Origin of the sequence: Micromonospora parva (assembly GCF_000718515.1) — a bacterium.
GTDB lineage: Bacteria > Actinomycetota > Actinomycetes > Mycobacteriales > Micromonosporaceae > Micromonospora > Micromonospora parva.
This window is the reverse complement of sequence record NZ_JNZS01000001.1, coordinates 284,874-340,218: the sequence shown is the minus strand read 5'-3', so window position 1 is coordinate 340,218 and position 55,345 is coordinate 284,874. Positions and strand designations below refer to the sequence as shown.

Here is a 55,345-nt window from a genome sequence, read left to right as displayed (position 1 = left end):
CAACTGGCCACACTCGGGGTGCCGGTGGTCGCCGACATCGGCTCCGGGCTGCTCGGCGCGGACCCGCTGCTGCCCGACGAACCGGACGCGGCCAGCACCCTGCGCGCGGGTGCCGCACTGGTCACCGCCAGCGGCGACAAGCTGCTCGGTGGGCCGCAGGCGGGGCTGCTGCTGGGTGACGCCGAGCTGATCGACCGGCTGCGTCGCCACCCGCTGGCCCGGGCGCTGCGGGTGGACAAGCTCACCCTGGCCGCGCTGGCCGCCACCCTGCACCAACCGGGCACCCCGACCCGGGCGGCGCTGCACGCCGACCCGGGTGTGCTGCGCGAACGGGTGGAGCGGCTGCGCGACCGCCTCGGCGCGGACGGCCGCAAGGCGGAGGTGGTGCCGGCCGTCGCGGTGGTCGGCGGGGGCGGCGCCCCCGGGGTGGAGCTGGACTCGTGGGCGTTGAGCCTGCCCGAGCGGTACGCGGCGCCGCTGCGCACCGGAGAGCCGCCGGTCCTCGGCCGGGTGGTACGCGGCCGGCTCCTGCTCGACCTGCGCTGTGTGCCCGCCGACGCCGACGAGGCCGTCCGCCAGGCGGTGCTGCGCGTACCCGGGGACGACTGACAGTGTTCGTCGTCGCGACCGCCGGGCACGTCGACCACGGCAAATCGACGCTCGTGCGGGCGTTGACCGGGATGGAACCCGACCGGTGGGCGGAGGAACGCCGCCGGGGGATGACCATCGACCTGGGTTTCGCCTGGACGACACTGCCGTCCGGCGGCACCGTCGCGTTCGTCGACGTACCCGGGCACGAACGGTTCGTGCCGAACATGCTCGCCGGGGTCGGCCCGGTCCCGGCGGCGCTGATCGTGGTGGCCGCCGACGAGGGGTGGATGCCGCAGTCCGCCGAGCACCTGGCCGCCCTCGACGCGCTCGGTGTCGCGTACGGCCTGCTGGCGGTGACCCGCGCGGACCTGGCCGACCCGGGGCCGGCGATGGCCCGCGCGCGTGCCGAGATCGCCGCGACCAGCCTCGGCGCGGTGCCGGCGGTGGCGGTCAGTGGCTTGACCGGCGCGGGCCTGCCGGAGTTGCGGGCCGCCCTGGACCGGCTCGCCGCCGACCTGCCCGCGCCGGTGCTGGACGATCCGGTCCGGCTCTGGGTGGACCGCAGCTTCACCGTGCGGGGCAGCGGCACCGTCGTCACCGGCACCCTCGGCGCCGGTCGACTGCGGGTGGGCGACGAACTGGAGCTGGCCGGCGCCGACGAACCGGTCCGGGTCCGTGGCCTGCACTCGCTGGGCGAGCCCCGACCGGAGGCGGCGGCGGTCGCCCGGGTCGCGGTCAACCTGCGCGGTACGCCCCGCGACCGGCTCGGTCGGGGCGACGCGCTGCTCACCCCGGGCCGGTTTCACCACACCGACCTGGTCGACGTCCGGCTCGCCGGCGACCCGGCCGCCGACCTGCCGGCCACCCTCACCCTGCATGTCGGGTCGGCGGCGGTGCCGGTACGGGTGCGCCCGCTCGGCCCGGACACCGTCCGGCTGCGGCTGGCCCGACCGTTGCCGTTGCTGGTGGGCGACCGGGCGCTGCTGCGGGACCCGGGTCGCCACCACGTCAGCGGCGGGGTGTGGGTGTTGGACGTGGCACCCCCACCGTTGGCTCGACGCGGCGCGGCGGCCGCCCGTGCCCAGGTCCTCGCCGAGATGGACGGTCGACCCGACCTGGCGGGGGAACTGCGCCGCCGCCGGCTGGTCCGGGCCGGCGCGTTGGTCCGGATGGGCGTGCCGGTGCCCACCGTGTCGGGTCGGGACCGGCCGGAGTTCGCCCAGCCGGTGGCCGGTGACTGGTTGGCCGACCCCGCGTACTGGCGGGTGCTCGCCGAGCGGCTGACCGAGGAGGTCGCCCGCCACGCGCGCGAGCACCCGTTGGAGCCCGGGATGCCGGTGGACGCGTTGCGGCAGCGTCTCGCCCTGCCCGACCGGGCGCTGGTCGAGGCGCTGGTCCGGCCGCCGCTGCGGATCCACTCCGGCCGGGTCGGGGCGTCGAGCACCGACGCGCTGCCCGAACCGGTGGCCCGGGCCGTGCAGCGGGTCCGCGCCGAGTACGGCGACCGGCCGTTCCGCGCCCCCGAAGCCGATCGCCTCGTCGACCTCGGTCTGGGTCCCCGGGAGATCGGTGCCGCGGTGCGCGCCGGCGCCCTGCTGCGGTTGGCCGACAACGTGGTGTTGCTGCCCGACGTGCTCGACGACGCGGTGCGGGTGCTGGCCGGGCTGCCGCAGCCGTTCACCCTCTCCGCGGCGCGGCAGGCGTTGGACACCACCCGCCGGGTGGCGGTGCCCCTGCTGGAGTTGCTGGACCGGCGGGGCGCGACCCGCCGGCTGCCCGACGACGCCCGGATCGTCGTCACCTGAGCGGCGCGCCGACCACCGTCAGTCGAGGTCGGACATGTCCAGCACGAAGCGGTAGCGGACGGCGTTTCGCCGCAGGCGGTCGAGTGCCGTGCCCACCTGCGCCGACGGGAGGATCTCGATGTCGGCGGTGACGCCGTTGTCGGCGCAGAACTGGAGCATCTCAGCCGTCGAGCCGCGGCCTCCGCTCCCGGCGGAGCTGAGCCTCTTGCGGCCGATGAGCAGGTCGGTGGTCTCGACGGTCACCGGTCCCAGGTATCCGAGCAGGCTGAGGGTGCCGTCCATCGCCACCAGCCGCAGGTACGGCGCGAGGTCGTGCGGTGCGGAGATGGTGTCGATGACGAGGTCGAAGGTGTCGCGGGCGGCAGCCATCTGCTGGGGATCGGTGGAGTCGACGAGGTCGTGTGCGCCGAGCCGACGGGCGTCGTCCCGCTTGTCCAGGGTGCGGCTGATCACGGTCGTGGTGGCGCCGAGTGCCACGGCCATCTTGACCGCGAGGTGGCCCAGGCCGCCGAGCCCGGCCACGGCGACGCGGGTGCCTGGGCCGACGTTGTGGGAGCGCAGGGGTTCCCACACGGTGACGCCGGCGCACAGCAGCGGGGCGGCTGCGGCCGGGTCGAGGCCGGCGGGGAGCGGGTAGGCGAAGGTGTCCCGCACGACGTATTCGCGGGAGAAGCCACCCAGCGTCGTCGACCCGTCCTGCCGGTCCGTGCCGCCGTAGGTCAGGGTCGGGAAGGGGTGGCAGAAGTTCTCCTGTCCGGCCGCGCACATGGCGCAGGCGCCGCAGGAGTCGACGATGTTGCCCACCGCGACGCTGTCGCCGATCGAGAAGCGGGTCACCTCGGGGCCGGTGTCAATCACCACGCCGGTGAATTCGTGCCCCGGCACCAGTGCGGCGTCGGCGTGCTGGTCGTGGTCGCGCAGGGCGTGCAGGTCGCTGTGGCAGACCCCGCAGTAGTCGACGCGCACCGCGATGTCGTCGGGGCGTAGGTCACGGCGCTCGATCGGGGTACGCCGCAGTTCCGTCGGGCCGGTTGCTCGCCATCCGGTGGTCCTTCGCATGATCGACTCCTATAAACAGACTGTTCGGTCTGCCGAAGCTTAGGTCGGGCGCCGAGCCGAAGCAAACCAACTGTTCTGTTTTGCTAGTGTGGGGCCATGCCGGAGCAGCCGCTGACCTCGCGAGGTGCCGCGACCTACCAGCGCATCCTGGACGCCGCCACCGAGGAGTTCGCCCAACACGGCATCGCCGGGGCCCGCGTCGACCGCATCGTGACGGCGGCCCGCACCAACAAGGCGCAGCTCTACGCCTACTTCGGGGACAAGGAACGACTCTTCGACGCGATCTTCCTCAGCTCGCTGGAACGCATCACCAACGTCGTGCCCATCGACGCCGACGATCTCGCGGACTGGGCCGTCCGCCTCTACGACGAATACCTGCGCCGCCCCGACCTCATCCGGCTCGCGACCTGGACGCGGCTGGAACGCCGGCCCGCAGGACACCTCGTCGAGACCCACCAGCACTACGACGATCGCAAGCTCACGGCGATCGCCGAGGCCCAGGCCGCCGGCCGGATCCGCGGTGGTGACCCGTTCGACATCATGGCCCTGGTCATCGCGATGTCGATGGCCTGGTCGCCGGTGAGCAACGTCTACGCCGCCAGCGGCCAGGAACCCGACGACGTGCACTCCCGACGTCGTGCTCTGCTTCGCGACTGCGTCCGGCGAGCCATCGTGCCGACGGACCAGGATCACCCCGACCGCTGAGCGCCGCGACCGATCCGGTGCTGACCCGGTTGCGCCGAGATGCGACGGTGGGCTGATGGTCGAGGTGTCCCCGTCCCGGTCGTGCGGTGGTCGGTGGCGCGTCGTCTCGGTGGCGCTGCGTTGGGCGCTGCCGGTGCTGTGGGTGCTGTGGGCCGCTCTGGCGTGGTGGGTCGAGCCCCGCGAGTCGACCGAAGCCCAGCTCGACCGGGATCTCGCGGCTGGCCGGGTGGTGACCTATCAGCGGGCGAACGGCTGGGACGACGACGACCCCTACTGGGGCAGCCGACCTGATCTGCGGCCCGCCGAGCAGGGTTGGATGATCACGTGGACGGTGCCCAGCGGTCAGACCCGGTACGCCTCGGTCCAACCGCCCGACCCGCAGCCGTACTCGGCGGGGTCGGACCGGCCGACGCGGACCGGGCTGGATGCGCGGCTCGCCGCCGTCGCCGATCCGTGGCACGCCGGCGGCGACGTGGCGTCCCGGATTGCGACCACGGCGGGTCTGCTCGCCGGTGTGCTGACTCTGCTGTGGCTGGGCCGGCTGATCGTCGGCGCGCCGCCGCTGGCCGGCACGAGGTGGTTCTGGTTCTGGGTGGGGCTCCTGCCGTTCGGGGTGGGTGTGCTGGCGTGGACCTACCGGGAGGTGTGGAGACCACCGCCGGCGCCGGTGCCCGGCCGGGGCTCGGGGTGGCGTGGCTTCGGCTGGTTGATCCTCGCCGGAGTCGGGATCAGCCTGCTGGTGTCCGTCACCCGGATCGTGTTCGGAACGACGGTGGTGCCGGGCTGAGCCGGCGGTGCCGGCCAACCGACCCCGAGGTCGGCGGTGGTCACCTACGGTGACGCCATGGACCCTTCGGCGGTCTGGCGGGACCGGCAGCACCGGTGGCGGATCGAGGCGTACCGCGCTCCGGACCTGCGCTTCGCCATCTACGCCACCAACGGCCCCACCGAGTCGGTGCCGCTGTGGCTGTTCGGGATGTCGGCGCTGGCCCGGTGGCTGATGACCCACGCCATCTCGCTGGACGACCTGGAGGTCGACTGAGCCGGGCGCCGGTGGCGAACCGGGCCCGCGCCGCGGCCCGCTGCGGTTGAGTGACCTCAGGCGGCGGACGGGGGTACGCGATGGGCGGTCAGCTCGGGCAGTTGGCGTTGGTGGCCGTGCTGGTGCTCGTCAACGCCGCGCTCTCCGGCAGTGAGATGGCGTTGGTGACCCTGCGCGAGGGGCAGTTGCGGCGGCTGGGTCGGCGCAGCCGGGCCGGGGACCGGTTGGTGCGGTTGTCCCACGACCCCAACCGCTACCTGGCCACGATTCAGCTCGGGATCACCCTGGCCGGGTTCCTCGCGTCGGCGGCGGCCGCGGTGTCGTTGGCCGGTCCGCTGGTCGGCCCGTTGGGTTTCCTCGGAGGGGCGGCCCGTCCCGCCGCGGTGCTGCTGGTGACCGTGGCGTTGACGTTCGTCACGCTGGTGCTGGGCGAGTTGGCGCCGAAGCGGCTGGCCATGCAGCGGGCCGAGCGGTGGGCGTTGCTGAGTGCCGGTCCGCTGGACCTGCTCGCCCGGGTGTCCCGGCCGGCGGTGTGGTTGCTCAGCCGGGCCACCGACGCGGTCGTGCGACTCGCCGGTGGCGATCCGAGGGCCAATCGGGAGGAGATGACCGAGGAGGAGCTGCGGGAGATGCTGGCCAGCCAGCGCGGCCTGTCGGCCCAGCAGCGGGAGATCCTGACCGGCGCGTTCGACATCGCCGGCCGGACGCTGCGCGAGATCCTGGTGGCACGGCGGGAGGTCACCACGCTGCCGGCGAGCCTGGCCGCCGACGAGGGGGTCCGACGGCTGGCCGCCGCCGGGCGGTCCCGCGCACCCGTCACCGGTCCCGGCGGCCTCGACGAGGTGCTCGGGGTGGTGCACATCCGTGACCTGGTGCGGGCCGGCACCGCGCCGGTGGGCGAGCGGGTCCGCGCGCCACTGCTGCTGCCGGTGACCCTGCCGGTCGCCGACGCGATGCGTCAGCTGCGGCAGGAACATCAGCAACTGGCCCTGGTCGTCGACGAGCACGGGGGCATCGACGGCATGGTCACCATGGAGGACCTGCTGGCCGAGGTGGTCGGCGAGTTGTACGACGAGACCGACCGTGACGTGCGGGGGGTGGTCCGGGAACCGGACGGGTCTCTGCTGGTGCCCGGTGACTTTCCGCTGCACGACCTGCCGGATCTGGGGGTGCGGCTGAGCTTCCCGTTGTCCCGGGACTACACGACTGTCGCCGGTCTGGTGCTGGCCCGGCTGCGGCACCTGCCGGACTCCCCGGGTGAGACGGTGCGGCTGCCCGGGCTGACCCTGCAGGTGGTGGAGGTCGCCGACCGGGCGGTACGCCGGGTGCGGCTCTGCGGGTTCGTCACCGAGCGCTGAGCATCACTCAGAAGAATGACATAACGTCTAAAAAGGTACGCCGGTAAGGGTGGTCCCCATACGGTGCCAGACGTGAAGGACCGAGGTTTGCGGACGTTCGTCACGGTGCTGGCCGGTCTCGCGGTGATCTACTTCGGCAGCGCCGGGCGCAGTCCGGAGGAGGGCCGGGGCATCTCCGGCGGGGTGGTGGTCCTGGCGTTGCTCGCCGCGTTGCTGGTGTGGCACCTGACCCGCCCGGGGGACAAGACGGTCAAGTGAGCGCCTCACCGGGCGGCGACGCGGGTGACCTCACCGGCGGACTCCTCACCCAGCGCCACCCGCACCAACGCTGAGGCGAGCCGCCCGAAGTCCGGTTCGGCGACGAGACCGGCGAGCCGGTCCGGGGACCCCGGCAGACCCAGCCGCTTCGCCCCGGCCAGGGCCCGACGGTCGGCGTACGGGCGCACGTCCGACCAGACCGACTGTGCCTCGCGCAGGTAGATGTCCGCCCCGGTGGGGCCGATGCCGGGGAACTCGGTGAGTCGCCGACGCAGCCCGGCGGGATCACCCTGGGCTTCCCGGTGCAGCCGTCGCAGGTCACCGTGCCAGCGGTCCAGACACAGCCGGGCGCCGGTGCCGAGCATGGTGGCGGTACGCTCGTCGTAGCGGCGGTAGTGGCCCCGCCCCAGCGCGTCGACGCGCTCCTGCCAACTGGCCGCCTCCATCGCCTGTGGGGTGCGGTAACCGGCGGCGAACAGCTCCCGGGCGGCGTCCACCGCCACACACGCCCGGATCCGGGTGCTCAGCAGCGTGGTCAGCACCAACAGCTGGTAGAGCGGGCCGGGCCGGTCGGCGAGCCGGATGCCGGCCTCCTCGGCGTACGTGCGGCCACGCCGGTCGAGCAGGACCCGCACCACCGTTCGATCATTGCCCACACCCGTCGGGTACCCACTTGGGGGCGCGCTAGCCGTCGTACCGGTGACCGCGCTCGGAATGCCACAGCGGCGGGCGGGTATGCCGGCGGTGGAGGCGGTCGATGCCGCCTGCCGTACCGGAGGGAGACACCCCGTGACGAACCCGCAGCAGCAGGAGTTGCGCCGCAACGCACTGGGCGCGACCAGCCAGGACAACAAGGGCCCGGCCCCGGGCGGGCATCCGGCCAACCGTGGTACGTCGCGTGGCGACCACGGTCGACCGGTGCCCAAGGGGCAGGTGTCGCCGTACGGCCCGGCCGGTGAGCCGGTGGCCGAGGACGACAGCGACACCCGCTGACCCGGTCAGCGACCGCGACCTGGCGGCCGCCGCAACCTGTTCCAGGTGGCGGCGGCCGCCAGCCCGTACGCGAGGTGCGGAATGATGTCGGAGATCCAGTCGGAGCGCCGCCAGGTGCGCGGGTCGCTGATCCCGAGCACCGTGATCGACCCGTCGGTCATGGTCATGACGCCGGCGCCGAGCAGCCCGGTGGCCACCGGCAACGGCTGACGCCGACCACCGGCGTAGAACGCGAACCCGACGCCCGCGGCGACCCCCAGGGCGTAACCGATGAGCGGCCCGAGGCCCGAGCGGCGGTTGGCCGCCCGGGCCCCGTTGCCCAGGTCCACGTGCGCGATCCCGGCCAGCCGGTCGACGGTCTCCTGCGGGACGTCGCTCTCGGGCCGTCCCCGCAGTGCCATGTCGAGATAGCTGACCACGTTCAGCGCGGTGCTGCCGACGGCGCCCGCGATGGCGCCGTCGGCCACGTCGACCCTGCTCACTTCGGGTCGCCCGGTTCGCGCTCGCTCTTCGGGCCGTACGCGCGGTCACCGCGTACCACGCCGCGTTGGCCGCGATCCTCCTGCAGGATCCGGTTGGCGACCTGGTTGGCCTTGCCGTCGGGCACTCGGCGTCCGGAGTCGTCGATCGCGTTGCGCAACCGTGCCCGCTGCTTGTCGTACGCGTTACTACCCGGCCGTGGTCCTGGCATCTGTGCCTCCTTCGTCGGTCTGGGCACCTGGTGCTGCCCACCGTCCGCTGGGCGTACCGCGGCCGTCTACCCGCCTGGCGGCGGACGAACCCCGGCGGGCTAGTGGGGGGCGCGGACCACCATGACCGGGCACTGCGCGTGGTGCAGCATCGACTGGCTCACCGACCCCAGCAGCAACCCGGTCACCTCGCCGCGCCCGCGCCCGCCGACCACCGCCAGTTGGGCGGAGCGGGACGCCTCGGCGAGCACGGTGCCGGGTCGACCACGTGTCGCCTGGCACGTCAACCGCAGACCCCGATGGTCCTCGGTGAGGCCGGTCAGCCACCCGGCGAGCATCCGCTCCTGCTCGCGGTGCAGCTTCGCCTCGTCGTACACCAGGGGTTGCATGTCGCCCGGTCCGCTGCTGCCGGGGTGCCGGTAGGCGTGCACCGCCACCAGCGGCACGCCGAGCGACACGGCCGTCTCGGCGGCGACGTCCGCCGCCCGCCGGGAGGCGTCCGAACCGTCGACAGCTACCAGCACCGGCTGGTCGGGTCGTTGCGTGCCGCGGGCGACCAGCACCGGGCAGTCGGCGTACGCGGCGACCTGCACCGCGACCGAACCGACCACCAGCGCGGAGAACCCACCGAGCCCGCGGTCGCCGAGCACGATGAGCGCGGCGGTGGGGGACTCGCCCACCAGCACCGCGGCGGCCTCCCCATCGATGATCTCGCCGGAGATCGACAGGCCGGGCACGGTGGCCTCGGCCTCGTTCACCGCGGCCTCGACGAGTTCCTCGGCCCGGTGGCGCAGTCCACCGCCGGGTGGCGCGTCCGGGGCGGGGGAGACCGGCACGTGCAGCAGCGGCCAGATGAAGCCGTGCACGACCCGCAGTGGTCGGTGCTGCCGTGCCGCCTCGGTGGCGGCGAGGCGGACGGCACGCAGCGCCGACTCCGAGCCGTCGACGCCGACCACCACCGCCGCGTTGTTCGCCGAGTTCACCGCCCACCTCCGCCCGCGGCCAGTATCGCGGGCCCGGACGCCTTCGCGCCGCGATACCGCTGAGCGCTCCCCGGTCGGTACGCTGACGAGGACCGGCCGGGGAGGGAGCGTCGCCGATGGGTGAACCAGACCAGCCGAGCACCGCTCGCATGATCGACTACTGGCTCGGCGGGCAGCATCACTTCCCGGTGGACGTGGTCGCCGCTCACGCGTTCGAGCGGGCGTACGGGCCGTGCGCGCCGGTGTTCCGGGAGCTGCGGGCGTTCCTGGGCCGGGCGGTGCGGGCGATGGCCGGCCAGGGCGTGGACGGTTTCCTGGTGTTCGGCGCCGGGGTGCCGACGATGGGTAACGTGCACGAGGTCGCCACCGACGCGACGGTGCTCTACACCGACGTCGATCCGGTCACCATCCGGTTGGGACAGATCATCCTCGCCGGCAGCGACCGGGCCGGCTACGGCTTCGGCGACGCGACGGACATCGGCACCATCGATCCGGCGCAGCTGCACCGCTTCGTGCCGGGGTGGGGTCGGCGGCCGGTCGGGGTGGTCTTCCTCGGCCTGGCGGCGTTCCTCGACGACGCCACGCTGACCCGCACCCTCGACGAGTTGTACGCTGCCGCGGCGCCGGGCAGCCTGCTGGCGGTGGACTTCGACACCGAGGAGCTGGCGGGCCACCCGGAGGCGCTGGCCATGATGGGCCCGCAGTTTCGGATGCGCCCGCCGGCGGCGTTCGCGCCCCTGCTCGGTCGGTGGGCGCCGACGGCGGACGGGATCGTCCCGGTCGCCCAGTGGCGGGCGGAGGGCCCGCCGGCCCGGGTGCCCGACGCGTTCCACGGTGTGCTCGCGACCCGCGCGGCTGACTGACCGCGCCGATCCGCCGTCCGAGGGCGTCCGTATGATGCTTGCCCTATAGCAAGCTTCTGGGGAGGACGACGATGGTAGACGCGCCGGACGTGGTGTCGCGCGCGTTGCGCGAGGCCCCGCCCGACCAGTTGGCCGAGGCGGCGGACCGGGCGATCCGGTCGGCGATGGGCGCGCTGCGCACCGACGTCTTCGTCGCCGACTACCGGATCAGCGGCCTCTGGCCGGTGCTGGACCCGGACCTGCCGGCGGCTGGGTTCCTGGAATGCCACACCGTCGCGCAGCGCTGTTTCAGCAGCCAGCAGCCGGTCCGCGACGGCGAGGGCCCGTGCCGGCTCTACCTGCCGTTGACGGTGTGGGGGGAGCGGCTGGGCGTGCTGCTGATCGAGCTGCCGGCCGTGCCGAATCCGGCGGTGACCGGTCAGGCCACGGACATCGCCGACGCCCTGGCGGTGGCGATGCGCGCGGCGGACCGGGAGACCGACCGTTACCGGCGGGCCCGTCGGCGGGAGCGACTGACGATGGCCGCCGAGATGCAGTGGGATCTGCTGCCCGGTCGCGGTGTCGCGCACCACGCGTTCGATCTGGCCGGTCAGCTCGAACCGGCGTACACGGTGGGCGGTGACCACTTCGACTGGTCGCTGGACGGCGACCGTCTCACCGTGACGGTGCTCAACGGTGAGGGCACCGGGCTGGCCGCGTCCCTGTTGACCGCCGTCACGGTCAACGCGATGCGCAACGCGCGGCGCTCCGGTGGCGGCCTGGTGGAACAGGCCGAGCTGGCCTCGGACACGGTCTTCTACCAGCACCGGGGTGCGCGGTACGTGGCCACCCTGCTGCTCGAGGTGGACACTCGCTGCGGCCGGGTGCGGGCGGTCGACGCGGGTTCGCCCCATCTGCTGCGGATGCGCGGGTCCACGGTCGAGCCGATGAAGCTGGATCAGCAGCTGCCGCTGGGCATGTTCGCCGAGACGCGCTACGAGCTTCAGGAGGTGCAACTCGCGCCGGGCGACCGTCTCTTCGTGGTCAGCGACGGGGTGTGGGCCGCCGAACCGCCGGGGCAGGAGCCGTACGGGCAGCGGATGATGGCGCGTTCGTTGCGCGCCACTCGGCTGCAGCCGCCGGCCGAGGCGGTTGGTACGGTGATGCGCGAACTGCACGCCTATCACGCGGATTCCGACCTGCGCGACGACGCCGTCGTGGTCTGTCTGGACTGGCATGGTCCACGCGAACAGGGCACGGGGTGAGAGTCGCGGCCGCGTTGTCGGGCGGGCACCAGCGCGACGACGGCAGGGGACATCAGGTGGAGCGACCTGCGGATCTCGCCGCGGCGATCGACGCGGCTGCCGGAACGCTGATCGCTGTGCTGGACTCGGCTGCGGCGCGGCATCAGGTGCCGCCCACCCAGCTGCGGGTGCTCACGCTGATCTGCGGTCGACCGGAGACCAACGTCAACGGGTTGGCGGAGTTGCTGGACGTGGTGCCGTCATCGGCGAGCCGCCTGTGCGACCGGCTGGAAGCGACCGGCCTGTTGCGCCGGGTGGCCGATCCGCGCGACCGGCGGGAGGTGCGGTTGGTGCCGACCGCCGCCGCGCTGACCCTGCTGCGGGAGTTGGCCGAGCGGCGCCAGCGCGCGGTGCAGGCGGTGTTGGACCGGATGCCGACGCGGATGCAGCACGAGCTGTTGTTGGCGCTGGTCGGGTTCGCGCGGGCGGCGAACTCGGTGCCCGAGCAGCAGAGCGACTCCGCGGTGCAGACGGCCTGAGCGTCGCCCCGTTCTTCACTAGTATCCTAGGACGCTTTAGGCGTGGTGATCCACGCCATAGTGCGGCACAGCCGCACCGACAGCCCGGCGGCGGCACCCGGCCGGCGAGAGGAGGCCCGATATAGTGGCAGCGCATCTACCCGGCCCGCGATCTCGATGACCGCGGGCCGCAGCAGAGGAACGGGCCCCACGCGGGGCCATCGGGGAGAGCCGGCGGTGGTCGGCCCGACAGCACGGACGACCCTCAGCCGCGCCCGGCGTCGGCGGGGGCCCGCGTGCCGTGGAGGAGGATCGGTGTCGCGTCGGCCGGCTCGGGCAGAGCACCCGCGGGACACCGGTGACGAGGCTCCCGGCAACCAGGTGCTCACAGTGCCCAACCTGATCAGCTTCGGGCGGCTGCTGGGCGTGCCGCTGTTCCTCTACCTCTTCCTGGTGGCGCGGGCCGACGTGGCCGCGGTCGTCGTCCTGGCCATCGGCGGCACCACCGACTGGGTCGACGGCTGGATCGCCCGCCGGCTGCGTCAGGTGAGCCGCCTGGGCGAACTGCTCGACCCGCTCGCCGACCGCCTCTACATCCTCGCCACCCTGGTCGCGTTCACCGCGCGGGAGGTGGTGCCGTGGCAGTTCACCGCGGCGCTGCTGGCCCGTGAGGTGCTCCTGCTCGGTTCGCTGGCGGTGCTGCGTCGCCACGGGTACGGGCCGCCGCCGGTGCACTACGTCGGCAAGACCGCCACGTTCCTGCTGCTCGCGGCGTTCCCGGTGCTGCTGTTGGCCACCGCGGCGACCGACGTGGCGACCGCGGCGAGCGCCATCGGTTGGGCGTTGGCCTGGTGGGGTCTGGTGCTCTACTGGGTGGCCGGCGGGATGTACGTCGTGCAGGCGGCCCGGCTGGTGCGCGCGGTGCGCGGCCCGGGAGCGGCGGCGTGAGCGCGCCGCGGCTGGGCAAACCCGGCCAGGACCGGGTGTACGCGCCGGATTTCCTCACCGAACTGTTTCGCAACCCGTTGGATCCGGGGTACGCGGACGCGGCCGCCGCCCGTCGGAGCTCGGCGCAGTCCGCTGCGGCGCGAGGATGGCGGGCCTGGCCGGCGCGGTCGGTGAGCCTGGTCGTGGTGGTGATGCTCGGTTTCCTGTTCGCGGTGGCGTACCGGCAGACGATGGCGGACGAGCCGGGGCGGAGCCAGGCCCGTTCGGGTCTGGTGACGCAGATCAAGGAACGGGAGAGCCAGACCGACCGGTTGTCCACGCGGGCGGATCAGCTGCGCGAGGAGGTCAGTCGGCAGCGGGACGCGGCGTTGAGCGGGTCGGCCGCCGCCCGGTTGCGCAACCTGGAGGCGAGCACCGGGCTGGGTCGGGTGCGCGGTGATGGTGTGGTGGTGCGGTTGGCGGACGCGCCGGACAAGGCGGACGCGGTGACCGGTGCGGGTGCCGGGCCGCCGCGGGTGCTCTACAGCGACCTGCAGGGGGTGGCGAACGCGTTGTGGAGTGCCGGCGCGGAGGCGATCGCCATCAACGGGCAGCGGTTGACGTCGACGTCGACGATCCGGTCGGCGGGTGAGGCCATGCTGGTGGATTTCCGGCCGGTGACCGGGCCGTACGAGGTGTCGGCGATCGGGCCGGATTCGATGCGGCGCAAGTTCGAGGACAGTCGGAACGCGGCGCTGATGCGGAAGGTGGCGCAGGGGACCGGGTTGTCGTTCGGTGTTCGCGAGTCGGATGACCTCACCCTGCCGGCGGCTCCGGAGCCGCAGCTACGCTACGCCAAGCCGTCGGTCAGTCCGAGCCCTTCCGCGTCGGGTGTCCGGTCCGGCAGTCCCGGGTCGTCCGGTCCGGCGACGACTGTTAGCCCCTCCGGAGGTGGCCGATGATCGCGGTGCTGGCGTTGCTCGCCGGTGTGGTGCTGGGCGTGTGGCTTGATCCCACGGTGCCGGCGGCGTTGCAGCCGTACCTGCCGATCGCGGTGGTGGCCGCGTTGGACGCGGTGTTCGGTGGGGTGCGGGCCCGGTTGGACCGCATCTTCGACGACAAGCAGTTCGTGGTGTCGTTCATTTCGAACGTGCTGGTCGCTGGTCTGATCGTGTATCTGGGTGACCAGCTGGGTGTGGGCGGGCAGTTGTCCACCGGTGTGGTGGTTGTGCTGGGTGTGCGTATCTTCGGCAACGTGGCGGCGATCCGCCGGCACCTGTTCCGGGCGTAGGTTGGGTTGCGATGAGTGACGAGCAGACCGACACGGGGACCGGGTGGCCGCAGCCGGCGGGCCCGGCGCGCCCGGGTGGGCCGGCGGGTGAGCCTGATCCGCGGCCTGACGCGCCGGATCCGGACGAGCTGAGCCCGTTGGCGCCGCAGGGGCCCGCGCGGCCGTCGGACGATGAGCCGGTGGCGGAGCCGGGTGTGGAGCCGGTCGACGACGGTGCGACGGTGGACCTGAACGCGGTGTCGCGGTCGGGGGAGCCGGTCGTGGGTTCCGACGCGTCGGTGGAGCCGGCGGAGCCGGTGGTGGCTGGTCGGTCCCGGTGGAGTACGGCCGGTGTGATGATCGCCGCGTTGCTGGCGTTGTTGGGGTTCACGTTGGTGGTGCAGTTGAAGACGACCTCGACGGACCCGACGTTGGGGGCCACGCGGCAGGAGGACCTGGTTCGGATCCTGTCGGATCTGGATGCGCGGGAGAACCGCCTGCAGCAGGACATCCGTGCCCTGGAGGACAGTCAGCGTCAGTTGCGCTCGGGTGAGCAGGGTCGTCAGGCGGCGTTGGACGAGGCGACCCGGCGGGCGGACGAGTTGGGCATCCTGGCGGGGACGTTGCCGGCGGTGGGCCCGGGGTTGACGGTGCAGTTCGACTCCGGGGTGAAGCCGATCTCGGCGAACCGGGTGTTGGACGCGGTCCAGGAGCTGCGTGGTGCGGGTGCCGAGGCGATGCAGATTTCCGGTGGGGATCGGGCGACGGTTCGGATCATCGCGTCGACGTACTTCCTCGATGGGGACAACGGGTCGTTGATGGTGGAGGGGCGTCGGTTGACGGGGCCGTACACGATCACGGTGATCGGTGATCCGGCGACGATGCGTACGGCGTTGAACATTCCTGGTGGGGTGGTGGCGTCGGTTCGGGGTGACGGCGGTAACGTGACGTTTGGGGAGCGTGAGGTTGCCGAGGTTTCGGCGCTGCACGTGCCGATCAAGTTGGAACACGCCCGTCCGGTCTCCTGACCGGCGCGGCCGCCCCGGACCCGGGTGGTCCGGGGCACCGATGGATGAAGGACGCGTCTGGTGATTCCCGAGGATCTGCGATACACCGCCGAGCATGAGTGGGTGGCGGGTGACGGCACGGCTTCGGTCCGGGTCGGCATCACCCACTTCGCGCAGGACGCGCTCGGTGACATCGTGTACGTGCAGTTGCCCGAGGCGGGTGCGGTGGTCGCGGCCGGTGACTCGTTGGGTGAGATCGAGTCGACCAAGAGTGTGTCGGAGATCTACGCGCCGGTGGCCGGTACGGTGGCGGCGCGCAACGACGCGTTGGCTGACACTCCTGAGCTGATCAACACTGATCCGTACGGTGAGGGTTGGTTGGTGGAGATCACGCCGGATGATCCGACGGCGACGGATGGGTTGCTGACGGCGGCCGCGTATCAGAAGATCACCGAAGGCTGAGTGTGCGTGATCCGGTGCGTGCGATGTCTGCGCGCGTCCGGTTGCCCTGCATTTCGGCGCTGGCTAGGCTCGCCCAGTCGACCGAGAACCCAATAGTTGAGCGTTGTGGAATTGCCTTCCCGGGCACGGGGAGCCAGCCGCCGGGTGTGCATGTGCCCGGCGGCCAGACCCGCCATTACCCGACGCCGACCGAACAGATCCGTGAGGTGGTCCCATGACGCGGCCAGACGACGAGTTCCCCCCACTCGACGTCACTTCGACGCTCAATCTCGGTTCGCTCGACGAAGTGCTGGAGGGGCCGGACACCGATGTGGTGCCGAGCCGGATGTCCGGTTCGTTGCCGCCGGGTATGGCGCTGCTGGTGGTTCGTCGAGGCCCGAATGCGGGTGCCCGGTTCCTGTTGGACCACGATGTGACGACCAGTGGCCGGCACCCGGACAGTGACATCTTCCTGGATGACGTGACGGTGTCGCGTCGGCATGCGGAGTTCCACCGTGACGGTGGGACGTTCACGGTGCGCGACGTGGGCAGCCTGAATGGCACGTACGTCAATCGTGAGCGGGTTGAGGCGGCCACGTTGAGCAACGGTGACGAGGTCCAGATCGGTAAGTTCCGGGTGGTGTTCATCGCCGGTCCGCGCCCGGAGGAGGAGGCCGGCCGGGGGTGAACGAGCCTGCGGCCTCCACGTCACCCGGGGCGGCTCGGTCTCAGCCGCTGATGAGCATCGGTGAGGTGCTTGGGCAGTTGCGGGTGGATTTTCCGGATACCACGATTTCGAAGCTGCGGTTTCTTGAGGCTGAGGGTTTGGTCGAGCCGCAGCGGACGGCGGCGGGTTACCGGAAGTACAGCTGGGACGATGTGGCGCGGTTGCGGTTCGTGTTGACCGCGCAGCGGGACAGGTACCTGCCGTTGCGGGTGATCCGGGAGCAGTTGGCCCAGTGGGATTCGTCCGGTGAGCAGCCGGAGCGGTCGCGGCCGGCGTTGGTGGCGGTTGGTCCCGATGGTGCGGTGCCGGGTCGTGAGGTGTCGGAGCCGGCCGAGTCGTCGCAGGTGCGGCTCGGCCGGTCGGATCTGGTGGCGCGCAGTGGGATCGACGAGTCGACGCTGGCGGAGTTGGAGCGGCTCGGTGTGCTGGTGTCGGATCCACCGGGTTGGTATGACGCGGATGCCCTGATCATCGCTTCGGCGGTGGCGGGGTTGGCGTCGTACGGGTTGGAGCCGCGGCATCTGCGGGGTTATCGGACGGCGGCGGACCGGGAGGTCGGTTTGTTCGCGCAGTTGGTGGCGCCGTTGGCGCGGCAGAGTGATCCGGCGGCGCGGGCGCGGGCGGCGGAGACGGCGCGGGAGTTGGTGGCGTTGTCGGAGCAGTTGCACGCGGCGTTGGTGCGGGTGGGTCTGCGGTCGACGTTGGGTCGGTGAGGGTGCCCGGCGGGTGGCGGCTGAGCGGAAAGATCTCTTCGGGGAAGCGTGCCGTAGGCTTGCCGGGGTAACCCCTTTTCGGCGCGGGCGTGGTGCTGTAGCGCATGGGACGGCCGTGTTGCGGTCCGTGTACCGTGCAGGGAAGGGCGCGGTGCGGCGTAGGTGACAACGACACGGAGGCGGCGGTGCGCGAGCTGAGCGTGGTCGGAGTTCGGGTGGAGCTGCCCAGCAACCAACCGATCGTCCTGCTCAGGGAGGTCGAGGGGGACCGCTATCTGCCGATCTGGATCGGCGCGGTCGAGGCGACGGCTATCGCTTATGAGCAGCAGGGGGTCAAGCCGGCCCGGCCGTTGACCCATGATCTTCTGCGGGATGTGTTGGCGGCGTTGAAGGCGCCCTTGCAGGCGGTGGAGATCACCGAGCTGAAGGAGAACGTCTTCTACGCGGATCTGTTGATCGGCGATGGGGTGCGGGTGTCGGCGCGGCCGAGCGATTCGATCGCGTTGGCGTTGCGTGTCGGTGCGCCGATTCGTTGTGCGGAGCAGGTCCTCAGCGAGGCGGGGATCGTTATCCCTGATGAGCAGGAGGACGAGGTGGAGAAGTTCCGCGAGTTCCTGGAGCAGGTGCGTCCGGAGGATTTCGCGGGCTGAGGTGTGCCCGGGCTCGGTTGGTGATCTTTCTCGGTGGCTGCGCGGCGTGTCGCGTCGGTTCCTCCGTGGTAACCCCTGACGGTGGCGATAGGGTTTCCATGTCGAGGGGTGCGCGTCCCGGAAACGATGCGTCGCCACACTGACGGGGAGGTTGTCCGGATGCACGAGCCGCGGGATTCCGATCCGGGTGCAGAGTTCGACGAGCCGGGTGCCTCGTCGCCAGGTGTGGCGGCTGAGGGTGACGGTTCGGTTGGCTACCGGGGTGTGACGGCGTGTCACGCGGTGGGCATCAGTTACCGGCAGTTGGACTACTGGGCGCGGACGACGCTCGTGGTGCCGAGCGTTCGGGATGCTTCGGGCTCGGGGACGCAGCGGTTGTACTCGTTCCGGGACCTGGTGGTGTTGAAGGTCGTGAAGCGGTTGTTGGATGCGGGGGTGTCCCTGCAGAACATCCGTAAGGCGATCGAGGCGTTGCGGTCGCGTGGTGTGGAGGATCTGGCGGGGATCACGCTGATCTCTGATGGGACGACGGTGTACGAGTGCCGGTCTCCGGAGGAGGTGGTCGACCTGTTGCAGGGTGGCCAGGGGGTCTTCGGCATCGCGATCGGTGGGGCTTTCAAGGAGATCCAGGGGTCGTTGTCGCATCTGCCGGCGGAGCCGGCGACGAGCGGCCCGGTGGAGCCGGCGGCGGTGTCCGGGGCGGATCCGGTGGGTGACGAGCTGGCGGCACGGCGGGCGCGACGGCGGGCCGGCTGACCCGTTCGGCTTCCAATTTTTTCCGGTTGGGTTTTCTCGCGACCGTCGGTGACGGTGGCCGGGGGTGATCGACCACGCCGGTCCCTTGTGGATACGTTCGGTGTGGTGTTGGTGGCCGATTGTGGAGATACCGATCGGTAGTGATGACGCAACGTGTCGGTCGTATTGTCGGGAATCCGATAAGGGGGCGCTGACCGGAGGCGTTTGACACGCTATGGTCCCTCACGGTTCTGCACCCTTCATCCCCGGAAGGAACGACCGTGACGGTTACGGAAGAGACGGCTCCCGCTTCGCACTACGACCGCATTGGCGGTGCCAGTTCGGTCAAGGCGGCGGTTGAGCTGTTCTACGACAAGGTGCTCGCGGACCCGGAGTTGGCGGGTTACTTCACTGATGTGGAGATGGCGGGTCAGCGGCGGCACCTGGCGTTGATGTTGACCGTGGTGCTGGGTGGCCCGAACGAGTACACGGGTCGTGGGTTGGCTGAGGCGCACCAGCCGTTGAACATCACTGTGGAGCACTACGCGAAGGTGGGCGAGCACCTGACGGCGACGCTGACCGAGTTGGGGGTGCCGGCGGACATCCTCGCTGACGTGCAGACAGTGCTGGGGCAGGTGCAGGGCCAGGTGGTGGCTGCCCGAAACAGGTCGGGCGTCTGAGCGTGGACGCGGCTCGCCTCAAGCAGAGCTGGTCGGTGGTCGCCGGTCACGGCGACCAGGTGCCGCTCTATTTCTATTCGACGTTGTTCCTCGCTCATCCTGAGACGCGGCAGATGTTCCCCACGAACATGGCCGGTCAGCGGGATCGCCTGGTGACCGCGTTGGGCCACATCGTGTCCAACGTGGACCAGGTGGATCGGCTGGTGGGTTTCCTGCAGGATCTCGGCGCGGATCACCGCAAGTTCGCGGTGCGCGCGGAGCACTATCCGGCGGTCGGTGAGGCGCTGGTGGCGACGTTGCAGCATTTCCTCGCCGAGCAGTGGACCGAGGAGTTGGCAGCGGACTGGACGGCCGCGTACGGGTTGGTCGCCCAGGTGATGATGGAGGCCGCGCAGGCCGCTGAGGCGGTCAATCCGCCGTGGTGGGTGGCGGAGATCGTGGCGCATGAGCGGCGGGCGTTCGACGTGGCGGTGTTGACGGTGCGCCCGCAGTACCTGTTGCCGTTCACCCCGGGTCAGTCGATCGGGGTGTCGCACCCGTCGGTGCGGTCGTGGCGGTACTACTCGCCGGCGAACGCCCCGCGGGCGGACGGCACCCTGGAGTTGCATGTGCGGGCCGCGCCGGGGGGCGCGGTGTCGTCGCGGCTGGTGTACGGGTCGGCGGTGGGGGATCGGATCCACCTGGCGGCGCCGGTGGGGGACCGGCTGGGGTTGTGGTCGGCGGGCTCCAGTGACCTGTTGCTGCTGGTGGCGGGTACGGGCTGGGCGCCGGTGAAGGCGTTGGTGGAGCAGGTCGCCGCGGAGGGTTCCCGCCGCCGAGTTGATCTGTACGTGGGGGCCCGGTCGCGTAGCGAGTTCTACGACAGCGACGCGATCGACAAGTTGGCGTCGTCGTATCCGTGGTTGACGGTGACGTACGTGGTGGGTACCGACGTGCACCGGCCGGGGGAGTTCGTGCAGGCGGTGGATCGGGCGCTGGCCGACGGTGACTGGCGTTCCCGGCACGTGTTCGTGTGTGGGTCGGACGAGATGGTGTCGCACGCGGTGCAAACGTTGGCGCAGGCGGGTTACCACGCGGGTCAGGTGCACCACGAGGGCCTGGGTGCGCAGTGGTACGGCCCGGCGTGGCGGACGGCTGCGGGTGACACTTCGGAAGGTGGGCACAGGTGAGCGCGAGGAGTGAGCTTGCGAGCCCGGCAGTCGTGAACGGAGGTCTGCACAGGTGAGCGCGACGCCGATCAGCCGGTATGACGGGGTGCAGGTTTCCGGTGGTGTGCAGGTACGGATGACCGCCGATCGGGTTCGGCGGTGGGAGTTCGGTGCCGCGTCGTTCGCTCGGCGGGGTTATGACAATGCTGACGTGGACCGGTTCCGGGTGCAGGTCGCTGACGAGTTGGATCTGTTGGCGACGCAGATCGCGACGTTGCGGGCGGAGAACGAGCGGCTGAACGACCGGGTGGAGTTGCACCGGCACGGGGTGATTCCGAGTACGGGGGCGGCGGCGAAGGTTCCGGCGGCGCGGGAGGTGAATCTGCTGTCGGCGGCGCAGCGGGAGGCGGAGCAGATCATCGCGCAGGCGCATGACTATGCGCGTCGGGTCGCCGAGTACGCCCGGGTGCAGTACGAGAGTTACCTGCAGGCGGCGGAGGCGGAGGCGAAGCAGGAGGCGGAGCGGGCGGTGGCGGAGTACCGCAGCGCGGCCGGGCCGAGCTTCGACGACACGGTGGCGACCCGGGAGGCGTTGCGGATTTTCGGCGAGATGATGGTGTCGCACATGCAGGCGGCGGCGCGGCATCTTGATGACGGCAGTGAGCAGTTGGCGCGCACGATGGATCGGATCGCGGCGGAGACGCCGGGGGCGCCGTTCGTGGGTGGTGTGGTGGGGCAGTCGGCGTTGCCGCGGCACCAGCAGCGCTGATCGTGGAGCGTGCTCGGCGCGTTGGCGGCGGTGGCATAGTCGGAGGGGTCAGGCGGGGCTGATCGGTGGCCGCGCCCGTGAGAGAGGCTCCTTCGTGTCTGTATCACCGTCTCCGGCCGGCGGGTCGGTGGACCCGCTGGCCGCGTTGGAGGCTTCGGCGTGGGCTCTGGCGGCCGCGGTCGGCACCATGAGTGACGCCCTGTCGGCCCCGCTCGCCGAGGTCGTGGCGGCGTCGCCGCACCGCAGCGCGGTGCTGGAGGCCGCTGGTCTGCTGTCCTGGGATGGTGGGGTGCCGGTTGCGCACCCGTCGTTGGTGCCCGCCGATGGGCCGACGGGGAGCAGCGCGGTGCAGGCCCGGTTGAGTTCGCTGCGGCAGGCCGTCGCCGCGGCGGCGCAGGAGCCTTCCGGGCCGCGCGGGGCGGGTTGGGCGGAGTTGGACGACGAGGTGTTGCTGCACCAGGGTCGGGCGTCGGGGGCGACCGGCCGGGCGTTGGCGACCCGGGTGGTGCCCGAGTTGCCGGGGTTGGCGGAGCGCTTGGGCTCGGCGGACGGCCGGGTGCTGGACGTGGGCACCGGGGTGGCGGGGTTGGCGGTTGCGCTGGCTCGCGCGTTGCCTCGGGCGTCGGTGGTGGGTATCGACGTGCTGCAGCGGGCGTTGGACCTGGCCCGGGGTGAGTTGGCCGAGGCAGGCGAGGTCGCGGATCGGATCAGTCTGCGCCGTCAGGACGTGGCGGAGGTGACGGAGCCGGGCGGGTACGACCTGGTGTGGTTGCCGGCGCCGTTCCTGCCCGAGCAGACGTTGACGGTGGCGTTGCCCCGGCTGGTGCAGGCGTTGCGGCCTGGTGGTTGGCTGGTGGCGGGCACCAACCCGCCGGCGGGGGATCCGTTGCGGGCGGCCGTCGACCGGTGGAACGCGGTCCGCAACGGTGGTAACGCGTTCGACGCGGACCGGATGGCGCAGGTGCTGGCGGCGACGGGCTTGGCCGATGTTCGCCGTTTCCCGACCGTCCCCGGCGGGCCGGTGCTGGTCGCCGCGCACCGCCCGGGCGGCTGACCCCGACCGGCTGCGGGGCTGGCGGTCAGCTGAGCGGTTGTTCGGGGTGCGAGGCGGCCGCGCCGGGCACCGGGTCTTCCGCGTGCCCCCGCCGCGAGGGCGAAACCCGCTGTCGGTTGCCGGGGCGGGGTGGTACAAAGCCGCGGTGGAAGAGACTCTGAAGTTCGCCGATCTGTTGCGGTTGATGGACGAACGGTCGGCTGCTTTCCGGGCGGCGGTCGCCGCGGCGCCCAGCCTCGACGTGCGGGTGCCGACGTGTCCTGAGTGGACGGTGTTCGACCTGGTGCGACACCTGGGCGAGGGACGCCGCCGGTGGGCCGCCATCGTGGCCGCGGGGCCCGCCGACGCCCCACCGGACATCGCCGCGCCGGCGCCGCCCCGCGTGCGCGAGGCCCTGCTGGCCTGGTTCGCCGCGTCGACGGCGCAGTTGCTGTCGGCGTTGCGGGAGGCCGGCCCGGATCGTGGTTGCTGGACGTGGTGGGGTGATTCGCAGTCGCCGCAGACCGCGGGCGCTGTTGCCCGCCACCAGCTTCAGCAGGTCGCCGTGCACACCTATGACGCCCAGGTCGCTGTGGGCGCGCCGGAGCCGTTGCCGGACGAGGTGGCCCTCGACGGTGTCGACGAGTTTCTGACCACCTGCGTCGCGACGACGATCGCGTGGCCGCACGAGCCCGCTGTCATCGACTACCACGCCACCGAGGGCCGTTCCTGGCGGCTGTGGTTCTCCGCCGACGGCGCACGGACCGCCCGGCTCTCGGCGCCGCTCGCCGCCGAGGACCCGGGGGTGGCGTATGTTTCCGCCCGGGGTACGGCCAATGAGCTGGTCATGTTCTTCTACGGCCGGATTCAGATGGACCTGCTGCAGCTCGAGGGCGACCGCCGCGTCCTGGACCAGCTGATCGCCTGGGAGCCGCAGGAGTAGGACGCGGCGCGGGCCGGCGTAGTCGGTCAGGTGGCGGCGGCGCGGACGGCGTCGGCGATCGGGGTGGGCCCGTCGACGAGTTCCAGTGTCGCGCCGGCGGTGCGTGGTTCGTCGAGCAGCGCGGCGAGGACGTGGGCGACGTCGGTGCGGCTGATCGCGCCACCCCCGGCGTGTGGGGTGAGGGTGACCCGCCCGGTGGGTGGGTCGTCGGTGAGCCGGCCGGGTCGCAGCACCGTCCAGGCCAGGTCGCGGCCGCGCAGGTCGTCCTCGGCGGCGCGTTTGGCGCGCAGGTACGCCGCCCACACGTCGTCGGTGCCGGGGGCGGGTGGCTTGTCCACGCCCATGGAGGAGACGAGCAGGTAGCGGTGGACGCCGGCGCGGGTGGCGGCGTCGGCGAGCAGCGCGGCGGCGGCCCGGTCGACGGTGTCCTTACGGGCGGCGCCGCTGCCGGGCCCGGCACCGGCGGCGAAGATCACCGCGTCGGCGCCGTCGAGGTGCGCGGCGAGCTGCGTGATGTCGGTGTGTTCCAGGTCGTTGACCACGGGGGTGGCGCCGGCGGCGCGCAGTGTCGCGGCCTGCTCGGGGTTGCGGATGAGGCCGACGGCGGTGTCGCCGCGCCCGACGAGGTGACGTTGCAGCAGCAGGGCGATCTTGCCGTGGCCTCCGGCGATGACGACGCGCATGCGCCCAACCTACCGGCCGTACCGGCTTGACCTTGACCTTCGGGTAACCCTGAGCCTGGTCGTGCCGGTCGCCGTGACCGGCACGAGGAGGATGTTCACGTGGGGCTGATGACCATCGGGGCGTTCGCTCGGGCGGCGAGGCTGACGCCGAAGGCGTTGCGCCTGTACGACCAGGTGGGGTTGCTGGTTCCGGCGGCGGTGGATCCGGAGTCCGGCTACCGGTTCTACGACCCGGCTCAGCTGCCGGTGGCGCGGCTGGTCGCCCAGTTGCGTCGGGTCGGGATGCCGCTGGCGACGATCCGGGTGGTGTGTGCCCTGGAGCCCGCGGCGGCCGCTGAGGCGATCAGCGCGTACTGGCGGCGGGTCAGCGCCGACACCGCGGCTCGCGCCCGGCTCGCCACCCTCCTCGTGGATCACCTTTCTGAAGGGGGTACCACGATGTCCGACCCGAATGGCACGGTTGCCGTACGCTGCGCGGCCGGTTGTGACACCGGCCTGGTGCGCGACAGCAACGAGGACGTCGCGTACGCCGGCGGACGGTTGCTGGCCGTGGCCGACGGTATGCGGGGGCCGGGCGGTGCGGCTGCCAGCGCGGCCGCCGTCGACGCCCTGAAGCCGTTGGAGTTCGCCGACCTGCCGTCCGCCGAGGTGTTGACGGTGCTGGCCGGGGCGGTCGCCGACGCCGACCGCGCTGTGCGCGGGTTGGCGTCCGACGCCGGTCAGCCGGTCACCACGCTGACCGGGCTGCTGCTGCGCGGTTCCCGGCTGGCGTTGGTGCACGTCGGTGACACCCGGGCCTACCTGTTGCGTGACGGTGAGCTGTCGCTGCTCACGCAGGACCACACCTGGGTGCAGGCCCAGGTGGATCAGGGCCGGCTCGACCGGGAGCAGGCCGCGTCGCATCCGCAGCGGGCGGTGCTGGTGCGCGCCCTCGGTGGCGGTCGGCAGGTCGAGGCTGATCTCGCGGTGCGCACCGTGCAGGCCGGTGACCGGTACCTGCTGTGCTCCGACGGGTTGTCGGCGGTCGTCGACCGGGCCGAGCTGCGTTCGGCGTTGACCGGGGCCGGCGATCCGGATGCCACGGTGCGTGCGCTGACGGCGCTGGCGCGGGCCGAGGGGGCACCGGACAACATCGCCTGCGTGGTGGCCGACATCGTGGCGGTGTAGACGTCCCGGTGCCCGCGTCGGGTGGGGTTGCCCACCCGACGTTGGGTTCGCCGGTGGCGCACGGGTTGAGGCAGCATGGAGAGGTGACGGAGAGCCTCGACGTGTTGACCTCGCTGGTGGCCGGCGGTGGGGTGGTGGTCCTCAGCGGCGCCGGCCTGTCCACCGAGTCGGGGATCCCGGACTACCGGGGGCCCAGCGGGGTGGCGCGGCGGCACACCCCGATGACCTTCCAGGCGTTCACCGGGGATCCGCTCGCCCGGCGGCGCTACTGGGCGCGTAGCCACCTGGGGTGGCGGTTGATCGCGGGCGCGGCGCCCAACGCCGGGCATCGGGCGGTGGCGCAGCTGCAACGCGCCGGTCTGGTCGACACCGTGATCACCCAGAACGTCGACGGTCTGCACGGTGCGGCCGGCAGCCCGTCGGTGATCGAGTTGCATGGTCGGCTCGACGAGGTGACCTGCCTGGACTGCGGCAACCTGACCTCGCGGGAGGAGCTGGACCGGCGGCTGCGGGAGGCCAACCCGGATTTCGTGGCCCGCGTCGCCGGGGTCAACCCGGACGGTGATGTTGATCTCCCCGATGAGCAGGTGGCGGCGTTCCGGCCGGTGGACTGCGGGATCTGCGGCACCGGGATGGTGAAGCCGGACGTGGTGTTCTTCGGTGAGACGGTGCCGCCGCAGCGGGTGGCGCGGTGTTTCGCGGCCGTGGAGCAGGCCCGTTCGTTGCTGGTTCTCGGGTCGTCGTTGACGGTGATGTCGGGGCGCCGTTTCGTGATTCGGGCGGCGAAACGGGGCATCCCGGTGGCGATCGTCAACCAGGGGCCCACGCGAGGTGACGACCACGCCACCGTGTGCGTCGACGCGCCGCTGGGTGTGGTGTTGCCGCAGTTGGCCGCGCGGGTCGCCGCTGGAGTGCCGCTCAAGGTGTGATCGTGGGTCACTGGGCGCGGTGCCCGGCCCGGGGGTAGGACATCTGCGGGAAACACCGGCGCTGGTAGCGTTGACCACGCCGGTAACACCCACGTGGGAGAGACCGCCCGACAGCACGCAGGGCGGCGCCGAAGGGGCAAATCCTCCCCGGAACCTCTCAGGCAAAAGGACCTCGTGGGCAGGCACTGTGGAGTGCCCCTGTGGGTGCGACAGAGGGGGAGGCCGACACGTCGACCTCGCCCCGGGAGTGCCCCTATGACCGTAGAGCAGTTCGCCACCCGTCACATCGGTCCCGGCCCCGACGACGAGCGTCGGATGTTGGAGGTCGTCGGGCACGACTCGATCGACGAGCTGATGGACGCCGCGATCCCCGAGGTGATCCGCTGGCACGGCACCCTCGACCTGCCCGACCCGGCCACCGAGGCCGAGACGATCGCCGAGTTGCGGGCCCTCGCGGCGCGCAACACCGTCGCCGTCTCCATGATCGGGTTGGGGTATCACGGCACGCACACCCCGGCGGTGATCCGCCGCAACGTCCTCGAGGACCCGGCCTGGTACACGGCGTACACCCCGTACCAGCCGGAGATCAGTCAGGGCCGCCTGGAGGCGCTGCTGAACTTCCAGACCATGGTCACCGACCTGACCGGGCTGGCCACCGCGAACGCCTCCATGCTCGACGAGGGCACCGCGGCGGCGGAGGCGATGACCCTCGCCCGCCGCGCGTCCAAGAGCAAGAGCCCGGTGTACGTGGTCGACGCCGACGCGTTGCCGCAGACCATCGCGGTGATCACCAGTCGGGCCGAGCCGCTCGGCATCGAGGTGCGGGTCCTCGACGTCGAGCGCGACGAGTTGCCGGCGGAGTTCTTCGGCCTGCACCTGCAGTACCCGGGGGCGTCCGGTGCGGTCCGCGACCACCAGGGTCTGGTCGAGGCGGCGCACGCCGTCGGCGCCCTGGTCACCGTCGCGGCGGACCTGCTGGCGTTGACGCTGCTGCGGGCGCCGGGGCAGATCGGCGCGGACATCGCCGCCGGCACCACCCAGCGCTTCGGCGTACCCATGGGCTTCGGTGGGCCGCACGCCGGTTACCTGGCGGTGCGCTCGGGCCTGGAGCGGATGCTGCCCGGACGTCTGGTCGGGGTGTCGCGCGACGCGGACGGCAACCCGGCGTACCGGTTGGCGTTGCAGACCCGTGAGCAGCACATCCGGCGGGAGAAGGCGACCAGCAACATCTGCACCGCGCAGGTGCTGCTCGCGGTGATGGCCGGCATGTACGCCGTCTACCACGGCCCGGACGGGCTGCGGGACATCGCGACGCGTACCCATCGGATGGCGGCGCGGCTCGCGGCCGGGTTGCGCGCCGGCGGCGTGGAGGTCGCGGACGTCGCGTTCTTCGACACCGTCACCGCCCGGGTGCCGGGCCGGGCCGCCGAGGTCGTCGCGGCGGCCGCCGAGCGGGGGGTGAACCTGCGGCTGGTCGACGCCGACCAGGTGGGGATGTCCTGCGACGAGACGACCACCGACGCGCACCTTCAGGCGGTGTGGGCGGCGTTCGGGGTGGCCGCGTTCGACGGGGCCGTCGACACGGCAGTCCCGGCCGACCTGACGCGCACCACCGACTTCCTCACCCACCCGGTGTTCCGCAGCCACCACTCGGAGACGGCGATGCTGCGCTACCTGCGACGGCTGTCGGACTTCGACTACGCCCTGGACCGGGGCATGATCCCGCTCGGCTCGTGCACGATGAAGCTGAACGCGACCACCGAGATGGAGCCGATCAGCTGGGCGGAGTTCGCGCACATCCACCCGTTCGCGCCGGATGCGCAGACCGCCGGGTACCGGGAGATGATCGGTCAGTTGGAGTCGTGGCTGGCCGAGGTGACCGGCTACGACGCGGTCAGTGTGCAGCCCAACGCCGGTTCGCAGGGTGAGCTGGCCGGGTTGCTGGCGATCCGCTCGTACCACGCGTCGCGGGGGGAGACCCACCGCGACGTGTGCCTGATCCCCTCGTCGGCGCACGGCACGAACGCCGCGTCGGCGGTGATGGCCGGCATGCGGGTCGTCGTGGTGGCCTGCGACGACAACGGCAACGTCGACCTGGTCGACCTGGACGCGAAGATCGACAAGCACCGCGACGCGCTCGCCGCGATCATGGTGACGTACCCGTCGACGCACGGCGTGTACGAGACCGGCATCGCGTCGCTGTGCGCGAAGGTCCACGACGCCGGCGGGCAGGTGTACGTCGACGGGGCGAACCTCAACGCCCTGGTCGGTTTCGCCAAGCCCGGCACGTTCGGGGCGGACGTGTCGCACCTGAACCTGCACAAGACGTTCTGCATCCCGCACGGCGGCGGTGGCCCCGGCGTGGGCCCGGTGGCGGTCCGCGCGCACCTGGCGCCGTTCCTGCCCGGTGACCCGCTCGGCGCGCACGCCGACGCCACCCCGGCGATCTCGGCGGCGAAGTACGGGTCGGCGGGCATCCTGCCGATCCCGTGGGCGTACCTGCGGATGATGGGCGCCGAGGGGCTGACCCGGGCCACCGGTGTGGCGGTCCTCGCGGCGAACTACGTGGCGGCGCGGCTGCGTGGGCACTTCCCGGTGCTGTACGCCGGCAACAAGGGCCTGGTGGCGCACGAGTGCATCCTCGACCTGCGGCCGTTGACGAAGGCGACCGGGGTGAGCGTCGACGACGTGGCGAAGCGGTTGATCGACTACGGTTTCCACGCGCCCACGATGTCGTTCCCGGTGGCGGGGACGCTGATGGTGGAGCCGACCGAGAGCGAGGACCTGGCCGAGCTGGACCGGTTCTGCGACGCGATGATCGCGATCCGCGCGGAGATCGAGCAGGTGGCGTCGGGGCAGTGGCCGGCGGGGGACAACCCCCTGGCGAACGCGCCGCACACCGCGGCGATGGTCAGCGGTGACGAGTGGTCGCACGCGTACCCGCGGTCGGTGGGCGCGTACCCGGCCGGGGTGGACCGGGCCGGGAAGTACTGGCCGCCGGTGCGGCGCATCGACGGCGCGTACGGCGACCGGAACCTGGTCTGCTCGTGCCCGTCGCCGGAGGCGTTCGAAGACTGACAGCGCCCGCGGGCGCTCAAGGTTTGGCAGCGCCGCCGGGCGTCGAAGGGCCGATGACGGCGCGCCGGGGCGGGCGGGTACGGCCTGCCCCGGCAGTCGCTGCGACCTGGGCGGGGACGTCCCTTACCGGGGGACTAGCCTGGGTCGACGGCGGCTATTCGGTGACGCTGAGTGGTCGGTCAGGCCACGAGGGCGTGGCGGGCGGGGCCGCGGTGCGGTGCGATGCTGCTGCCGTCGGGGAGCAGCTCGCCGGTGTCGTCGAAGACGATGACACCGTTGCAGAGCAGGCTCCAGCCCTGCTCACGGAAGCAGGCGAGGACCCGCGCGGCTTCCCGGTCGGTGGCTTCAGCGGAAGGGCAGGTCGGTTGGTGCTGGCACATCGGGTTCTCCGGACTGTGGGGGCACTGTGTCATGGTTCACATGACCAGTGACGCACAGTACCAAGCGAAAGTGTCCAGCATCGACCAGGTGTCCGCCTGGTTCGCGGGAAATCCACTGAACGGATGAGGAAGGTTGGACCGTACGGCGTGGAAACGCTCCCATACGTGTGCGACGCGGACCTCGGTCCGGCGACGTACGTCGATGTGCCGGCCGCGCCGGCCGGATGCCGGGGCGCGCTCACCGAACGCGCCCGCCTGCACTGGTCCCGCGCCGACGGCGGCGACCCGGCGGCCCTGGCCGAGGAGTTCCTCGCCGCGCACGGCCTGCCCCTGCACGACCTGACCCGACCCGTCACCGGCCGCCACGGCGACGGGGTCTGCGGCGCGGCGCTGTACCTGTCCGCCGCCGCCGGGGCGCTGCTGACCGGTGCGCCCACCGGGGCGCCCGAACCCGCGCCGACCCTGCCCGACCTCGTTGTCGTCGTCTACCAGCACGGCCGCGTCCGGATCACGCCGCCCGGCCCGCCGAGGCGGTGGTGGCTCGGCGAGTGGACCGAGAGTTGGACCCCCCGCGAGCACGCCGCCGCCGTCGACGCGGTCCGCGCCGCCATCGGCCGTGGCGACGTCTACCAGAGCAACATCGTCGGCCACGCCGCCGCCCCCTACACCGGCGACCCGCTGCCCGCCCTGCGCCGCCTCGGCGCGCTCCCCGGCGCCCGCTACGGCGGTGTGCTCACCGGCGGCGGCTGGGCCATCGGCTGCGCCTCCCCGGAAACCCTCGTCGAGGTCACCGACGGGCAGGTGATCACCCGACCGATCAAGGGCACCCGCCCGGCCACCGCCGCCGGGCGCGCCGAACTGCTCGCCAGCGCCAAGGAACGCGCCGAACACATCATGATCGTCGACCTGGAACGCAACGACCTGGCGCGCATCGCCCGTACCGGCAGCGTCACCGTCGACGACCTGTTCGCCGTCCGCCGCTGGTGCGACCTGTGGCAGGCCGAATCGACCGTCCGCGCCACCGTCGCCGACGGCCTCGGCCTGGCCGACCTGCTGCGCGCCACCTGCCCCGGCGGCTCGGTCACCGGCGCGCCGAAACTCGCCGCCCTGACCCAGATCAGCGCCCTCGAACCCGTCGGCCGCGGCGCCAGCATGGGCGCGCTCGGCTGGGTCGCGCCCGGTCGTGTCGACCTGGGTCTGACCATCCGCACCGCCGCCGCCGACGGCCAACGGCTGCACACCTGGGCCGGCGGCGGCATCACCTGGGACAGCGACCCGTACGCCGAGGTCGCCGAGGCCGCCGCGAAGACCACCCCGATCCGCGCCACCCTGGCCGGGCGCTGACGGCGCGCCCGGACGGCGATACGCTGACCCGCATGACCATGCGGCCCATCCGGATCATCGGCGACCCTGTCCTGCGCACCGGATGTGAACCGGTCACCACCTTCGACGCGGAGCTGCGTGCCCTCGTCACCGACCTGATGGACACCCTGCTCGGCGCCCCCGGCCGCGCCGGCGTCGCGGCACCACAGATCGGCGTCAGCGCCCAGGTGTTCGTCTACGACGCCGACGGGCACCGTGGCCACCTCATCAACCCGACCCTGGAGCTGTCCGACGAGCTCCAGGACGACGAGGAGGGCTGCCTGTCCATCCCCGGCCTGTACTTCCCGACCGTGCGGGCCATGCACGCCACCGCCCACGGTGTCGACCAGCACGGCGAGCCGTTGACCATCGCCGGCAGCGGGTTCCTGGCCCGCGCCCTGCAACACGAAACCGACCACCTGGGCGGGCGGCTCTACGTCGACACCCTGCGCGGCGACACCCGACGCCGGGCGCTGCGCGAGATCCGCGCCGGGCGGTTCGACTCACCCAGCCGGCGCGGCTAGGCCACCCACTGGTCGTGGCCCGGCCGGCTAGGCCGGTGGCCGTGGCCCAGCCGCTAGGCCACCCACTGGTCGTGGCCCAGCTTCGCGATCAACGCGGCCACCACCACCACCAGCACCACCCGCACGAACCCGGAGCCGCGGCGCAACGCCATGCGCGCCCCGAGCACCGCGCCGGCGATGTTGCACACCGCCATGCCCGCGCCCAGCAGCCACCACACGTGCCCGGTCACCGCGAACACCACGAGCGCGCCCAGGTTCGTGCCCGCGTTGACGACCTTCGCCATCGCCGAGCCGTGCACGAAATCCGAGCCCAGCAGGGCGGTGAAAGCCAACACCAGGAACGTGCCGGTGCCCGGGCCGATCAACCCGTCGTACAGGGCGATGCCCACCCCGGCCACCGCGATCGCCGCCGCCACCCTCGCCGGGGTGCGCCGGTGCGGCGCCGGTAGCACCCCCAGCCGGGGTCGCAGCAGCACGAACGCCGCCACCGCCACCAACACGACCAACACCACCGGCCGGTACGCCGCCGCCGGCACCGCCCCGGCGAGCACGGCGCCCACGCCGGAGCTGAGCACCGCCAACCCCGCCGCCGGTCCCACCACCCGCCAGTCGAGCGTGGTCCGCCGGGCGTACGTCGTCGCTGCCGTGGCCGTACCGAAGATCGCGGCCAACTTGTTCGTGCCCAGCGCGGTGGCCACCGGCAACCCCGGGGCGGCCACCAGCAACGCCGGCAGCAGCAACAACCCGCCGCCGCCGACCACGGCATCGACCCACCCGGCCAGCGCCGCGGCGGCCAGCAGGGTACTCAGCGATACGGCGTCCACGGGCGGCAATTCTTCCCACAGGGGACGGCCAGACCGGGCCTGACGTGGTCAGACTCACGTCAACGACCTCGCGTACGGCGCAGAAACACCCCCAACGCCCCGACCGCCACGAACACCAGCACCGAACACAGCAACACCTTCACCACCCGGCAACCATGCCACGGGCACGTAAGGTGCAGGAGTGCGCCTGGCCACCTTCAACGTGCTGCACGGACGGTCCCTCACCGACGGGCTCGTCGACTCCGACCGACTCGCCGCCGCCATCGGCGCCCTCGACGCCGACGTGCTCGCCCTGCAGGAGGTCGACCGCGACCAGCACCGCAGCGGCAACCTCGACCTCACCGCCATCGCCGCCCGCGCCCTCGACGCACCCCACCACCGCTTCGCCGCCGCCGTCGTCGGCACCCCCGGCGAACAGTTCCGCCCGCTGCGCCACGACGACGACGGGCACGGCGAACCCTGCTACGGCATCGGCCTGATCAGCCGACATCCCGTGCGCAGCTGGCAGGTCACCCGGCTCAAACCGGCGCCGGTGCGCTCACCGGTCTACGTGCCCGGCCCCCGCGGCGGCCTCATCCTCCTGCACGACGAACCGCGCGTGGTCCTCGCCGCCGTCCTGGACACCCCCCACGGCGCCCTCACCGTCGCCGCGACCCACCTGTCGTTCGTGCCTGGCTGGAACGCCCGCCAACTGCGCCAGACCGTGCGCGCCCTGCGCGCGCTACCGGCCCCCCGCGTCCTGCTCGGCGACCTCAACCTGCCCGCCGGGGCGGCCCGGCTCATCTCCGGCTGGCACCCCCTGGGCCGACGTCCCACCTACCCCTCCGGGCAGCCCCGGGTCCAACTCGACCACATCCTCGCCGACCGGCACGCCCTCGACCAGCTGCCGCCGGTACGCGCGGTCACCACCCCGCTGTCCACCATCTCCGACCACCGGCCGCTCCTGGTCGACCTGGGCTGACCCCACGGCTGTCACCTGTCGTCATCCCTGCCGGGTGGTCACACCGCCGCTGACGTAGCCGGCGACGGCGCGTCCGAGGTGGTCGATCGCGTCGCGGGTGCCGACGGCGACCAGGGTGTCGCCGTAGCGCAGGTCCCGCCGGGCGTCGGGCCTGAGGTCGGGGTGGCCGTCGCGCAGGACCGCCACCACGACGGCGTCGGTGCGCAGACTGCTCAGCGGGCGACCGTCGTAGTCGCTGCCGGCGGGAACCGGCACCCGGGCCACCGTGACGGCGTCCACGTCCGCGCCGCCGTCGGGCACCAGGTCGATGACCGCTGTCGCCGCGAGCAGGTTGGCCAGGTGGTGGGCCGCCACCGGCGACAGCGTCGCCGCGGCACGGACGTCGGTCGGGTCGTCGCGGTCGTACAGGGCGATGTCACGGGCGCCGTTGGGGTGGCAGATCACGCCGAGTCGGGTGCCATCGCCGGTGACGAACGAGTACGAGACGCCGACGCCGGGGAGGGCGATTCGTTCGATTTCCATGACGGACTCCTCCTTGATGGTTCCGCACGCCGGTCGGGGTCGCCGTACTCGCCGTGCCAGTGGGCCAGCCGCCCGGCGCGGCTGACCGCCCGCAGTCGGCGTTCGGTGGCCTCACGCACCGTCGGGGTGGTGAGGACGAGCAGATCGTCGCCGGTGCGCAGCCGGGTGTCCGTCGCGGGAACGAACGCGACGCCGTCGCGCACCACCAGCGGGGCCACCGCGGGCGTGGGCAGCCGCAGCTCGTCCAGGTACGTGCCGTGCAGTTTCGAACCCGCGGTGATGGTGACGTTGATGAGGTCGGCGTCGATGTTGTCCAGCGGGGCGATCTCGACCTGCAGGTCCGGGCCGACGCGGTGCGGGGCCAGCCCGAGGCGTTGCGCGAGCCACGGCAGCGACGGCGCCTGGATCGCGGTGAACACCACGACGAGCACGAAGACGATGTTGAACACGACCATGGCACCGGGGGTGCCGGCCACCACCGGCACCGTGGCCAGCACGATCGGCACGGCGCCGCGCAGCCCCGCCCAGGACAGGAACACCTGCTCGCGCAGCGGGATGCGGAACGGCAACAGGGTCAGCAGCACCGAGACGGGCCGGGCGATGAGCAGGAGGGCGGCGCCGACCACCAGCGCCGGCACGATCGCCGCCGGCAGGTCGGCCGGCGACACCAGCAGACCCAGCATGACGAACAGGCCGATCTGCGCGATCCAGCCGAGCCCTTCGGCCAGCGACTCGGTGGCGCGCCGGTGCGGCAGGCCGGCGTTGCCGAGCACCAGACCCGCCAGGTACGCGGCGATGAAGCCGCTGGCCTGCAGCAGGCCGGAGCCGGCGAACGCGAGCACCCCGCACGCGAACGTGGCGATCGGGTACAGCCCCGAGGTGGGCAGGGTGAGCCGGCGCAGCAGCCACACCGCAGCCATCCCCACCCCGACGCCGGCGAGCGCGCCGACCACCAGTTGGTAGCTCATCTGGGCGAGCATCCCGCCCGGGGACAGGGTGCTCAGACTCGTCGCGCTGAACGCCAGCACCAGGATGAACGTGGGCGCGTCGTTGAGCCCCGACTCCGCCTCCAGCAGGTTGCTCAGCCGACGGGGCAGCGGCACGGCGCGCAGCACCGAGAAGACGGCGGCCGCGTCGGTGGACGAGACGATCGCGCCGAGCAGCAGCGACAGCTGCCATCCCAGGCCGAGCAGGTAGTGCGCCGCCGCGGCGGTGACGGCGACGCTGATGAACACCGCAAGGGTGGCGAGCGCGGTCGCCGGGCGCAACACCCGCCGCACGTCGCTGACCCGGGTGGTCAGGCCGCCCTCGACGAGGATCACCGCGAGGGCGGCCAACCCGAGCGCCTGCGCCAACGCGGCGTCGTCGAACGGCAGCCCGAGCCCACCCTCGCCGAGCAGCAGCCCGACACCCAGGTACGCCAGCAGCACCGGCATCCCGGCCTTCGCGGCGATCTTCGCGGCGCCCACGCTGACCAGCGCCACCAGCGTCCCGGCTGCCAGCAGCAGATACAGCGACGGCAGCGTCACGGAGCGCCGCCCAGGACGAAGTAGCGCAGCCACACGTACACGCCGGCGAGCACGACGGTGACGACGGTCAGCAGCAGACCGTCGCGGGTGAACCGCCAGAACGAGATCGGCTCCCCGGCTCGCTGCGCCAGACCGACCATCACCACGTTCGAGGCGGCGGCGACCACTGTGGCATTGCTGCCGAGGCCCGCGCCGAGCGCGAGCGACCACCACAGCATGCCGGCCTGTTCCATGCCGCCGTTCGCCGCGACGAGCTGCTCGATGATCGGGCTGATGGCGGTCACCGACGGGATGTTGTCCACCAACGCCGACATGAGCGCCCCGCCGCCGATCAGGGTCAACGACGCGCCGAGCAGGTTGTCGCCGACCGCGTCGGTGGCGAAGGTGCCGACCACCTGGATCACGCCGGTGTCGACCAGGGCCCCGACCATGATGAACAGGCCGGCGAAGAACGCCAGGGTGGGCCACTCCACGTCCCGGACGACGCTGCCCGGCTCCAGCCGTGACACCCCCAGCAGAACGACACCGCCGGTCAGCGCGATCACCGCCGGTTCCAGATGCAGGACGGTGTGCAGACCGAACCCGGCGAGGACGAAGGCGAGAACGATGCCGCTGTACACCAGCAGGCGCGGTTCGCGGATCGCGTCGCGTTCCCGCATCGCCAGCACCGGCCCGACCCGCTCCGGGTGGTACGTCAACGCCGACCGGAAGATCACCCGGCAGAACAGCAACAGAACACCCAGCAGCACGATGACCAACGGCGTCAGGTGCACCAGGAACGCGTTGAACGACAGCCCGGCCCGCGCCGCGATGATGATGTTCGGCGGATCACCGATCAGCGTCGCCGTGCCGCCGATGTTCGCCGCGAACACCTCCGCCAGCAGGAACGGCACCACCGGCACACCCAGCTGCCGACACACGGAGATGGTCACCGGGGCAACGAGCAGGACCGTGGTGACATTGTCCAGCAGCGCCGACGCGGCAGCCGTGATCAACACCAGGATGACCATGAGCCGGTACGGTCGCCCACGGGCCCGCTTCGCCGCCCAGATCGCCAGATACTCGAACACGCCGGTACGACCGAGCACCGACACGATGATCATCATGCCGATGAGCAGGAAAATAACCCGCCAGTCGATGCCCGTGTCGGTGGAGAAGAACGCCTCCTGCGTACCGGTCAACCCGACCGCGAGCATCAACACCGCACCGCCCACCGACGCGGCCACCCGATCCACCCGGTCCGTCGCGATCAACGCGTACACGACAGTGAACACCGCCACCGCCAACCAGCCCGCCGTGGTCATCCACCGCCCCCCTCCCCACGGACCCCGAAGGCCCGCCTGCCGTCTGTCCCTTTACCGTTGCCAACCGGGGGCACTGCTGACATCGGGGCCAACACTCATTCCAGGGCGGTCAGCAGGGGACAACATGGGAGCCAGCCCCCATGGACACCCACTCGACGCCCACGAGATCCTGAGGTACCGGAGCGTCGACCCACCCGGGGGCGGCCGCGCCCGCGACGATGGAAGGGCGGAGACGACAGGGGGAGGTTCGACACGGTGTCGCTGTTCTGGCGGATCTTCCTGATCAACGCCGCGGTCCTCACCGCGGCGACCGTCCTGGTCCTGCTGGGCCCCGTGACGGTGTCGACCCCGTTCGTCCTCACCGAGGCACTCATCCTCAGCGGCGGCCTGGTCGTCATGCTCGTCGCGAACGCGCTGCTGCTGCGCGTCGGCCTGGCACCCCTGCAACGCCTCACCCGGGCGATGACCACCATCGACCTGCTGCGCCCCGGCCCCCGCCCCGCGGTCACCGGACACGCCGGCATCGCCGCGCTGATCAGCACGTTCAACGCCATGCTCGACCGACTCGAAGCCGACCGCGCCGCCAGCAACGCCCGCGCGCTGTCCGCCCAGGAGAACGAGCGGCGGCGCATCGCCCAGGAACTGCACGACGAGATCGGCCAGACCCTCACCGCCGTCCTGCTGCAGATCAGCCGCGTCGCCGACAACGCCCCACCCGAGCTACGACCCGAACTGCACCAGGTGCAGGAAACCACCCGCGACAGCCTCGACGAGATCCGCCGCATCGCCCGCCGCCTGCGACCCGGCGTCCTGGAAGAACTCGGACTGATCGCCGCCCTGCGCTCCCTGTTCGCGGAGATCTCCCACCACAGCGGCCTGCAGATCCGCCGAGACTTCGCACCCGATCTACCCGTACTCACCGAGGAAGTCGAATTGGTGCTCTACCGCGTGGCCCAGGAAGGCCTCACCAACGTCGCCCGGCACGCCAACGCCAGCCGCGTCGACATCACCCTCATCCCACACGGCGACGGCGTGCGGCTACGCATCCGCGACGACGGACGCGGCATCGCCGGCCAACCGGAAGGCGCCGGCATCCGCGGCATGCGCGAACGGGCGCTGCTCGTCGGCGCCCACCTCAGCATCGGCCCCGGCCCCGCCGGCGGCACCGAGGTCACCCTCGACGTACCCGACCCAGCAGGCCTGGCATGAGCGCGCCCATCCGCATCCTGCTCGCCGACGACCACGCACTGGTACGCCGCGGCGTACGCCTCATCCTCGACGGCGAACCCGACCTGACCGTCGTCGCCGAGGCCAGCGACGGCGCCGAAGCCCTCGAACAAGCCCGACTCCACCAACCGGACCTGGCCATCCTCGACATCGCCATGCCCCGGCTCACCGGCCTGCAAGCCACCCGTGAACTCGTCAGACAGCAACCGGGCCTGCGGGTACTGATCCTGACCATGTACGACAACGAACAGTTCTTCTTCGAAGGCCTCCGAGCCGGCGCCAACGGATACGTCCTCAAATCCGTCGCCGACCGCGACCTCGTCGAGGCGTGCCGGGCCGCCATGCGCGACGAACCGTTCCTCTACCCCGGCGCCGTCACCGCCCTGATCCGCAACTACCTCGACCGCGTCCGCAACGGCGAACCCGTACCCGAACGCGCCATCACCGGCCGCGAGGAGGAGATCCTCAAACTCGTCGCCGAAGGGCACTCCTCGAAGGAGATCGCCGAACTGCTGTTCATCAGCATCAAGACCGTCGAGCGGCACCGCAGCAACCTGCTGCAGAAACTGGGTCTCCGCGACCGGCTCGACCTCACCCGATACGCCATCCGCGCGGGCCTCATCGAACCCTGACCACCACCGACACCCGCCAGCGGCGGCCACCGGGGGAGCGGCAGGCCCAGCCGCAAGATTCCCTCAAGATCATTGCATAGACGATCTCCGACGACCATGCTGATCGAATCGCGCCACGATCAACTAGTCGGAGGCCACATGCGACACCAGCGACCCCTAGCGATCGCCGTAGCCACACTCCTCACCCTCACCCTCACCACCGCACCCACCCCCGCCAACGCCCAGAGCGCGGCAGCACCCAACCAGGTCACCAACCTCACCATCCGCCAAGCCGACGGGTACGCCACCCTCGCCTGGCAACCCGTCGACGGGGCAACCGACTACCAGATCGAACGCACCGCCGTCGACGCCACCGGCACCCCCACCGGCGCACCCACCATCGTGGGCATCTGGCGCCCCAACCGCCAGATCAACCAACAGGCACCCACCTTCGCCGACGCCGGATTCAACCCCGGCGACACCTTCCAGTGGCGGGTACGCGCCCGCGCCGGCACCACCGAACAGCCCTACTCCGACCCGGTCGTCGCCACCACCACCGCACCCTGGGGCAACCCCGACACCCCCGGCGAGCAACTGCGCACCCAGTGGGAAACCGCCCACGCCGCCCAGTACACCAGCGACACCGACGAGTACGCCTACACCGCCGCCATCGACGCCCTCAGCGACCGCGTCCGCGTCGTCGAACTCGGCCGCACCGTCCAGAACCGACCGATCAACATGCTGGTCATCGGTTACCCCACCCCCGCGACCACCCCAGAGGCCGTCGCCGCCACCGCACCCGTGGCCATCAACTGCAACGTGCACGGCAACGAACCGGGCGACCGCGAAGCCTGCCTCATCATGGCCCGGCAACTCGCCTTCAGCACCGACCCCCGCATCACCGACCTGCTCAGCCACACCACCGTCCTGATCGTCCCCACCATCAACGGCGACGGCCGCGCCAACAACACCCGCGGCAACTCCACCGGCCAGGACCTCAACCGCGACTACTCACTGATCCGCCAGCCGGAAACCGCCGCGTACATCAAGATGGTCCGCGACTACCGACCCGTCGCCGGCTACGACGGCCACGAGTTCGGCAACTCCCGCGCCGGCGACCTGCCGATGCTGCCACCCCGACACCAGAACGTCGCCCAACCCATCTTCGACCAGTCCCAGGACATGATCGAAGGCCACATGTACACCAAGGGCGCCGAAGCCGGCTGGTGGGCCTGCCCCTACGGCTGCGAAGGCGGCGGCAACGTCGGCCTCAGCGAGGAAACCATCCTGCGCAACACCCTCGGCCTCAAGAACGTCGCCAACTCCCTGCTGGAACTGCGCAGCTCCGGCGGACAGACCCGACCCGACGAGGGCAACACCGCCAACAACCGACGCCGCAAGACCTACTCGGCCCTGTGGACCTTCCACCAGTTCCTGGACTACCACCGCGCCGACCGCAACGACATCCTCACCTCCCGCGCCGAGTCCATCGAAATCCAGGCCGCCAACACCGGCCGCCTCGTCTTCCGCGGCTCCCGACCCATCCCCGCCCACCCCGCCCCGCACCCCGGCGACAGCCCGCCGCCGCTCGACGCCCCCCGCGCCGACCTCATCCTCGACAACGCCCCCTGCGCCTACAAGCTCACCGACGAGCAGTACAACGGCGCACGCACCGACGGACCAGGCGGCGTCGGCACCACCGTCGCCCAGCGCATCGCCGCACACGGCTGGCAGGTCATCAAGACCAACGACGGCTGGTACGTCCCCCTCAACCAGCCCGAACGCGGCCTCATCCCGCTGCTTCTCGACACCCAGGGCGTCGAGAAGCTGACCGACGGCGAACGCGTCTACCCCACCCTCACCGGCCGACGCAACGGACCACTGACCGTCACCGGCTTCACCTGCGCCGCCGACGCCACCATCAACGGCCCCGTCACCGTCCAGCCCGGCGCGGCACTCGTCGCGACCGCAACGACAATCAGCGGACCCGTCAGCGCCAACCGCGCCGCCGGCGTCGTCCTCGCCGACAGCACCGTCAACGGCCCGCTGCAGATCACCACCACCAACGCGATCTCCATCATCGACGTCACCATCGCCGGCCCGGCCAGCCTCACCGGCAACACCACCGGCACCACCGCGGCACTGCTCGCCGGCAACACCATCCGCGGCCCGCTCAACTGCACCGCGAACAGCACCGCCCCGACCAACCTCGGCGTCGCCAACACCGTGCACGGCCCGCGCACCAACCAGTGCGCGGCACTGTGACCATCAGCTAGCCGAGCCGGCGTGCCGGCGGTGCGAGGCCACCACGCCCCGCACCGCCGGCACACCCCACCCCCCAACCCCGACCCGTGGAGCCCGCCGTGTCGAACCCGTCCCGCGCTCTGCACCTGGTTGCCGTGGCCCTGCTGCTGACCCCGGTCGCCTGCACCACCACAACAGACCCGAAGCCACCGCGCGACACCACCAGCGCCACCCAGGTCACCGGGCCGCTCTGCGCCGCCCTGCCCACCGGCACCGACCCCGGCAACCCGAGCTTCCTCGCCGACCAACCCGTCGACCAGGCACTGCGGTGGATCCCCACCCTCACCACGTTCGAAGCGGCCCTGCGCACCAGCGGCGCCCTCACCGACCTGCCCACCGGCACCGACGTCACCATCCTCGCCCCCTCCGACGACGCCTTCGCCGCCACGTTCTCCGAGGACAACTGGGACGACCTGATGACCCGCCACACCGACCAGCTACGCACCCTGCTCAAGGCACACCTGATCACCGGAACCCACACCATCGACGACCTGGTGACCGCCGGCACCACCGCCACCCTCGACGGCACCACCGTCACCGTCACCCGCACCGGACCCACCGCCCGCCTCGCCGACCGGGCCGACGCCGTGTGCGCCGACTACCGGGCCACCAACGCCCGCATCCACATCATCAACGCGGTCCTCGGCGCACTGCCCAAAACCGCCGGCGACACCGACGAGCGGGCCCACTGACCGCGCTCACCGCTCCTCCCGCACCGGCACCAGCGCGGCCAACGCCCGGTTGGTGCGGTTGGCCCGCACCGCGTCGCGCTGCTGAACGGCCGTCACCTCGATGTACGTCTGCGACGACGCCAACGACGCGTGCCCCAGCAACCGCATGATCTCTGCCGCGCTCGCCCCGTCCTCGGCCAACCGGGTCGCGAAGGTGTGCCGCAACGCGTGCAACCGCGCTCCCCGCGGCACCCGGTCACCGACGCCCGCCCGCCGAAAACACGACTCCACCAGATACTGCAGCCCACCCCGGCGCAGCGGCTCACCACGCCGATCCACCAGCAACGCCGAGTCCGGCCGCACCGACCGCGAACCGAAGCGCCGCACCCGACTGTCCAGGTAGTCCCGCAGCACCCGGTCCAGGTCCGCCTCGATCGGCACCACCCGGGGCCGCCCACCCTTGCCGAGCACCTCGATGCGCCGCTCACCAGGCCGACCCGCCAGCGAGCCGACCCGCAACGCCAGCAGCTCCGACAGGCGCAGCCCCGCGCACAGCGCCACCGCCAGCACCGCCACGTCCCGCTCCGGCCACGGGTCACGCTGCCGGCCGTCGTCGCGGGCGACCGCCGCGAGCAGCACCTCGGGGGTGTCCGCGCCGCGCAGCGGCTTCGGCTGGGGGAGGAGCGCCCGGGGCCGTCCGACCGCCGGCATCGGGTTGCCCGCCACCACCCCGTCGGCGACCAGGAAGGTGAAGAAACTGTTCCAGGTGGACCAGGCCCGGTGCACCGACGCGGGCGCCCGGGGAGCGGCGAAGCGGGCGAAGGCCGCCCGCATGACGCGGGGGGAGAGGTCGGTGATCGACAGGTCGTCGAGGGGGAGGGGAGTGGCGTCACCGTCGGCGACCAGGGCGGCCACCGCGTACAGGTCCCGACGGTAGGCAGCCAGGGTGTGGGGGGAGGGCTTGCCGGTGGCGCGAGCGGTCAGGAACTCCTCGATCAGCACCCCGAGCGATTCGTCCTTTTTGTCATGCATAAGGGATATTATGCAGCATTTTCGCGTTCCCGGGAAGTGGCGGCGGACGACCGCCGGGCGAGGGGGAGCCGACCGACCCAGGGCAGGTGCCGACGCTGTAGAACCCTCGACAGCAGCCGACCGGCGTTACCCACCGCCGGCCGCTGCGGGCGAAACCGAGTGAAGTCGATCGAGGAGCCCGTATCCTGCGCGGCATGACGTCGCCCGTCACCACCTGCCCGCGCTGTGGTCGGCCCGGTACGGCCACCGCCGACCGGGAGCCGGGCGGCCCGACGGATCTGATCTGCCCCGAAGGGCACCAGTGGCGGGCCGCCGGACGACCCGGGTGGGCTCGCTACGCGTCGCCGGGCCTCATCAGGCAGCCCGGCGCGGACGCATCGACCGTGACGCCACTCAAAGAGGTCGACAAGGACGGGCGCCGCTGGCGGATCGGCACCGCCGGCGACGTCGCCTGGTTCGCCGGGCAGACCACGCAGGGCCTCTCGATCACCGCCGCGATCCCGCCGGTGTTCGACGCGTACGCCACGTTCCATCCGCCCGACGGCGTCGGTTTCGCCGCCCACGAACGTGCCGTGGTGGACGAGTTGGTCGCGTGCACCCCGGACCAACCCTGGTGGCTGGGCTACCTCGACACCGGCGCCCACGACGTCGTCTTCCCGCGCGCCCCGAGGGTGTCGCTCTACTCGGACTATCCGTACGTGCTGGTCGAAGCCGGACCTGAACAGGCACTGACCTGGAGGGTCGGTCACATGCGCGGCGATGGCCCGCTGCCGGATCTGTTTTTTCCGGCGGATCGCTCCTGGCTCGTCTCCGCGCTGTGGGACGACACCTGGACCGACTTCGGCGCCAGCGCCGCTGTGGTTGCCCGCCTGCAGCGCAATCCGCTGGTCGCCGCCCGCCCCGTCAGCCTGGACGAGGACGCGTGCCCGCCCGGACTGACCCGCGAGTGACCACTGCCGAGGGGACCGTCAGATAACGGTACTTTACATAATGTGCATTATCGAATCGCGGTGGGAACGGCTGGACAGGGGACAGCCATGAATCCCCGCACGACGTAGCGTCGTCAGTGGTCGCTGTCTCGTGAACTGTTGGCACGCGCACCAGTCAGACCTCACAGCAGACCAGGAGGAGACGCGGCGTGGGGATGGTCGAGACGGCGTTGCTGCGCCTGGCCGGCTCGGTGGTGACACCGGCGGTGAAACGGTGGCTGGGACGCCGCCGGGAACACCGGGAACGTGAGACGCCGCTCATCGAGCTGATCGGTTCCGGGATCACCGATGACCTCGGCCTGCGCCGGGCGGGCCGGCGGTTGGACGACATCGTCGACACCGTCTACGAGCGCCTGCAGCCACTGGTTCGCCGCCGGGAGCCGGCGCTGCCCGACAACGAGATCGCCGCCGCCCTGAACGCGGTGGCCGACACGCTGCGCGACGCGGACCTGTCCGACGCCGCGGTGTTCGCCGACGACGTCGACCCCGCGCTGATGGCCACCCGACTGCGCCGGCAACTGCCCGACGTTCCCGCGCGGGCGGGTCTGAGCGAGGCGGCAGTACACCTGTACGGGCGGGTCCTCGACGAGTGCTGCACCTGCCTGACCCAGTTGGTGGTGCAACTCCCCCCGTTCCAGGGTCGCGCCACCGTGCAGACCCTGGAACGGCTGTCCGCGGTGGCCGACAGCCTGACCCAGGTCCTGGCCCGGCTGCCGGTGACCAGTCTGGACGCCCCGACCGGGACCAGTCATGACGCCCAGTTCCGGACCCGGTACCTGGCCCACCTGCTCACCGTGCTGGATCATCTGGAGCTGTTCGGCGTCGACGTGCACCGCTACCGGTTGCGTACCCCGTTGAGCATCGCGTACATCAGCCTGGCCGTCACCGGCGGCACCACCCGTGGCCTGCGCCGCGGTGGGTTCCGCTGGGGTCCCGGCCTGTTGCGCTCCGACGGCGGTGGTGGTGACAGCGCTTCGGTGCGGGCCGAGCAGGCCCTTGGCGACGCGGCGCGGGTCCTGCTGCGTGGTGACGCCGGCTCCGGCAAGACCACTCTGATGCAGTGGATCGCGGTCACCGCGGCCCGGCACGGGTTCACCGGAGAACTCGACACCTGGAACGGGCGTACCCCGTTCCTGATCCGGCTGCGGGACCATGTCGCCCAGCCGTTGCCTCCCCCGCAACGGTTCCTCGACCTGATCGCCGCCACGATCGCCGGGCTGATGCCTCCCGGTTGGGTGCACCGCCAACTCGGCATCGGGGCGATCCTGTTGGTCGACGGCGTCGACGAGGTGCCCGAGGGCCAACGGCGGACGGTCCGTGACTGGCTGCACGGCCTGCTGTCCGCCTACCCGGACCTGCGGGTCGTGGTCACCTCCCGGCCGGCTGCGGCGTCGGCCCGGTGGCTGGACACTGAGGGGTTCACCTCGGTGTTTTTGGAGCGGATGGGGCCGGCCGACGTCAAGGCGCTGATCCGGCACTGGCACGAGGCCGTCCGGCGCGCCGCCGACCTGCCCTGCGAACCCCATCTGCTGCCCGGCTACGAACAGCGGCTGCTCGCCCAGCTCGACGGCAGCGCCCACCTGCAGAACCTCGCCGGCAGCCCGCTGCTCTGCGCGATGCTGTGCGCGCTGAACCTGGACCGGGACAGCAACCTGCCCCGCAACCGGATGGACATCTACCAGGCTGCCATCGACATGCTGCTGCACCGCCGCGACTCCCAACGCGGAGTTCCCACCGCGCTGCCGGAACTGACCAGCCGCGACCAGGCGCAGCTGTTGCAGGAGGTCGCCTGGTGGATGACCCAGAACAGCCGCACCGAGCTCACCCGCGCCGAGGCGACGCAGCGCTTCGCGCATCGGTTGGCCGGGATCCGGCACATCACCGCCCCCGTCGCCGCCGTGCTCGAGCACATGATCCAACGCAGTGGGGTCCTGCGTGAGCCGGTGCCCGACCGCATCGACTTCGTCCATCGCACCTTTCAGGAATACCTGGCTGCCCGGGAGGCCGCCGACCAGGGGCACACCGGTGCCCTGCTTGAGCACGCCCATCTCGACACCTGGCGCGAAACCATCATTCTGGCCGCCGGTCACGCCAACGCGCCGGTCCGCAGGCAGCTCCTCGCCGGTCTGCTCACGCTCGCCGCCGAGCGACCGAAGCAGGCCCGAAGGTTGCGGCTGCTCGCTGCGGCGTGCCTGGAAACCGCGCCAGCGGTCGAGCCGGAAGTCCTTGGCCGGATCCGTTCCCACCTGCGTGAGCTGCTGCCCCGGTCCGTCGCCGAGGCCCGGTCCCTGGCGGCAGTGGGAGAACCGCTGCTCGCCGAGCTGCCGGCGGATCTCAGCACGTTGAGTGAGGCCCAGGCCGCCGCCACGGTCAGGGCTGTGGCTTTGGTCAACGGTCCCGATGCGCTCGCCACCCTCGCCCGCTACGGCACCGACCCGCGACCTCGCGTCCAGCAGCAGCTCATCACGGCGTGGGAGTACTTCGACCCCGCCGACTACGCCGACCGGGTCCTCGCTGACGCCCCGCTTGAGGGTGGCATGGCAACGATCCGCAGTGCAGCCCTGCTCCCCGCGCTGCCCCGGCTGCGTCATCTCGCCAAGACGGTCGTTATCACCGATCAGAAGGTGGACCTGGCCCAGTTGTCGGACGTGCCGCATCTGACCGAAGTTCACTTGACCGCGAGAGGGGTTGTTGGCGACCTTGGGCATCTGGCCAGGAATGTCGACCTGGTCAGTATTTGGTTGGATGCCGATCAGCAACTGTTGAATCTCTCCTCGCTGCGAGGGTTGCCCAGACTTACCAACCTGGCCTTGTGGGGCCTTGCACCTGATCAAGACCTCATCGCGCTCGCCTCTTTGCGGCAGCTGCACTGGCTTGCCTTGGGCGGTGTGGAGGTTCGCGACAGTCTCTTCGCTGAGCTCACCGCGCTGAGATTCCTGAGCTGCAGTCCATCCCCGCTGTGGGATCCGGCGATGCTCGATCCTCTGCAGAACCTGACGCAGCTGGCGCTCTATGCCAGCGAGGAGCCTGCCGGCGGGATTCGTGAGCTGGCGGTGAGGCTCCGCCACCTGAAAGTCACGTACGTGTCGTTGGGCGGGTGCGCCTGGCTGACCGACCTGGCCGCGCTGGCCTCGATCGACACACTGACCGAGTTGGTGATTGAAGGGACACCCGTCACCGACCTGAGTCCGTTGGCCGGGCTACCTCAGCTTGGCTGGCTGAGCATCGGCAACCATCAGCACTTGTTCGACCTCACTCCGCTTGCCGGACTGACGGAGCTCAAGGATCTCCGGATCTATGGTTCGGTGCCGGGACTCGACCTGACGCCGCTACACGGAAAACCCATGACCGTGCATCTCTCGCGAAGCGTCGAGCTGGCCGATACCGCGCCCCCGGACGGGGTGCGCATCAAACGCTTCGGGTGAGTGATGGGAGGCTGGGCGAACCCCGTGACCTCGTGGGCGGGGTCCGCTCCCCCACTGACGCGTCTCAGTCTCGGGTGCGGTGCAGCCAGTCCTGGGTGAGCGATCGCAGCAGGGCGGGTTGTTCGTACGGCAGGTAGTGCCCGGCCGCGTCGATCACCGTATAGGTGCCGCGCGGGTAGTGGCGCATGGCGCGGAACTGGTCGGCGTAGCCGACGATTCCGTCCTGTCGGCCGGTGATCACGCTGACCGGGCCGTCGAAGACGACGTCGGCGTCCTCGTTGGGTAGTGCGTAGCCGGGCCCGGTCTGGAGTTCCTCTTGGAAGGCCGGGTCGCCGGGGCCGCCGGAGTTCAGTGCCGCCAGCACCGTCGCGACGACGGCCGGGGTGCGGTGGCCCAGTGCGGCGTCGAGGTGTTCGTGCAGGGCGGCGGGGGCGTCGTCGAGCCAGCCGGTGGGTGCGTCGAGTGGTGGGTCGGCGGGCAGGGTCCGGGTGTGGCGGGCGATGGTGACGCCGGGGCAGACGAGGAGCAGGCCGCGGACGAGGTCGGGTCGTTGGCGGGCGATGCCGGCGGCCAGGTACGCGCCGTAGGAGCTGCCGGCGAGCAGGGCTGGCGCGTCGAGGTGCTGGTCGAGCCAGGCGCAGACGGTGTCCAGCGTCGCCTGGGAGGTGGGTGGGCAGTGTGCGGGGGTGTCTCCGTGGCCGGGCAGGTCCAGGTAGATCTCGCGGAGGCCCGCGCCGGCGAGGGCGGGGCTGAGGGCGGCGGCCGTGGCGGCGCGGCTCATGCTGAACATCGGTAGGCATACCACCGCTGGTCCAGTGTCTGCTGATTGGTCGAACGCCAGGTTCATGGCGGGGTCCTTGTTGGAGTCGGCGGTGGTTGGCTGCTTCACCGTCTCATGGGCGGTGGCCGGCCCGCGCGCCGTCGAGGTCGAGGGGCCGGCTCTGGACCCCGGTGTTGCGTTGGGCACTGGCCGAAACGGCCGGTGCCCACCAACAGCGGCGCGGTACGGCTCAGCGCCAGGGCACCTGTGGGGACGGGTAGAAGTCGACCTGTTGCAGTCGCCAGCGGGGTGCCTGCTCCCCCAGCCGGGTTCGGAACGATTCCCAGTCGTGGCTGGCGGAGGTGGACCAGCCGAGTTCGGCGATCGCGGGTAGGCGGGGGAAGGCCATGTATTCGATGTCATCGAGGGTGCGCAGGGTTTCGGACCACAGGGGTGCCTCGACGCCGAGGATGGCGTTCTCGCCGACGCCGGTGACCCGGGTGGCGGGGTCCCAGCCGTACGCGTCGGACACCTCGATCAGGCCGGCCCAGCGGAGGCCGAGGCGGGTGTTGGCGTCGTACTTCATGTCCAGGTAGGCCTTGTTGGCCGGGGACATGATGATTTTGTTGCCGCGGGCGGCGGCCGCGGCGAGGCTGGCGTTGGTGGTGCCGGTGCCCCAGAACTGGGCGACAGCGTCGGTGGGCGGGTCGGCCTGGGTGATCTCGTTCCATCCGGAGGCGCGTTTGCCGTACTTGGCGACCAGGGGCAGGACCCGGTTCATGAAGGTGCGGTAGTCCTCGTCGGTGGTCGCGTGGGCTTCGTCGCCGCCAATGTGCAGGAACGGTCCGGGGGTGATGGCGGCGACCTCGCGGATGACGTCCTCGACGAATCGGTAGGTGAGTTCGTCGTTGATGCACAGGGAGCTGTAGCCGACCGCCATGTCGGTGCGCGGGGGCGGCGCGACGCCGTCGCAGTTGAGTTCGGGGTATGTCGACTGGGCGGCGTTGGTGTGCCCGGGCATGTCGATCTCGGGGATGATCGTGATGTGTCGCGCGGCGGCGTAGGCGACGACGGCCTGGTAGTCGGCCTTGGTGAGGTATCCGGGGCCGGCGCCGTCGACTCCGGTGCCGGGTCCGCCGCCGACGGTGGTGAGGCGGGGCCAGGAGTCGATCTGGATGCGCCAGCCCTGGTCGTCGGTCAGGTGCAGGTGCAGGTAGTTGATTTTGTACTGGCTGAGCAGGTCCACGTAGGCGGTGATGTCGTCCACTGTGTGGAAGTGCCGGGCGAGGTCGAGCATCGCACCCCGGTAGGCGAAGCGTGGGTAGTCGATGATTCGTCCGCCGGGGACTGTCCAGGTGATGCGCTGCCGGTCGGGTGCCTCGATCTGGGCGGGGAGCAGTTGGCGCAGTGTCTGGGTGCCGGCGAACAGGCCGGCGGGGGTGTTGGCGCGGATGGTGACGCCGCGGCGGGTGACGTCGAGTTGGTAGCCCTGCTGGCCGATGCGGTTGTCGGTGCCCTCGATGAGCAGGGCGATCTCGGGTAGCGGGGTGGAGCGTACGGGCAGGACGGGCAGGGGGTGGCCGGTGGCGGGGCGCAGGGTGGTGGCGAGTTGGTGGCCGATCTGCCGGGCGGCGGTGGAGCCGGGGGTGGTGCGGATGACGGTCAGCGGGGTGATCCGGAAGGTGTTGTGTGCGTCGGGTCGGGTTTCGACGGGTGCGGGGATGACGTCGCTGAGCTGCCGGGCTGGTGTGGTGGGTGCCGCGGCGGGGGCGGGTGTGGCAGGCAGGGTGAGTGGGAGCGCGAGTGCGGCTATGGCCAGCAGCCGTGTGGTGTGTCGGCGACGCACGGTACCTCCAGGCCTCGTCATGATCGACCTTCGTCGATTAGAATCGCAGGCTACCGGCGCCCCGCCTGTACTGTAAACCTTCCTTAAGGTAAGGGCGTGTCGAGACAGCGTTGTCGCCGACCTCACGTGTGCCGCTCGCGGGGGAATTCCCGCGGCGGGTCGTGCCGTTGTCCGTTCGGAAGATCAGAAGCACATGATCGAATGGAAGTGCCATGCACATGCGCTCAGACGCGGTAGTGCTGTTCGGCGTCACGGGAGATCTCGTCTCGAAGAAGCTGTTCCCGGCGCTGTACGAGTTGACCCGGCGCGACCGCCTCGACGTCCCGGTGATCGGCGTGGCCCGCTCCCCCTGGGATGATCAGCAACTGGTCACCATGGCGCGCAAGTCGGTCACCGAGGCCAACGACGAGATCGACGACGAGACCTTCGACCGGCTCGCGGACAACCTCTCGATGATCTCCGGCAACTACGCCGACCCGGCGACGTACGAGCGGCTGGCGGAGCGGCTGCGCGACGCCGAGCGGCCGGTCTTCTACCTGGCGATCCCTCCGGCGGTGTTCGGTTCCGTCGTCGAGGGCCTGGCGGCCGTGGGTCTGGCCGACCGGGGTCGGGTGATCGTGGAGAAGCCGTTCGGGCGTGACCTGGAGTCCTCCCGCGAGCTGGATCGCACGCTGGGCGCGGCCTTCGCGCCGGAGCGGGTGTTCCGTATCGACCACTACCTCGGCAAGGAAGCCGTCGAGGGGCTCTACGCCTTCCGGTTCGCCAACCGGCTGTTCGAGCCGTTGTGGAACAACGAGCACATCGACAACATCCAGGTCACCCTCGCCGAGGGTTTCGGCACGCAGGGTCGGGCCGGCTTCTATGACACGGTGGGCGCGACCCGGGACGTGCTGCAGAACCACATCCTGCAGGTCGTCGCGCTCATCGCGATGGAGGCGCCGGCCAGCGAGGACACCGTGGCGTTCCGGGAGGCGGAGGCCGCGGTGCTGCGGCAGATCGCGCCGCTGTCGCCGCAGTCCACCGTCCGGGGGCAGTACGCCGGCTACCGCGACGAGCCGGGCGTGGCCCCGGATTCCAACACCGAGACGTTCGTGGCGACCCGGTTGACCGTCGACTCGCCCCGCTGGGCGGGTGTGCCGTTCTACCTGCGTACCGGCAAGTCCCTGCCGGGGACGGCGACGGAGGTCGTGGTCGAGTTCAAGCAGCCGCAGCGCTCGCTGATTCCGGCCGAGCGGGGCACGGCGACCGCGGCGAACCTGCTGCGTTTCCGGCTGGGGCGCGGTGACGGCATCACCATGTCGATCCAGGCGAAGAGCCCGGGCGCCGAGGTGGCGAGCCGACCGGTGGACCTGTCCGTCGACTTCGGCGCCGCTCTCGGTCGTCGCCAGGAGGCGTACGAGCGGCTGCTCGACGACGCCATGGACGGGCAGCACCTGCGCTTCGCGCGGGCCGAGACGATCGAGCAGGAGTGGCGCATCGTCGAGCCGATCCTGGATCTGCCGACGCCCGTGCGGTCGTACGACAAGGGCAGCTGGGGTCCGGCGGACGCCGACGCGCTGGCCGGCGGCTGGCATGTCCCGGACCTGCGCTAGCTGCCGACACCGCGGCGCGCGGGTGGCTGACTGACCGCTCAGCTCAGCGGAACGACCGTCCGGCGACGGTGAGGTTTGCCGCTCACGAGTGCGCTGGGCACGTTGGGGGCGACGTTTCTCGTCCTCACCGAGAGGAAGCAGCGCATGCTTTCCGCACTCGACCGTCGGCACACCGTCGCGCCGCCCGGCTACAGCCGCTGGCTCATTCCCCCGGCGGCGTTGGCCATCCACCTCTGCATCGGTCAGGTCTACGCCACCAGCGTCTACAAGAACTCCCTGATCGCCCACTTCGACACCAGCCAGACGGCGATCGGGGTGATCTTCAGCATCGCGATCGTGATGCTCGGGTTGTCCGCGGCCGTCGCCGGGACCTGGGTGGAGGCGAACGGGCCGCGCAAGGCCATGTTCGTCTCGGCCTGTTTCTGGGCGGCGGGTTTCCTGGTGGGTTCGCTGGGCATCGCCACGAAGCAACTGTGGTTGCTGTATCTGGGCTACGGGTTGCTCGGCGGCATCGGCCTGGGCATCGGCTACATCTCCCCCGTCTCCACCCTGATCAAGTGGTTCCCGGACCGGCCGGGCCTGGCCACCGGGCTGGCGATCATGGGATTCGGTGGTGGGGCGATGGTCGCCTCTCCCCTGTCCCGGCAACTGTTGTCGTTCTACGACGCCAGCTACGACCCGGCCAACGCCGGGTCGACGGCCTCGGGCAGCGCCCTGGTGTGGCTGTTCGTCACGCTCGGCCTGGGCTACTTCGTGATCATGATGTTCGGGGTGGCGAACGTGCGGGTGCCGGCGCAGGACTGGCGTCCGGCCGGCTTCGACCCGGCGAGCGTGGCGGCGAAGCCGCTGGTCACCACGGCGAACGTGTCGGCGGCGAACGCGGTGAAGACCCGCTCGTTCTGGCTGCTGTGGGTGGTGCTGTTCTGCAACGTGACAGCCGGCATCGGCATCCTGGAACAGGCCAGCCCGATGATCCAGGACTTCTTCCGCGACAACGGCACCTCGGCGGTGACCGTCGCGGCGGCCGGCGGGTTCGTGGGCCTGCTGTCGCTGTTCAACATGGCCGGCCGGTTCGTGTGGTCGTCCACCTCGGACGTCATCGGCCGCAAACCCATCTACCTGGTGTACCTGGGTGTCGGCATGGTGCTGTACGCGCTGCTGGCGCTCGTCGGGCAGACCTCGACGGCGCTGTTCGTGCTGTTGGCGTGCGTGATCCTGTCGTTCTACGGCGGTGGGTTCGCGACGGTGCCGGCGTACCTGCGTGACCTGTTCGGCACCTTCCAGGTCGGCGCGATCCACGGGCGGCTGCTGACCGCCTGGTCGGCGGCGGGCATCGCGGGTCCGCTGATCGTCAACGGGTTCCTCGACGCGCAGGGCGAGCCGGGCTCGCTGACGGCCGCGGCGTACCGGCCGGCGCTGTTCACGATGGTCGGGGTGCTGGCGGTGGGCTTCGCGGCGAACCTGCTGGTCCGGCCGGTGCCGCAGCGCTACCACGAACCACCGGCGGATCAGCGCGCCGACGAGACGGCGCACCGGGACGAGGACACGACGAGGCAGAGGAGTGGTACGCGATGAGTGAGGACAGCCGTCCCGGGCAGCAGGCCCGGTTGTGGATCTCCTGGTTGGTGGTGGCGGCGCTGCTCGGCTACGGGGTCGCGCAGACCGTCATCACCGCGGCGAAGCTGTTCACCCACTGAGGTGCGTGCGGGGTGCCGTGCGACGGCACCCCGCAGCGCGGTCAGAGGCCGCCGGAGACGCGCAGCACGGTCCCGGTGGCGTACGAGGCGTCCGGGCCGAGCAGCCAGGCGATGGCGGCGGCGATCTCGTCGGGTTCGCCGGCGCGGCCCAGTGGGATACGGCCGACCGCCGAGTCGGCGCGGTCGGGCACCCCGGAGTCGGCGTGGATGTCGGTGCGCACGATGCCGGGGGCGACGGCGTTGACCCGGATGCCCCTGGGCGCGAGTTCCTTGGCCAGGCCGACGGTGAGGGTGTCGGTGGCGGCCTTCACGGCGGCGTAGTGCACGTACTCCCCCGGGCTGCCGAGGGTCGCCGCCGCCGAGGAGACGTTGACGATCGCCCCACCGTCGGTGAGCCGCCGGGCGGCCTGCTGGGCGCAGAGGACGTAGCCGACGAGGTTGACGTCGACGACCCGGCGCAGGTCCTCGACGCGCAGCTCGGTGAAGGGCCCGATGAGGCTGGTGACGCCGGCGTTGTTGACCAGGCCGGTGAGCGGGCCCAGCTCGGCGGCCGCGTCGAACAGGGCGCGTACCTGCTCGGGGTCGGTGGTGTCGGCCCGTACCGCGATGGCCTGTGCGCCGGCGGCCCGCAGGTCGGCCAGGACGGCGTCGGCGGCGTTGTGGTCGCGGCGGTAGCACAGGGCGATGTGGTGACCGGCGTGGGCGAGACGGCGGGCGGTGGCCGCGCCGATGCCCCGGCCGCCGCCGGTGATGACGGTGACGGGTGCCACGGTGCCTCCAGGGATGTCGGTGGGATGGGCCGACGCTACCGTGACCAGCCCGGGTCGGTCGTCGAGAGGAGAGTCACACGCAGCGGGCGCCGGTCCCCGCGCCGACGTCGGCGGCGCCGGCCGGGCGGGCCCAGGCCGACGAGATGGCGGCGCTCTGGGGGTGATCGCTTACGCTCACCGCGCGGTCGATCGGGCAGCGGTCGATCCGACGATGGAGGTGCGCGGTGGCGGGTGTGGGTGTCGGCGACGTGGTGCAGGATTTCGAGCTGCCGGATGAGACGGGCACGCCGCGGCGACTGTCGGAGTTCCTGGCGACCGGGCCGGTGGTGCTGTTCTTCTACCCGGGCGCGATGACCCGCGGGTGCACGGCGGAGAGCTGCCACTTCCGCGACCTCGCGGCGGAGTTCACGGCGGTGGGCGCGTCGCGGGTGGGCATCAGCCGGGACCCGGTGGCGAAGCAGGCCGAGTTCTCGACGCTGCACGGGTTCGACTATCCGCTGCTCTCGGATGCGGACGGGACGGTGGCGCAGCAGTTCGGGGTGAAGCGGCGGCTGCCGTTGGGGGCGTTGAGCACGAAGCGGATGACGTTCGTGATCGGCACCGACCGGCGGGTCATCGAGGTGATCCACAGTGAGGTGAGCATGAACGACCACGCGGACCGGGCGCTGCGGGCGCTGGGCGGCTGAGCGGGCGTGAGCCCCGTGCGGCGGGTGTCGCAGCCGGCTGATATCAAGACAGCAATCAAACAGGTGTACGGAAGAGGGTTGTGATGGATGCCGGCCAGGGTTTGTCCACTAGCGAGGTGCAGAGCATCCGGGAGGCGTTGGCGGCCGGGCGTAAGCCACGGGTGGTGTTCACCGCGGCGGCGGGGCAGATCGCCGGTCAGGTCGGCCAGGTGATCGAGCTGACCGACCCGGAGGTGTCCGACGAGTTCGTGGTGGTGCGCTTCGGCCGCGACGAGTTGCCGTTCTCCCCCGCCGACCTGGCCGTGGCGCCCAAGGGGGCCGGCCGTCGGGTGGCGGAGCCGAAGCCGGAGCCCGAGCCGGAGACGCCGCCCGCGGTGGCCGCGCCGGAGTTCGTGTTGGACACGCCGCGGGTGCCCGCGCAGCGACAGGAGGAGCCGAAGGTGGAGCAGACGGAGAAGCCGCCGGCGCGGCGGGCGGTCAAGGCCGTCAAGCCGAAGGGCCCCGCGGGTCTCACCGTGACCCTGGCGTACGCCGACGGTGAGTGGACCGTCGCGGCGCAGCAGGGCAGCAAGGCCCTCGCGAAGCCGTACGTGGTGAAGCCGGCCGAGGCGTTGAAGATGGTGGCCCTGGTCGACGTGCCGGGGGTGCAGGAGGCGGTGGAGCAGATCCTCGGCACCGAGCGGGCCGAGGCGGAGCAGCAGGCCGAGAAGCTGCGCGCCGAGTTGGCCGAGATCGAGGCCCGGCTGGCGGAGCTGCGCGAGGCCCGCTGAGGCGGGTCAGTGCCGGCTGTGGTGCCGCAGCAGCCGGGTGAGCAGTCGGGTCAGCTGTTCGCGCTCGTCGGTGGACAGTGGGGCGAGCAGGTCGGCCTGCACGCGCTCGACTGTCACGCCCATCCGGCGCGCCTCGTCGGCGCCGGCGTCGGTGACGCTGATGACGTTGCGGCGGCGATCGGCCGGGTCGGGGGCGCGCACCACGAGCCCTCGGCCGGCCAGGTCGTTGATGGTGGCCACCACGTCGCTGCGGTCGATGCCGCAGCGCCGGCCGAGGTCGGCCTGGCTCGCAGGCCCCTCCTCGGTCAGGGTGGCGAGCAGCCGGTAGTGGTAGCCGCGCAGGTCGTGCGCGGCGAAGCCCTCGCTGAGCAGCCGGGCGGCGTGGCTGGCGGTCTGGTTGAGCAGCCAGCTCGGGGTGGTGCTGAGCCCGGCGGGTGACTGCGGGGCCGCGTGATCCATGGGGCGCAGCCTACCAGGAATCGTTGGCGCGACCCACGATCGAGTGTTACGTTGGCTGCACCAACGTTGGCGTGGCCAACGTATTGAAGGAGGCGTCATGTCCACCGTCCCCA

At 71.5% G+C, this 55,345-nt stretch carries 59 protein-coding genes and 1 riboswitch (2 of these 60 only partly in view); of the genes, 43 read left to right on the top strand and 16 right to left on the bottom strand.

Annotated elements, in window-relative coordinates; translation table 11 throughout:
• On the top strand, window positions 1–609 hold the end of the coding sequence (gene selA, locus IF22_RS0101615; protein WP_030327727.1) for an L-seryl-tRNA(Sec) selenium transferase. Its footprint begins 696 nt before the window's first position; the window shows 609 of its 1,305 coding nt (coding positions 697–1,305); its start codon lies off the left edge, out of view; its stop codon occupies window positions 607–609.
• A 2-nt stretch (window positions 610–611) separates the two neighbouring features.
• Entirely contained in the window at window positions 612–2,396 is a 1,785-nt protein-coding gene (gene selB / locus IF22_RS0101610) for a selenocysteine-specific translation elongation factor (protein ID WP_030327726.1), read from the top strand.
• Between the two features lie 18 nt (window positions 2,397–2,414).
• Here selB and IF22_RS0101605 read toward each other — a convergent pair whose 3' ends face one another.
• Window positions 2,415–3,455 (bottom strand): NAD(P)-dependent alcohol dehydrogenase, encoded by a 1,041-nt coding sequence (locus tag IF22_RS0101605; protein WP_030327725.1) that lies wholly within the window; start codon window positions 3,453–3,455, stop codon window positions 2,415–2,417.
• A gap of 96 nt (window positions 3,456–3,551) precedes the next feature.
• Between IF22_RS0101605 and IF22_RS0101600 the strand changes: the two genes are divergently transcribed.
• The 5 genes from IF22_RS0101600 to IF22_RS32770 all read left to right on the top strand — a co-directional run bounded on the left by IF22_RS0101600 (window position 3,552) and on the right by IF22_RS32770 (window position 6,818).
• On the top strand, window positions 3,552–4,160 hold the full coding sequence (locus IF22_RS0101600) for a TetR/AcrR family transcriptional regulator (protein ID WP_030327724.1): 609 nt from the start codon (window positions 3,552–3,554) through the stop codon (window positions 4,158–4,160).
• A 55-nt stretch (window positions 4,161–4,215) separates the two neighbouring features.
• Window positions 4,216–4,947 carry a hypothetical protein gene (locus IF22_RS0101595; RefSeq protein WP_030327723.1) on the top strand — a complete coding sequence of 244 codons (732 nt, stop codon included), beginning with the start codon at window positions 4,216–4,218 and terminating at the stop codon, window positions 4,945–4,947.
• Window positions 4,948–5,004: 57 nt separating this feature from the next.
• A complete protein-coding gene (locus tag IF22_RS0101590; RefSeq protein ID WP_030327722.1) occupies window positions 5,005–5,202 on the top strand; it encodes a hypothetical protein in 198 nt (65 codons plus the stop codon).
• Window positions 5,203–5,282: 80 nt separating this feature from the next.
• Complete coding sequence (locus IF22_RS0101585; RefSeq protein WP_030327721.1) at window positions 5,283–6,560, top strand: hemolysin family protein; 1,278 nt, start codon at window positions 5,283–5,285, stop codon at window positions 6,558–6,560.
• 72 nt (window positions 6,561–6,632) lie between these two features.
• Window positions 6,633–6,818, top strand: a complete 186-nt coding sequence (locus tag IF22_RS32770) for a hypothetical protein (protein ID WP_036410487.1) — start codon at window positions 6,633–6,635, stop codon at window positions 6,816–6,818.
• 5 nt (window positions 6,819–6,823) lie between these two features.
• Here IF22_RS32770 and IF22_RS0101575 read toward each other — a convergent pair whose 3' ends face one another.
• On the bottom strand, window positions 6,824–7,474 hold the full coding sequence (locus IF22_RS0101575; protein ID WP_030327720.1) for a hypothetical protein: 651 nt from the start codon (window positions 7,472–7,474) through the stop codon (window positions 6,824–6,826).
• 133 nt (window positions 7,475–7,607) lie between these two features.
• On the opposite strand from IF22_RS0101575, the gene IF22_RS0101570 reads away from it, so the two are divergent.
• Window positions 7,608–7,811, top strand: coding sequence for a hypothetical protein (locus IF22_RS0101570; protein ID WP_030327719.1), 204 nt, complete (start codon window positions 7,608–7,610; stop codon window positions 7,809–7,811).
• A 5-nt stretch (window positions 7,812–7,816) separates the two neighbouring features.
• Here IF22_RS0101570 and IF22_RS0101565 read toward each other — a convergent pair whose 3' ends face one another.
• The 3 genes from IF22_RS0101565 to IF22_RS0101555 form a co-directional block, all read right to left on the bottom strand.
• Window positions 7,817–8,293: a hypothetical protein gene (locus IF22_RS0101565; protein WP_030327718.1), complete on the bottom strand. Its 477-nt coding sequence runs from the start codon at window positions 8,291–8,293 to the stop codon at window positions 7,817–7,819.
• Entirely contained in the window at window positions 8,290–8,502 is a 213-nt protein-coding gene (locus tag IF22_RS0101560; protein WP_030327717.1) for a hypothetical protein, read from the bottom strand. Before IF22_RS0101560 ends, IF22_RS0101565 begins: the two co-directional genes overlap by 4 nt.
• 99 nt (window positions 8,503–8,601) lie before the next feature.
• Window positions 8,602–9,483 carry a universal stress protein gene (locus IF22_RS0101555; protein ID WP_030327716.1) on the bottom strand — a complete coding sequence of 294 codons (882 nt, stop codon included), beginning with the start codon at window positions 9,481–9,483 and terminating at the stop codon, window positions 8,602–8,604.
• Between the two features lie 116 nt (window positions 9,484–9,599).
• On the opposite strand from IF22_RS0101555, the gene IF22_RS0101550 reads away from it, so the two are divergent.
• From IF22_RS0101550 to IF22_RS0101470, 17 genes are all read left to right on the top strand, one after another.
• Window positions 9,600–10,346, top strand: a complete 747-nt coding sequence (locus tag IF22_RS0101550; protein WP_030327715.1) for an SAM-dependent methyltransferase — start codon at window positions 9,600–9,602, stop codon at window positions 10,344–10,346.
• A 71-nt stretch (window positions 10,347–10,417) separates the two neighbouring features.
• Window positions 10,418–11,590 (top strand): PP2C family protein-serine/threonine phosphatase, encoded by a 1,173-nt coding sequence (locus IF22_RS0101545; protein ID WP_030327714.1) that lies wholly within the window; start codon window positions 10,418–10,420, stop codon window positions 11,588–11,590.
• A gap of 56 nt (window positions 11,591–11,646) precedes the next feature.
• Window positions 11,647–12,108: a MarR family winged helix-turn-helix transcriptional regulator gene (locus IF22_RS0101540; protein WP_030327713.1), complete on the top strand. Its 462-nt coding sequence runs from the start codon at window positions 11,647–11,649 to the stop codon at window positions 12,106–12,108.
• Window positions 12,109–12,402: 294 nt separating this feature from the next.
• Window positions 12,403–13,035: a cardiolipin synthase ClsA gene (clsA, locus tag IF22_RS0101535; protein ID WP_030327712.1), complete on the top strand. Its 633-nt coding sequence runs from the start codon at window positions 12,403–12,405 to the stop codon at window positions 13,033–13,035.
• Window positions 13,032–13,976 (top strand): DUF881 domain-containing protein, encoded by a 945-nt coding sequence (locus IF22_RS0101530; RefSeq protein WP_030327711.1) that lies wholly within the window; start codon window positions 13,032–13,034, stop codon window positions 13,974–13,976. Before clsA ends, IF22_RS0101530 begins: the two co-directional genes overlap by 4 nt.
• Window positions 13,973–14,305: a small basic family protein gene (locus tag IF22_RS0101525; protein WP_030327710.1), complete on the top strand. Its 333-nt coding sequence runs from the start codon at window positions 13,973–13,975 to the stop codon at window positions 14,303–14,305. The genes IF22_RS0101530 and IF22_RS0101525 overlap by 4 nt, the downstream gene beginning before the upstream one ends.
• A gap of 11 nt (window positions 14,306–14,316) precedes the next feature.
• Complete coding sequence (locus tag IF22_RS0101520; RefSeq protein ID WP_030327709.1) at window positions 14,317–15,312, top strand: DUF881 domain-containing protein; 996 nt, start codon at window positions 14,317–14,319, stop codon at window positions 15,310–15,312.
• 60 nt (window positions 15,313–15,372) lie between these two features.
• Window positions 15,373–15,753 (top strand): glycine cleavage system protein GcvH, encoded by a 381-nt coding sequence (gene gcvH / locus IF22_RS0101515; RefSeq protein WP_030327708.1) that lies wholly within the window; start codon window positions 15,373–15,375, stop codon window positions 15,751–15,753.
• 214 nt (window positions 15,754–15,967) lie between these two features.
• Entirely contained in the window at window positions 15,968–16,420 is a 453-nt protein-coding gene (gene odhI, locus IF22_RS0101510; protein WP_007071101.1) for an oxoglutarate dehydrogenase inhibitor Odhl, read from the top strand.
• Window positions 16,421–16,470: 50 nt separating this feature from the next.
• Window positions 16,471–17,172: a transcriptional regulator FtsR gene (gene ftsR, locus IF22_RS0101505; RefSeq protein WP_209444452.1), complete on the top strand. Its 702-nt coding sequence runs from the start codon at window positions 16,471–16,473 to the stop codon at window positions 17,170–17,172.
• Between the two features lie 185 nt (window positions 17,173–17,357).
• Entirely contained in the window at window positions 17,358–17,822 is a 465-nt protein-coding gene (locus tag IF22_RS0101500) for a bifunctional nuclease family protein (RefSeq protein ID WP_030327706.1), read from the top strand.
• Between the two features lie 159 nt (window positions 17,823–17,981).
• Window positions 17,982–18,578, top strand: a complete 597-nt coding sequence (locus tag IF22_RS0101495) for a MerR family transcriptional regulator (protein ID WP_081883657.1) — start codon at window positions 17,982–17,984, stop codon at window positions 18,576–18,578.
• 260 nt (window positions 18,579–18,838) lie between these two features.
• Complete coding sequence (locus IF22_RS0101490; RefSeq protein WP_030327704.1) at window positions 18,839–19,237, top strand: group I truncated hemoglobin; 399 nt, start codon at window positions 18,839–18,841, stop codon at window positions 19,235–19,237.
• Window positions 19,238–19,239: 2 nt separating this feature from the next.
• Window positions 19,240–20,406, top strand: coding sequence for a globin domain-containing protein (locus IF22_RS0101485; protein WP_030327703.1), 1,167 nt, complete (start codon window positions 19,240–19,242; stop codon window positions 20,404–20,406).
• Between the two features lie 52 nt (window positions 20,407–20,458).
• Window positions 20,459–21,154 carry a DivIVA domain-containing protein gene (locus IF22_RS35555; protein ID WP_030327702.1) on the top strand — a complete coding sequence of 232 codons (696 nt, stop codon included), beginning with the start codon at window positions 20,459–20,461 and terminating at the stop codon, window positions 21,152–21,154.
• A 94-nt stretch (window positions 21,155–21,248) separates the two neighbouring features.
• Window positions 21,249–22,208, top strand: coding sequence for a class I SAM-dependent methyltransferase (locus IF22_RS0101475; RefSeq protein ID WP_036410483.1), 960 nt, complete (start codon window positions 21,249–21,251; stop codon window positions 22,206–22,208).
• Window positions 22,209–22,353: 145 nt separating this feature from the next.
• A complete protein-coding gene (locus tag IF22_RS0101470; protein ID WP_030327700.1) occupies window positions 22,354–23,130 on the top strand; it encodes a maleylpyruvate isomerase family mycothiol-dependent enzyme in 777 nt (258 codons plus the stop codon).
• Between the two features lie 26 nt (window positions 23,131–23,156).
• On the opposite strand, the gene IF22_RS0101465 is transcribed toward IF22_RS0101470, so the two are convergent.
• Window positions 23,157–23,813, bottom strand: a complete 657-nt coding sequence (locus tag IF22_RS0101465) for an NAD(P)H-binding protein (RefSeq protein ID WP_030327699.1) — start codon at window positions 23,811–23,813, stop codon at window positions 23,157–23,159.
• 99 nt (window positions 23,814–23,912) lie between these two features.
• Between IF22_RS0101465 and IF22_RS0101455 the strand changes: the two genes are divergently transcribed.
• The 3 genes from IF22_RS0101455 (at window position 23,913) to gcvP (ending at window position 28,987) form a co-directional block, all read left to right on the top strand.
• Window positions 23,913–24,980 (top strand): MerR family transcriptional regulator, encoded by a 1,068-nt coding sequence (locus IF22_RS0101455; protein WP_030327698.1) that lies wholly within the window; start codon window positions 23,913–23,915, stop codon window positions 24,978–24,980.
• A gap of 83 nt (window positions 24,981–25,063) precedes the next feature.
• A complete protein-coding gene (locus IF22_RS0101450) occupies window positions 25,064–25,909 on the top strand; it encodes an NAD-dependent protein deacetylase (protein WP_030327697.1) in 846 nt (281 codons plus the stop codon).
• 84 nt (window positions 25,910–25,993) lie between these two features.
• Window positions 25,994–26,092: riboswitch (glycine riboswitch) on the top strand.
• A gap of 72 nt (window positions 26,093–26,164) precedes the next feature.
• Window positions 26,165–28,987, top strand: coding sequence for an aminomethyl-transferring glycine dehydrogenase (gcvP, locus tag IF22_RS0101445; protein ID WP_030327696.1), 2,823 nt, complete (start codon window positions 26,165–26,167; stop codon window positions 28,985–28,987).
• 179 nt (window positions 28,988–29,166) lie between these two features.
• Here gcvP and IF22_RS0101440 read toward each other — a convergent pair whose 3' ends face one another.
• Window positions 29,167–29,367 (bottom strand): DUF5999 family protein, encoded by a 201-nt coding sequence (locus IF22_RS0101440; protein WP_030327695.1) that lies wholly within the window; start codon window positions 29,365–29,367, stop codon window positions 29,167–29,169.
• A gap of 123 nt (window positions 29,368–29,490) precedes the next feature.
• Between IF22_RS0101440 and IF22_RS0101435 the strand changes: the two genes are divergently transcribed.
• Together IF22_RS0101435 and def are read left to right on the top strand one after the other, a co-directional pair.
• Window positions 29,491–30,711 (top strand): chorismate-binding protein, encoded by a 1,221-nt coding sequence (locus IF22_RS0101435; RefSeq protein ID WP_036410481.1) that lies wholly within the window; start codon window positions 29,491–29,493, stop codon window positions 30,709–30,711.
• Window positions 30,712–30,743: 32 nt separating this feature from the next.
• The gene (gene def / locus IF22_RS0101430) at window positions 30,744–31,253 is read left to right on the top strand and encodes a peptide deformylase (protein ID WP_030327693.1); all 510 of its coding nucleotides are present in this window, start codon (window positions 30,744–30,746) and stop codon (window positions 31,251–31,253) included.
• A 53-nt stretch (window positions 31,254–31,306) separates the two neighbouring features.
• Here def and IF22_RS0101425 read toward each other — a convergent pair whose 3' ends face one another.
• Complete coding sequence (locus IF22_RS0101425; RefSeq protein WP_030327692.1) at window positions 31,307–32,077, bottom strand: sulfite exporter TauE/SafE family protein; 771 nt, start codon at window positions 32,075–32,077, stop codon at window positions 31,307–31,309.
• Between the two features lie 181 nt (window positions 32,078–32,258).
• On the opposite strand from IF22_RS0101425, the gene IF22_RS0101420 reads away from it, so the two are divergent.
• Window positions 32,259–33,038: an endonuclease/exonuclease/phosphatase family protein gene (locus tag IF22_RS0101420; RefSeq protein ID WP_030327691.1), complete on the top strand. Its 780-nt coding sequence runs from the start codon at window positions 32,259–32,261 to the stop codon at window positions 33,036–33,038.
• A gap of 21 nt (window positions 33,039–33,059) precedes the next feature.
• Here IF22_RS0101420 and IF22_RS0101415 read toward each other — a convergent pair whose 3' ends face one another.
• The 3 genes from IF22_RS0101415 to IF22_RS0101405 are packed head-to-tail and all read right to left on the bottom strand — an operon-like array spanning window position 33,060 to window position 36,393.
• On the bottom strand, window positions 33,060–33,560 hold the full coding sequence (locus IF22_RS0101415; RefSeq protein WP_051708092.1) for a cation:proton antiporter regulatory subunit: 501 nt from the start codon (window positions 33,558–33,560) through the stop codon (window positions 33,060–33,062).
• Entirely contained in the window at window positions 33,479–35,089 is a 1,611-nt protein-coding gene (locus IF22_RS0101410; RefSeq protein ID WP_081883645.1) for a potassium/proton antiporter, read from the bottom strand. The genes IF22_RS0101415 and IF22_RS0101410 overlap by 82 nt, the downstream gene beginning before the upstream one ends.
• Window positions 35,086–36,393 carry an ArsB/NhaD family transporter gene (locus IF22_RS0101405; protein ID WP_030327688.1) on the bottom strand — a complete coding sequence of 436 codons (1,308 nt, stop codon included), beginning with the start codon at window positions 36,391–36,393 and terminating at the stop codon, window positions 35,086–35,088. Before IF22_RS0101405 ends, IF22_RS0101410 begins: the two co-directional genes overlap by 4 nt.
• A 255-nt stretch (window positions 36,394–36,648) precedes the next feature.
• Between IF22_RS0101405 and IF22_RS0101400 the strand changes: the two genes are divergently transcribed.
• The 4 genes from IF22_RS0101400 (at window position 36,649) to IF22_RS0101385 (ending at window position 41,227) form a co-directional block, all read left to right on the top strand.
• The gene (locus tag IF22_RS0101400; RefSeq protein WP_030327687.1) at window positions 36,649–37,602 is read left to right on the top strand and encodes a HAMP domain-containing sensor histidine kinase; all 954 of its coding nucleotides are present in this window, start codon (window positions 36,649–36,651) and stop codon (window positions 37,600–37,602) included.
• The gene (locus IF22_RS0101395; RefSeq protein WP_030327686.1) at window positions 37,599–38,252 is read left to right on the top strand and encodes a response regulator; all 654 of its coding nucleotides are present in this window, start codon (window positions 37,599–37,601) and stop codon (window positions 38,250–38,252) included. The genes IF22_RS0101400 and IF22_RS0101395 overlap by 4 nt, the downstream gene beginning before the upstream one ends.
• 138 nt (window positions 38,253–38,390) lie before the next feature.
• A complete protein-coding gene (locus tag IF22_RS0101390; protein WP_030327685.1) occupies window positions 38,391–40,496 on the top strand; it encodes a M14 family zinc carboxypeptidase in 2,106 nt (701 codons plus the stop codon).
• A gap of 98 nt (window positions 40,497–40,594) precedes the next feature.
• On the top strand, window positions 40,595–41,227 hold the full coding sequence (locus IF22_RS0101385) for a fasciclin domain-containing protein (protein ID WP_030327684.1): 633 nt from the start codon (window positions 40,595–40,597) through the stop codon (window positions 41,225–41,227).
• Window positions 41,228–41,233: 6 nt separating this feature from the next.
• On the opposite strand, the gene IF22_RS0101380 is transcribed toward IF22_RS0101385, so the two are convergent.
• A complete protein-coding gene (locus IF22_RS0101380) occupies window positions 41,234–42,238 on the bottom strand; it encodes a tyrosine-type recombinase/integrase (protein ID WP_030327683.1) in 1,005 nt (334 codons plus the stop codon).
• 194 nt (window positions 42,239–42,432) lie between these two features.
• Here IF22_RS0101380 and IF22_RS35705 point away from each other — a divergent pair, with 194 nt between their 5' ends.
• Together IF22_RS35705 and IF22_RS0101370 are read left to right on the top strand one after the other, a co-directional pair.
• Window positions 42,433–43,188: a hypothetical protein gene (locus IF22_RS35705; protein WP_245233480.1), complete on the top strand. Its 756-nt coding sequence runs from the start codon at window positions 42,433–42,435 to the stop codon at window positions 43,186–43,188.
• A gap of 194 nt (window positions 43,189–43,382) precedes the next feature.
• Window positions 43,383–46,652 (top strand): NACHT domain-containing protein, encoded by a 3,270-nt coding sequence (locus tag IF22_RS0101370; protein WP_051708091.1) that lies wholly within the window; start codon window positions 43,383–43,385, stop codon window positions 46,650–46,652.
• A 64-nt stretch (window positions 46,653–46,716) separates the two neighbouring features.
• Here the strand turns inward: IF22_RS0101370 and IF22_RS34125 are convergent, their stop codons facing one another.
• Both IF22_RS34125 and IF22_RS0101360 read right to left on the bottom strand, forming a co-directional pair.
• Window positions 46,717–47,499, bottom strand: coding sequence for an alpha/beta fold hydrolase (locus IF22_RS34125; protein ID WP_081883654.1), 783 nt, complete (start codon window positions 47,497–47,499; stop codon window positions 46,717–46,719).
• 163 nt (window positions 47,500–47,662) lie between these two features.
• Window positions 47,663–49,258, bottom strand: a complete 1,596-nt coding sequence (locus tag IF22_RS0101360) for a beta-N-acetylhexosaminidase (protein WP_245233478.1) — start codon at window positions 49,256–49,258, stop codon at window positions 47,663–47,665.
• Window positions 49,259–49,470: 212 nt separating this feature from the next.
• On the opposite strand from IF22_RS0101360, the gene zwf reads away from it, so the two are divergent.
• From zwf to IF22_RS36110, 3 genes are all read left to right on the top strand, one after another.
• Window positions 49,471–50,850 carry a glucose-6-phosphate dehydrogenase gene (gene zwf, locus IF22_RS0101355; protein ID WP_030327678.1) on the top strand — a complete coding sequence of 460 codons (1,380 nt, stop codon included), beginning with the start codon at window positions 49,471–49,473 and terminating at the stop codon, window positions 50,848–50,850.
• A 144-nt stretch (window positions 50,851–50,994) separates the two neighbouring features.
• Window positions 50,995–52,425, top strand: a complete 1,431-nt coding sequence (locus tag IF22_RS0101350; protein ID WP_030327677.1) for an OFA family MFS transporter — start codon at window positions 50,995–50,997, stop codon at window positions 52,423–52,425.
• Window positions 52,422–52,547 (top strand): MFS transporter small subunit, encoded by a 126-nt coding sequence (locus IF22_RS36110; protein WP_256443348.1) that lies wholly within the window; start codon window positions 52,422–52,424, stop codon window positions 52,545–52,547. Before IF22_RS0101350 ends, IF22_RS36110 begins: the two co-directional genes overlap by 4 nt.
• A 41-nt stretch (window positions 52,548–52,588) precedes the next feature.
• On the opposite strand, the gene IF22_RS0101340 is transcribed toward IF22_RS36110, so the two are convergent.
• Window positions 52,589–53,317, bottom strand: a complete 729-nt coding sequence (locus tag IF22_RS0101340) for an SDR family NAD(P)-dependent oxidoreductase (protein ID WP_030327676.1) — start codon at window positions 53,315–53,317, stop codon at window positions 52,589–52,591.
• A 224-nt stretch (window positions 53,318–53,541) separates the two neighbouring features.
• Between IF22_RS0101340 and IF22_RS0101335 the strand changes: the two genes are divergently transcribed.
• Entirely contained in the window at window positions 53,542–54,003 is a 462-nt protein-coding gene (locus IF22_RS0101335) for a peroxiredoxin (protein WP_030327675.1), read from the top strand.
• Window positions 54,004–54,086: 83 nt separating this feature from the next.
• Window positions 54,087–54,773 carry a hypothetical protein gene (locus tag IF22_RS0101330; protein ID WP_030327674.1) on the top strand — a complete coding sequence of 229 codons (687 nt, stop codon included), beginning with the start codon at window positions 54,087–54,089 and terminating at the stop codon, window positions 54,771–54,773.
• 6 nt (window positions 54,774–54,779) lie between these two features.
• Here IF22_RS0101330 and IF22_RS0101325 read toward each other — a convergent pair whose 3' ends face one another.
• Window positions 54,780–55,232: a MarR family winged helix-turn-helix transcriptional regulator gene (locus IF22_RS0101325; protein WP_030327673.1), complete on the bottom strand. Its 453-nt coding sequence runs from the start codon at window positions 55,230–55,232 to the stop codon at window positions 54,780–54,782.
• A gap of 97 nt (window positions 55,233–55,329) precedes the next feature.
• Between IF22_RS0101325 and IF22_RS0101320 the strand changes: the two genes are divergently transcribed.
• Window positions 55,330–55,345, top strand: the beginning of a protein-coding gene (locus tag IF22_RS0101320) for a helix-turn-helix domain-containing protein (RefSeq protein WP_030327672.1). Its footprint extends 428 nt past the window's final position; 16 of the gene's 444 nt are visible here — the first part of the coding sequence; it begins with the start codon at window positions 55,330–55,332; the stop codon falls past the right edge of the window.

Bases quoted from the DNA above. Each gene is read 5' to 3' on its own strand.
- IF22_RS0101605 (WP_030327725.1), bottom strand. From the start codon at position 3,455: ATGCGAAGGACCACCGGATGGCGAGCAACCGGCCCGACGGAACTGCGG.
- IF22_RS0101600 (WP_030327724.1), top strand. From the start codon at position 3,552: ATGCCGGAGCAGCCGCTGACCTCGCGAGGTGCCGCGACCTACCAGCGC.
- IF22_RS0101595 (WP_030327723.1), top strand. From the start codon at position 4,216: ATGGTCGAGGTGTCCCCGTCCCGGTCGTGCGGTGGTCGGTGGCGCGTC.
- IF22_RS0101590 (WP_030327722.1), top strand. From the start codon at position 5,005: ATGGACCCTTCGGCGGTCTGGCGGGACCGGCAGCACCGGTGGCGGATC.
- IF22_RS0101585 (WP_030327721.1), top strand. From the start codon at position 5,283: ATGGGCGGTCAGCTCGGGCAGTTGGCGTTGGTGGCCGTGCTGGTGCTC.
- IF22_RS0101560 (WP_030327717.1), bottom strand. From the start codon at position 8,502: ATGCCAGGACCACGGCCGGGTAGTAACGCGTACGACAAGCAGCGGGCA.
- IF22_RS0101550 (WP_030327715.1), top strand. From the start codon at position 9,600: ATGGGTGAACCAGACCAGCCGAGCACCGCTCGCATGATCGACTACTGG.
- IF22_RS0101545 (WP_030327714.1), top strand. From the start codon at position 10,418: ATGGTAGACGCGCCGGACGTGGTGTCGCGCGCGTTGCGCGAGGCCCCG.
- IF22_RS0101525 (WP_030327710.1), top strand. From the start codon at position 13,973: ATGATCGCGGTGCTGGCGTTGCTCGCCGGTGTGGTGCTGGGCGTGTGG.
- IF22_RS0101520 (WP_030327709.1), top strand. From the start codon at position 14,317: ATGAGTGACGAGCAGACCGACACGGGGACCGGGTGGCCGCAGCCGGCG.
- odhI (WP_007071101.1), top strand. From the start codon at position 15,968: ATGACGCGGCCAGACGACGAGTTCCCCCCACTCGACGTCACTTCGACG.
- ftsR (WP_209444452.1), top strand. From the start codon at position 16,471: ATGAGCATCGGTGAGGTGCTTGGGCAGTTGCGGGTGGATTTTCCGGAT.
- IF22_RS0101495 (WP_081883657.1), top strand. From the start codon at position 17,982: ATGCACGAGCCGCGGGATTCCGATCCGGGTGCAGAGTTCGACGAGCCG.
- IF22_RS0101465 (WP_030327699.1), bottom strand. From the start codon at position 23,813: ATGCGCGTCGTCATCGCCGGAGGCCACGGCAAGATCGCCCTGCTGCTG.
- gcvP (WP_030327696.1), top strand. From the start codon at position 26,165: ATGACCGTAGAGCAGTTCGCCACCCGTCACATCGGTCCCGGCCCCGAC.
- IF22_RS0101440 (WP_030327695.1), bottom strand. From the start codon at position 29,367: ATGTGCCAGCACCAACCGACCTGCCCTTCCGCTGAAGCCACCGACCGG.
- IF22_RS0101435 (WP_036410481.1), top strand. From the start codon at position 29,491: ATGAGGAAGGTTGGACCGTACGGCGTGGAAACGCTCCCATACGTGTGC.
- def (WP_030327693.1), top strand. From the start codon at position 30,744: ATGACCATGCGGCCCATCCGGATCATCGGCGACCCTGTCCTGCGCACC.
- IF22_RS0101415 (WP_051708092.1), bottom strand. From the start codon at position 33,560: ATGGAAATCGAACGAATCGCCCTCCCCGGCGTCGGCGTCTCGTACTCG.
- IF22_RS0101405 (WP_030327688.1), bottom strand. From the start codon at position 36,393: ATGACCACGGCGGGCTGGTTGGCGGTGGCGGTGTTCACTGTCGTGTAC.
- IF22_RS0101395 (WP_030327686.1), top strand. From the start codon at position 37,599: ATGAGCGCGCCCATCCGCATCCTGCTCGCCGACGACCACGCACTGGTA.
- IF22_RS0101390 (WP_030327685.1), top strand. From the start codon at position 38,391: ATGCGACACCAGCGACCCCTAGCGATCGCCGTAGCCACACTCCTCACC.
- IF22_RS0101380 (WP_030327683.1), bottom strand. From the start codon at position 42,238: ATGCATGACAAAAAGGACGAATCGCTCGGGGTGCTGATCGAGGAGTTC.
- IF22_RS35705 (WP_245233480.1), top strand. From the start codon at position 42,433: ATGACGTCGCCCGTCACCACCTGCCCGCGCTGTGGTCGGCCCGGTACG.
- IF22_RS0101370 (WP_051708091.1), top strand. From the start codon at position 43,383: ATGGTCGAGACGGCGTTGCTGCGCCTGGCCGGCTCGGTGGTGACACCG.
- IF22_RS34125 (WP_081883654.1), bottom strand. From the start codon at position 47,499: ATGAACCTGGCGTTCGACCAATCAGCAGACACTGGACCAGCGGTGGTA.
- zwf (WP_030327678.1), top strand. From the start codon at position 49,471: ATGCACATGCGCTCAGACGCGGTAGTGCTGTTCGGCGTCACGGGAGAT.
- IF22_RS0101350 (WP_030327677.1), top strand. From the start codon at position 50,995: ATGCTTTCCGCACTCGACCGTCGGCACACCGTCGCGCCGCCCGGCTAC.
- IF22_RS36110 (WP_256443348.1), top strand. From the start codon at position 52,422: ATGAGTGAGGACAGCCGTCCCGGGCAGCAGGCCCGGTTGTGGATCTCC.
- IF22_RS0101330 (WP_030327674.1), top strand. From the start codon at position 54,087: ATGGATGCCGGCCAGGGTTTGTCCACTAGCGAGGTGCAGAGCATCCGG.
- IF22_RS0101325 (WP_030327673.1), bottom strand. From the start codon at position 55,232: ATGGATCACGCGGCCCCGCAGTCACCCGCCGGGCTCAGCACCACCCCG.